The following is a 54,956-nucleotide window of genomic DNA, read 5'->3' as shown; positions in this document are numbered from 1 at the left end:
ACCATCGCGTCGAGGGTGTTGACCGCCCGGAAGGCGACGAGCCCCGGCACCCCGCCGATCGCGCCCCACACCAGCGCGCCCACGACGGCGTCCGAGGTGTTCTCCGCGACCGACTCGACGACGGCGCGGGCGATCCCCGGGCCGTCCAGGGCCTGCGGATCGCGCCCGCACAGATGCGGCAGCCGCTCCCGGGCCGCCTCCACGTCCCCGGCGTCCAGCGCCCCGCCGACGGCACGGGCCTCCCGGCCCAGCGACGTACCGCCGAGGACGGACCAGGCGGTGGCGGCGGTCAGCGCGACGGCGAGCGCGGGGCGGTCGCGCACGGCGCGCGCGGCCAGCGCGGCGGCCCCCGCGGCGCCTCCGGCGCAGACGAGGGTGTGCAGCGCGCCCCGGCCCCGGTCGTCGCGCCACAGCAGGGACTCCACCCGCGCGGCGGCGCGGCCGAAACCGGCGACGGGGTGGCCGCGCCGGGGGTCGCCGAACAGGGAGTCGGCGATCAGCCCGGCCGCGGCGCCGTACGCGAAGACGCGATCGGCCCGCACGGGTCAGCCCGCCGCGGGGAGAGGCGTTCCGGCGGCTCGGCCCGGAGTCGGGGGCACGGAATGCGGCACACGGCGGCCGGGCATGGCGTAGTCCTCACTCAGGGTCCGCGCCCTGGTTCGACGTGACGGCGACGAGAGTCTCCTGGCTCCCGGATCCGCAGTTCCCCCGGCCTTCCAGCCCGCGTACCGCGAGCCGTGACGTCCGATGTGGGGGAGTGCTCCCCGGTGACAGTGGCGGGACCGCGCCGGATTCGCACCGGCTTCCTCTGCTGTCGCCGTAAATGGCTCCGGCAGTCCACCACGCCCCGCGAACAACCGTCAACTCGCCGTTGACCTGCGGGGCTCCACTGTGGGCAGACGCACATCGGGCCGGACACACAGATGTGTGTCCGGCCCGATGGGGCGCCCGCGGGCGGGGTACGGGTCAGGCGACGATCAGGTAGATCCCGTACGCGACCGCCGCCGCGCACGCCGCGAAGCAGGCGTAGGCGCTGGTGCGGGCCAGCGCCGCCGAACCGCCGCCGGACGTGGCCGACAGCTTGGAGAGGGCGACGATGCCCAGGGTGAAGAGGCCGACCAGCGCGACGGTGACGACGAGACTGACACCGAAGACGGAGGCGAGAGCTGCCCAGTCGATTTTCATACGGATCTGTCCTTACACCGTGGCCGTCGGCCGGGCCGGGTCGTCGGGCGCCGATGCCGGGGCCGCGATGGTGGTCATGAGGTCGGCGGCCGGGACGCCGGCCGGCGGCGGCTGGACCGCGGCCATGGCGGTGGTGACGACGCCCTGCGGCTCGTCGGCCGCGGCCGAGTCGTTGACGTTGGTGTGGTCGACCGGCTGGCGGCGCGAGGCCAGCCAGATGGCGAACGAGCCGCCGATCAGCAGGAGCGCGGTGACGGCGATGCCCCACGTGCCCTGCTTGGTCAGGAACTCGGCGGCGGCGCCGACCAGCCCCGCGGCCGGCAGCGTCAGACCCCAGGCGACGAACATCCGGGTGGCGGTGGACCAGCGGACCACGCCCCCCTTGCGGCCGAGGCCCGCGCCCATCACGGCACCCGAGCAGGACTGGGTGGTGGAGAGCGAGAAGCCGAGGTGCGAGGAGGCCAGGATGACGGTGGCCGCACTGGTCTGGGCGGCGAAGCCCTGCGGCGGCTTGAGGTCGGTCAGGCCGCTGCCCATGGTGCGGATGATGCGCCAGCCGCCCAGGTAGGTGCCGAGCGCGATGGCGACGCCGGCGGAGACGATGACCCACATCGGCGGGTTGGAGCCCGGGGCCAGGACGCCGCTGGTGACCAGGGCGAGAGTGATGATGCCCATCGTCTTCTGGGCGTCGTTGGTGCCGTGGGCGAGCGAGACGAGACCCGCGGAGGCGATCTGCCCGGCCCGGTAGCCCTTGGCGGTGGACTTCTGCTGGTTCGGGTCGGTGACGTTCCGGTTGATCCGGTACGTCAGCCGCGTGGCCAGCATCGCGGCGAGGCCGGCGACCACGGGGGCGGCGATCGCCGGGAGGAGGACCTTGGTGACGACGGTGCCGCCGTTGATCGAGGACCAGCCGGCCGACATCACCGCGGCGCCGATCAGACCGCCGAACAGGGCGTGGGAGGAGCTGGAGGGCAGGCCGACCAGCCAGGTCAGCAGATTCCACAGGATGGCGCCGACGAGCGCCGCGAAGATGACCTCTGTTCTGAGGCCGTCCTCATTGACGATCCCGCCGGAGATCGTCTTGGCGACCTCCACCGAGAGGAACGCGCCGATCAGGTTGAGAACGGCGGACATCGCCACCGCTGTCTTGGGTTTCAGTGCGCCGGTCGAGATGGTCGTCGCCATCGCGTTGGCGGTGTCGTGGAAACCGTTCGTGAAATCGAACACGAGAGCTGTTACGACCACAATCGCAAGCAGCAGCGTGATGTGTTCCATTTACCCAGGCAATCGTTCGACGTCAGTGGCTAGTAGAACGTAGGCAACCTGGATGAACGGAAGATGAACTGGGCAGGGCGTTGTGGTGACCCCAAGCGGAGTGGGCCGCTTCCGGTTGTGTGCGGGAGAGGCCGAGCGAGGCCCGTGGGGTGCGGCGTGGGCTGCTCTTTGCCGCTTGTTGGCGAAGATTTTTGAACGGCCGTTCGGCACTCGATGGAGATCCCCGTCACGTGCCGTGCGACGTTCCGGTTGCCCGGGTTCCCCCCTACGCTCGCCCCATGACTCACCAACACCCGGAATCCGTGGACCGCGTGTGGCGGGACGTCGTGGACACCGCGCGCCGCAGCGCGGCGGACGGCCTGGTCGTCGGCACCTCGGGCAACGTGTCCGCCCGCGTCGGCGACCTGATCCTGGTGACCCCCAGCGGCGTGCCCTACGACCGGCTCGGACCCGGCGACGCGGTAGGCGTCGACCCGGAGGGCCGCCGGGTCCTCGGGGAGCTGGAGCCGACCAGTGAACTCCCCCTCCACCTGGCGGTCTACCGCTCCACCGACGCCGCCGCGGTGGTGCACACCCACGCCGTGCACGCCACCGCCGTCTCCACCCTCGTCGCCGAGGTGCCGCTCGTCCACTACGCGGCCGCCGCCCTCGGGGGCCCGGTCCGCACCGCCCCCTACGCCCGCTACGGCACCCCGGAGCTGGCCGAGGCGGTGCTCGAAGCGCTCCGGGACCGCACCGGCTGCCTGCTCGCCAACCACGGCGCCGTCACCTACGGCGACACCCTCGACCAGGCGTACGACCGCACCGCCCAGCTGGAGTGGCTCTGCCGCGTCTGGCTCACCGCGAGCTCCGTTCCGGGCCGCACCCCGGCCCTGCTGGACGAGGCCCGGCTCGCCGAGGTGACGGAAGCGCTCCAGGCGTACGGCCAGCGCGGCTGACGTACGCCGCGCCCCCGGCGACCCGAGGGGCGCCGGGGGCGCGGGGGCCCGGGCCCCAGGCCCGGCGAGGCGCGGGCGGCCCCGGAGGCGCGCGTGGCCTCCCAGCCGCACGGGCGCGTCCGGTCCCTGGCCGCACGGGGCGCAAGGGACCTCCGGGGCGCGGGGGCCGGCCGGCCCCGGACGGCCGTCGTCCACTGGCAGCACGCCGCCCGCCCCGCGACACTGAAGCGGTGCGCCCGGTAACCGCGACGGCAACGGCCGTCACCACAGTCCTCGGCGCCGGCGCGGCAGCGGTCGCGGCCGGCCGGTACGCGGGCGACGTCGCCCTCAGGGCGACGCCCGGCCGACCCCTCCCCGCCGACCGCCGGCTCACCGTGCACGCCACGGCGGCCGGGCGGACCACCCTGACCCGGTCCTTCTCGGCGCTCCGGCCCGGCACCTACGGCCTGGCGGGGCCCGGCGTCCACGCGGTCGTCGGGCCCGTGATCGAGGGGGCCCCGCACGCCGCCGACACCGTGGTGCGGAAGCTGGAAGGCGTCGGCCGGGGGCTCCTCGCACCCGGCGCGAAGGTCCGGCTCACCCCCGAGCTGTACGGCGGCGACCCGCGCAGCGACCTCGGCCTGGACCACCAGGACGTCGAGATCCCCGGCGAACGGGGCCCCCTGCCCGCCTGGTACGTCCCCGGCGGGCGCGACACCTGGGTGATCACGGTGCACGGCCTCGGCACGACCCGGGCCCACCCCATGAACGTGATGGGCTTCCTGCACGGGCAGAGCCTCCCCGTGCTCGACCTCGCCTACCGGGGCGACCCCGGGGCCCCGCGCGCCGCCGACGGCGTCGGCCGCTTCGGCGCCTCCGAGTGGCGCGACGTCGACGCCGCCATCCGCTTCGCCCTGCGGTACGGGGCCCGGAACGTGATCGTCCACGGCTGGTCCACCGGTGCCACCATGGCCCTGTACGCCGCCGTCGAGTCCCCGCTCCGCGACCGGATCAGCGGCATCGTCCTCGACTCCCCGGTGCTGGACTGGCAGACCACCCTGCGCGCCCTGGCCGTCGCCCGCGGCGTCCCGGCCGCCCTGCTGCCGCTCGCCGTCCGCGCCGCCCAGGGCCGGACCGGTATGAACCCCGCTCCGGTGCTGGAGACCTCCGCGCCGGTCACCCTGGACACCCCGACCCTGATCCTGCACGGGCCCGACGACACGATCGCCCCCTGGGGGCCCTCCCGCGAACTCGCCGCCCGCCGCCCGGAGCTGGTCGCCCTCCACGCCGTGCCGCAGGCTCCGCACGCGTCGATGTGGAACGCCGGCCCGGCCCGCTACGAGGAGACGCTGCGGCGCTTCCTCACGCCCCTCATGTGAGCCGATGGGGTGAACTCTCCCCCTTGTCGTCGCGTCCGGGGAACCTTTCACGTACCGGTGAAACGCCTTCCGTTTGGGCTTTCGGGCCGTCAGGGGCAAGACTGCTCCCGTGACGTCCCGTACTCCGCGCGACTCCAGACTGCGACTTGTCCGCCCGCGACCCCTCGCCACCGCCCGCAAAGCGGTGACCACCCGGCGCACCAGGCCGGCGCCCCGGCCCCCCGAGGGCACCCCGCCCCGGGCGGAACTGGCCCGCCAGGCGAGGGCGGTCCTCGCCGACGCCGTACGCATCGCCCACTGGGCGGCGGACGCGTCAGGGCAGGGCACCACCGCCCCGCTCGCGGCCCACGCCCTCGAACGGGCCGCCGCCGCCCTGGAGCTCTCCCCGGCACAGGTCCGGGCGGGATGGGACCGGGCCCGGCTGGCCGGACTGATCGAGCTGCACGGCGGGACCGCCCGCCCCGGCTGGCGGCTGCGCGCCTGGGACCGGGACGACTCCGCCGTCCTGCGCGGCTGGGTGGCGCTCTTCGACGCCTGGTCGCTCGTCCACGCCGCTCCGGCCGGCATCGAAGCCGGCGCGGTCGCCGAAGCGGTCGAGGCCGTGCCCCAGGTGCTCTCGCTCCTCCAGCTCTCCGCGGGCCCCGTCACCGTCCCCGCCCTGCTGGACCTCCTCGGCCAACGCGTCGCCGAACTCCGCGAGGAGCGCTGCGAAGTCCCCCTGGGGCCCGGCAGCCCCGCGACCGGCGGCCCGGCCGGCCCCGTCGCCCCGGCGGAGCCCGCCCGCCGCGCCGACCTCAACGCCCTGCTGCTCGACTGGGCCCTGGAGGGCCTCGCCGCCGTCGGGGCGCTCACCCTCGGCCGGGGGCACGCCACCCTCACCCCCCTCGGCAACTGGGCGGTCTGGGTCAAACTGGAACAGATCTGCGTCGCCGCCCAGAGCCCGGCCGGGAACATCGAGCAGTCCGCCGCCGACATGCTCCTCGGCTGCGCCCGGCTCACCCCCGGCCCGGCCCGCGACGAGTACCGCGCCTGGCTCGCCGCCCGCACGGTCGGCAGCGCCGTCGCCGAACTGCTCGCCGTCGCCCGGGGCGAGGACGCCCTCCTGCGCGGACTGGCCTTCGAGGCGCTGAGGGTGGTCGGCGCCCCCGCCGAACCGGAGGTCCGCTCCGTACTGGCCGAGCCCTCGCTGCGCCCCTACGCGCTGCTCTGGCTCGCCGAGTACGAGGGCAACGACCCCGACGACGCCCAGGACGTCCTCAGCCGTGAGGAGGCCACCTGGCTCTGGGTCGACACCGCCGCCGCCGTCGCCGACCACGGCGAGACCGGGCTGCTCGTGCGCCACCTCGACACCGCCGTCCAGGGCACCGTCCCCGCCCTCCTCGACGAGGTCAGGGCCGTCGGCCACCCGCGCACCGTCCAGGTCCTGGTCGCGCTCGCCGCCGCCCACCCGGACCCGGCCCTGGCCAAGGCGGTCCGGCGGGCCGCCTTCCAGGTCCACACCGGGGGAACCTGAGCCGCACGCGTCCGGACCGGGCGCGGGGGCCCGGCCCCGGGGAAGGCGGCGCGCCAACCCCGCCCGTCGGGGACGCGCGCGGCCGGCGGCAGTCGGCGGGGGAGGGCCGTACCCGGTCAGGCGGAGGTGTCGCACCGGTCCGTGTCGCCCGTGCGGAACCCGGCGGAGTACCCCTGCTGCCGCTGCGCCGCCGGACCGTGCGTCCAGGACTCCGGCGCGACCCGGCCCCGGCGCCTCTGCCGGATCCGGTCGTCGTCGAACCGCGCGGCCGTCCCCTCGGGCCCGGGCGGGCGCCGGTGTGCCGCCCTGCGCCGGGTATCGGACGGCTCGTCCCGACGGGCACGCGGAAAAGCAGTTGCGGACCGCCAGTAGAATGGGCCGTATGGCCTTTCTCCTTGTGCATTAGCGGCGTCGAGAGACCTCCGCCCCTCGTCCTCCGCCGTCCAACACTGCCCTGGAGTTTTTCCGTGATCACCGCTTCCGGCATCGAGCTGCGCGCCGGCGCCCGCATCCTCATCGAGTCCGCCTCCTTCCGTATCGCCAAGGGCGACCGCATCGGCCTCGTCGGCCGCAACGGAGCGGGCAAGACCACCCTCACCAAGTGCCTCGCGGGGGAGGGCGCCCCCGCCGCCGGCACCATCACCAGGTCCGGCGAGGTGGGCTACCTCCCGCAGGACCCGCGCACCGGCGACCTCGACGTCCTCGCCCGGGACCGCGTCCTCTCCGCACGCGGTCTCGACGAGATCCTGCGCAAGATGCACGAGAACGAGGACCGGATGGCGAACGGCAAGGGCGCCACCCGTGAGAAGGCGATGAAGAAGTACGAACGCCTGGAGACGGAGTTCCTCACCAAGGGCGGGTACGCCGCCGAGGCCGAGGCCGCCACCATCGCCGCCGCGCTCAACCTGCCCGACCGGGTCCTCGGCCAGCCCCTGCACACGCTCTCCGGCGGTCAGCGCCGCCGCGTCGAGCTGGCCCGCATCCTCTTCTCGGACGCCGACACCCTGCTCCTGGACGAGCCGACCAACCACCTCGACGCCGACTCCATCGTCTGGCTGCGCGACTACCTCAAGTCCTACCGCGGCGGCTTCGTCGTGATCTCCCACGACGTCGAACTGGTCGAGACGGTCGTCAACAAGGTGTTCTACCTCGACGCCAACCGCTCCCAGATCGACGTCTACAACATGGGCTGGAAGCTCTACCAGCAGCAGCGCGAGGCCGACGAGAAGCGCCGCAAGCGCGAGCGCCAGAACGCCGAGAAGAAGGCCGCCGCCCTCAACTCGCAGGCCGACAAGATGCGGGCCAAGGCCACCAAGACCGTGGCCGCCCAGAACATGGCCAAGCGGGCCGACCGGCTGCTGGCCGGCCTGGAGGCCGTCCGCGTCTCCGACAAGGTCGCCAAGCTGCGCTTCCCCGAACCCGCCCCCTGCGGCAAGACCCCCCTGATGGCGGAGGGCCTCTCCAAGTCCTACGGCTCGCTGGAGATCTTCACCGACGTCGACCTCGCCATCGACAAGGGCTCCCGCGTCGTCATCCTCGGTCTCAACGGCGCGGGCAAGACCACGCTGCTGCGTCTGCTCGGCGGTGCGGAGAAGCCCGACACCGGCGAGATCATCCAGGGGCACGGTCTCAAACTCGGCTACTACGCCCAGGAGCACGAGACCCTCGACCCGGAGCGCACCGTCCTGGAGAACATGCGCTCCGCCGCCCCCGACCTCGACCTCGTCGAGGTCCGCAAGACGCTCGGCTCCTTCCTCTTCTCCGGCGACGACGTCGACAAGCCCGCAGGCGTGCTCTCCGGCGGTGAGAAGACCCGGCTCGCGCTCGCGACCCTGGTCGTCTCCTCCGCCAACGTGCTGCTGCTCGACGAGCCGACGAACAACCTCGACCCCGCCAGCCGCGAGGAGATCCTCGGCGCGCTGCGCACCTACAAGGGCGCGGTCGTCCTCGTCACCCACGACGAGGGCGCGGTCGAGGCGCTCCAGCCGGAGCGGATCATCCTGCTTCCGGACGGGGTCGAGGACCTCTGGGGAGCGGACTACCGCGACCTCGTCGCCCTCGCCTGATCCACCGGGGGTGGATCATTCGGCCTACGCGTGATCCGTCATCTGTGTGAGAACCTCTCGTACTCCGGTGGTGCGCCGGGCGCTCGCCCGCCGTGCGCCCCCCTCCGGGCGATTTCTCCTCGTACGGCCCTGACCTGCCGGTTCTCCGGCCGATCGGGGTCGTACGCCTGTGTGCGCCCTCGGGAACGAGGGGTTCCGGTCGTGTCGACGCCCTCCGCGGCCGGGAAACCGCACGCACCGACCTTGCCGAATGGGTGGCCAGGAAGCGCGGGAGGGGTGATCATGAGAGTCCAGAGCGCACTTCCCATGAGGAGGCACGGGTGGCCGAGACTCTGAAGAAGGGCAGCCGGGTGACCGGCGCCGCGCGTGACAAGCTCGCGGCAGACCTGAAGAAGAAGTACGACTCCGGTGCGAGCATCAGGGCGCTGGCCGAGGAAACCGGCCGCTCCTACGGGTTCGTCCACCGGATGCTCAGCGAGTCCGGAGTGACGCTGCGAGGACGCGGCGGCGCGACACGGGGCAAGAAGGCCGCTTCGGCCTGAGGGCGCAGCTCTTCGACGCCTGCGGGCCCAGCGGGAATTTCGGGGTGGCCACCCGGTCGACCATACGGTCGCCCGGGTGGTTACTGTTCAGTCACTTAGTTCCTTCGTGCTGACCGCACCCCATCCGGAGGCGCCCCATGACCTCGCTCGACACTGTGCTCGACAAGGACGGCGTACGGCTCACCGTCGACGATGCCGTCGCCACGGTGACGCTCGCCAACCCGGCCAAGCGCAACGCTCAGTCTCCCGCTCTGTGGCGGGCGTTGACGGAGGCCGGGCGGGCGCTGCCCGGCACGGTGCGGGTCGTGGTGCTGCGCGGCGAGGGCAAGTCCTTCTCCGCGGGCCTCGACCGGCAGGCGTTCACCCCCGAGGGCTTCGACGGCGAGCCGTCGTTCCTCGACATGGCGCGCGGCTCCGAGGCCGAACTCGACGCCGTCATAGCCGAGTACCAGGAGGCGTTCACCTGGTGGCGCCGCAACGACCTCGTGTCCATCGCGACGGTCCAGGGCCACGCCATCGGCGCCGGCTTCCAGCTCGCCCTCGCCTGCGATCTGCGCATCGTCGCCGAGGACGTGCAGTTCGCCATGCGTGAGACCAGCCTCGGCCTTGTTCCCGACCTCACCGGCACCCACCCGCTGGTCCACCTCGTGGGGTACGCCCGCGCCCTCGAAATCTGCGCCACCGGCCGCTTCGTGCACGCCGAGGAGGCCGAGCGCACCGGTCTCGCCAACCTGGTGGTCCCCGGCGATCAGCTCGACGCGGCCGCCCGCGACCTCGCCGCCGCCCTGGTGGCCGCCCCCCGCGACGCCGTCATCGAGACGAAGGCGCTGCTGGCCGGGGCGCTCTCGCGCGACTACGAGCAGCAGCGCGTCGCCGAGCGGGCCGCTCAGGGCCGCCGCCTCCGCGACCTGGCGGGCATCACCGACTAGGCCCCGACAGCGGGCCCCGCCGTCGCCGGGAGCGGGCGTGCCGGCCGGCGGCGGCTCGACGGCGGGTCCCGACCGCACCGGCCCGCCGCCCCGGCCCCGCCGTCCGCCGCCCGGGGGCGGCCCGTGCCCGCTCCGGCCTCCCGCCGGGCTCAGCCGTCGCGGTCCCCCGACCCGCCGGGCCCGCCGGTGGAGCCGGAGCCGGAGCCGCTGGGCGTGGTGCCGCCCGGCAGCTCCACCACCTCCGTGACCAGCACCGACACGGGCAGCGGCCGGTCCAGGGCGGCGGTGACCGCCGTGCGCACCGACCGGGCCACCTCCCGCGCGCCGTGGTCCCCGGCCGTCGCCACCTCGACCCGCACATGGTCCGCGGCCGTGTGCACCGGCGAGCCCAGGACCCGGGTGAGCGAGACGACGCCCGGTACTCCGGCCGCCGCCTCCGCCACCGGGCCCTCCGCCTCGGCGACCGGAACCGCCGGCGTCCTCCGTTCCGTCACCTGATCGGGCGCACCGTCCGTGAGCAATGCCGTCACCGTCAGGTCCACCTCGGTGATCTCCAGGCCCAGCCGGGCGGCGGCGGCCGTGAGGAGAGCCGCGCGCAGGGCCGCCGCCGCGTCGGGCAGCGGCCGGTCGAGGGCGGCCGAGAAATCCGCCTCGATCCGCAGCGCCACCGGGGGCAGCGCACCCGGCGGGGCCGGAGGGGCCGCCGGGGCGTCGGGGGCTGTCGGAGAGCCGGCCAGCGCCTCCTCCGCCGGGCCGATCCGCAGCTTCCCCAGCACTGTTCCGGGGCGGGCCGCCGCCCCGCGCAGCACCGATGCGGCAGCCGTCTCCGCGATCCAGGTCCCCTCCGCCGGGCCGCCCAGGGGCAGCAGCCTGCCCAGGCCGAGCCGTTCCCGTACCGCAGCGGTCCATCCGTCGACCCTCTCGGGGCCCCGCGCCGTTGTCATTGCCCCAGCCTGCCGTATCCACGGCGCGGGATCGCGAAAGCGCACTTAACGTGAGCAAGGAAGTCCTTCTGTCCGGAGTATCCGGAATGTCCCGAAGGGAAGAGCGGCGATGACTGAAAGCTCCCAGCGCACCAACCCCGACACCGGCTCGGGCGGCAAGTCCCTCGGCAAGCGAGGCGGCGGTGACCCGGGCACCCGGGGCCGTACCACCATCGCCGACGGCGTCGTCGAGAAGATCGCCGGGATGGCGGCACGCGACGTGTCCGGCGTCCACGCGATGGGCAGCGGCCTCTCGCGGACCTTCGGCGCCGTCCGCGACAAGGTCCCCGGCGGTGGGAAGTCCGTCACCCGCGGGGTGAAGGCGGAGGTCGGCGAGTCCCAGGCCGCCCTCGACCTGGAGATCGTCGTCGAGTACGGCGAGGCCATCTCCGAGGTGGCCCGCGACGTCCGCGAGAACGTCGTCTCCGCGGTGGAACGCATGACCGGCCTCGAAGTCGTCGAGGTCAACATCGCGGTCAGCGACGTCAAGCTGCCCGACGAGGACGACGATGACGACCAGTCCGAACAGCGCGTCCAGTAGTCCTTCCGCATCTCCGTCGCACGGCGGTCGAGTCGCACGGCAATCGAGGAGAGAGACACGATGAGCATGGCTGTCGCCGGCCTGTTGGCCGGCATGGCGCTCGGGTTCGCCGGATACTTCGGCGGATTCGGAGCCTTCGTCCTGGTGGCCGCCCTGGGCGCGATCGGCTTCGTCGCCGGCCGCTTCCTGGACGGTGACCTGGAGCCCGGCGACTTCTTCCGGAGTCGCGAGCGCGCCGACCGGCGACGGTGACGGCGGTGACCGGCCGGGTCGCCGCCGCCGAACGGGGCGAGACCCGGATCGCCGACCGCGTCGTCGCCAAGATCGCCGCCCAGGCGGCGAAGGAGGCCGTCGAGAACCCGCCGGCGGACGGGATCTCGCCGCGGGCGACGGTCACCGTGCACCGGGACTCCGCCCGGGTCCGGGTCAGCCTGGAACTGGGCTACCCCGGCGACATCGGCCGTACGTGCGGCGCCGTCCGCCGCCGCGTCGCCCACCGGGTCAATACGCTCGCCGGCATGGAGGTCCCCGAGGTGGCCGTGCAGGTCGAACGGCTGCACCCCACCGGAACGAGCGCCGCACAGGGGAGGATCCGATGACCGAGCCCGGTGAACCGACCGGCTCCACCCGGCGGATGCCCACCGTCGGGCAACGCGGCGGCGACCCTCCCTCCACCCCGCCCTCCGCCGACCGCGAACCGGTCCCGACCCTCGAACAGGGCGACGGCGACAGGGCCGGCCGCTTCTGGTCCGCGCGCAGGATTCCGGCCGCCCTGCTGGCCCTCGTGCTCCTGGGCGCGGCCGGTCTGCTGCTCTACGACATCGCCGCCGTACGGGCCGACCACCCCGCCATGCAGTGGCGGCGCTCGCTCGCGGACGGTCTGGCCGAGCGGCACCTGGACGACGTCGCGGTGCTCGTCGGCGCGGGCGTCGCCGCGGCGATCGGCCTCTGGCTGATCCTGCTGGCCCTCACCCCCGGACTGCGCGGCCTGCTGCCGATGCGCCGGGACCGGGCGGGCGTCCGCGCCGGCCTCGATCGCGACGCCGCCGCACTGGTCCTGCGGGACCGGGCCGTAGGAGTGCCCGGGGTGCAGTCCGTCCGGGTCCGGGTGGGGCGGCGGAAGGCGAAGGTGCGCGCACTGGCGCACTTCCGGGAGCTCGACGACGTGAGGGCCGACCTGAACTCCGTGCTGGAGAAAGCCGTGGGGGAGCTGGGCCTGGCGAAGCCGCCGGCCCCCTCCGTCCAGGTGCACCGACCGCCGAAGAAGGGATGAGCCGCATGCGCTCCACCGTCAACCGGGTCCTGCTGGCCCTGGCCGGACTGGTGCTGGTCGTGGTCGGCGGGGCCGTGCTCGCCGCGGGCCTCGGCGCGTCCGTGCCGACCTGGTGGCCCTGGGACGGCAAGGGCGACGTGCTGCTCAGCACGGCCGCCCGGCACCGCTGGCGCGACGAGGGCTGGTGGTGGCCGACCGTGATCGCGGTCCTCGCCGTCCTGGTGGTCCTCGCCCTGTGGTGGTTCCTCGCCCAGCTGCGCCGCGGCCGGCTCGCGGAGGTCCTGGTGGACAGCGGCGACGGCGAAGGGGCCCGGCTGCGGGGCCGCGCCCTGGAGAACGTGGTCTCCGACGAGGCGGGCGACCTGGACGGGGTGTCCCGCGCCCGGACGGTGCTGACCGGCCGCCGCACCGCGCCCCGGGCCCGGGTCCGCCTGCTGACGGAGCCGCACGCCGCGCCCCGGGAGACGCTGAACGCGGTCGCGGACGGAGCGCTGAGGCACGCCAGGGAATCGGCCGGCCTGGCCGAACTCCCCGCCGAGGTCCGGCTCAAGGCCGTCAAGCACCGCGCCGCACGCGTGTCCTGACGGCCCCGGGCGCCCACCCCCGGAAGCAGTCCGGCCGTCGCCCGGTGCGTACGCGCGGCAGGGGGCGGCCGACACCGCCCCCTGCCGCGCCGAACGGACGGCGCGCCCCCGGCGCGGCCGTCCCCCCGGCCGGTCAGAAGCCGCGCCGGGCTCCGCCGTCGACCGGGACCATGACGCCCGTGAGGTACGAGGCGGCGGGGGAGAGCAGGAACGCGGCGGTCTTCCCGAACTCCTCGGGCGTCCCGTAGCGCCGCAGCGGAATCCGCGCCTCGTTCGCGGTGCGGGCCGCCTCCGCGTCGCCGGACAGGGCGTCCAGCTCGCGGACCCGGTCGGTGTCGATGCGGCCGGGCAGCACGCCCACCACCCGGACGCCGCGCGGTCCCAACTCGTCGGCGAGCGACTTGGCGAAGCCGGCGAGACCGGGGCGCAGCCCGTTGGAGATGGTCAGCCCCGCGATCGGCTCGTGGACCGACCCGGAGAGCACGAAGCCGATCACCCCGCCCTCGCCGAGAGCGGCCGCAGCCGTCCGGGCCAGCCGTACCGCTCCCAGGAACACCGTCTCGAACGCCGTCTGCCACTGGTCGTCCGTGTTGTCGGCGAGGAAGCCGGGGGCGGGCCCGCCGACGCTGACGAGGATGCCGTCGAGCCGCCCGAAACGCTCCCGCGCGGTGTCCACCAGGCGCTGGGCGGCGCTCGGGTCGGCGTTGTCCGCGGCGATCCCGACCACGTCCGGGCCCAGCCCGGCGGCGGCCTCCCCGACGGACGCCCCGTCCCGGCCGGTGATGATCACTTTCGCGCCGTCGTCGGCCAACGCCCGGGCCGTGGCGTTGCCGAGGCCCCGGGTGGCTCCGGTGACGATGTAGACGCGGTCCTTCAGTCCAAGATCCATGGCCCTATCCTGCCGGGTCGTCCCCGGCGAGGTCGACCGCGGAGTTCACCAGTCCGATGTGGCTGAACGCCTGGGGGTAGTTGCCCAGCTGGCGGCCGGCCGCCACGTCGTACTCCTCGGCCAGCAGCCCCATGTCGCTGCGCAGCTCCAGCAGACGCTCGAACAGCTCCCGCGCCTCCCGGGTCCTGCCGGTCCGGTGCAACGCGTCGACCAGCCAGAACGAGCAGACGATGAACGCCCCCTCGTCGCCCGGCAGCCCGTCCACGGCGACGCCCTCGGTGGAGTAGCGGCGGACCAGCCCGTCGCTGCCCAGCTCGGCGCGGACCGCGTCGACCGTGCCGATCACCCGGGGGTCGTCCGGCGGCAGGAACCCGGTCCGCACGATGAGCAGCGTCGCGGCGTCCAGCTCCCGCGACCCGTAGGACTGGGTGAAGGTGTTCCGCTCGGGGTCGTACCCCTTCTCGCAGACCTCGGCGTGCACGGCGTCCCGCATCGCCCGCCAGCGCTCCGCGTCGCCGGGCAGCTCCGGGTTCTCCTCCAGGGTGCGCACGGCCCGGTCGGCGGCGACCCAGGCCATCACCTTGGAGTGCACGAAGTGCCGCCGGGGGCCGCGGATCTCCCACAGCCCCTCGTCCGGCTCGCGCCAACTCGATTCCAGGAAGCCCAGCAGGCTGAGCTGGAGGTTCCACGCGTGCGGCTTGTCGTCGAGACCGGCGACGCGGGCGAGCCGGAGCGCGTCGATGACCTCGCCGTAGACGTCGAGCTGGCGCTGGCGGACGGCCGCGTTGCCGGTGCGTACCGGCCGGGAGTGCTCGTACCCGGCCAGCCACGGCAGCTCCGTCTCCGGCAGCCGCCGCTCGCCCGCCAGGCCGTACATGATCTGGAGGTCGGCCGGATCCCCGGCGACGGCCCGCAGCAGCCAGTCCCGCCACGCCTCCGCCTCCTCCAGGTAACCGGCGGAGACCATCGCCCCGAGCGTCAGCGTGGCGTCCCGCAGCCAGCAGTAGCGGTAGTCCCAGTTCCGTACGCCGCCGATCTCCTCCGGAAGCGAGGTCGTCGGGGCCGCCACGATCCCGCCCGTCGGGGCGTACGTCAGCGCCTTCAGGGTGATCAGGGAGCGCAGCACGGCATCGCGGTAGGGGCCGTCGTAGGTGCACCGCCCGGCCCACTTCGCCCAGTCGTGCAACGTGTGCTTGAGCGCCTTGTGCGGGTCGATCAGCTTCGGGCGCGGCGAGTGCGAGGGGTGCCAGGTGAGCACGAACGCCACGCTCTCGCCCTCGGAGACGGTGAAGGAGGAACAGGTGCTGAACTGCTGGCCCCACGTCTTGACCGGCGGTTCGCTGCGCAGCCACACGGAGTCGGGACCGGCGACCGCCACCCGGTGGCCGTGCGACTTCCGCACCCAGGGCACCACCGAGCCGAAGTCGAAGCGCAGCCGCAGCACCGAACGCATGTCCACCGTGCCGCTGACGCCCTCGACGATCCGCATCAGATCCGGCGCCGCGTCGCGCTGCGGCATGAAGTCGACGACCTTCACCGTGCCGGTCCGCGTCTCCCAGTACGTCTCCAGGACCAGCGAGTCCTTCACATAGGAGCGCCGGGTGCAGACGTCCGACGCCGCCGCGCCCTGGGGGGCGATGCGCCAGTGGCCGTTCTCCTCGGTGCCGAGCAGGGCGGCGAAACAGGCGCCGGAGTCGAAGCGCGGCAGGCAGAGCCAGTCGACGGAACCGTTCCTGCCGACGAGCGCGGCGGTCTGGAGATCGCCGATCAGGGCGTAGTCCTCGATACGTGGGGTCACGCCAGGCGCTTTCCCGGACCGAGCCGATGTCAACCAACCGGATGATGTGCCGCTGACCTCACGCGCTCGCCGGTGCGGGCTCCTCGGCGGCTCCGGTCGTCGCGTTCTCGGCCGCGGCCTGCTCGCGGTCGCGCTTCTCGCGGCGTACGAGGATGAACCAGCCGACCGGGACGGCGGCGACGAACAGCCACCACTGCACGGCGTAGGCCATGTGCGGGCCGATCGAGCTGTCGTCGGGGCGGGCGATCTGCTCGGGCAGGTCGCCCGCGGGCTCGGGCTCGGTCTGCTCGATGTAACCGCCGAGGACCGTCCGGGACAGCAGCTGGGACTGCTGGTCGCTGTTGATCAGCATCACCTGCCGGTCCGGCAGCCCCGCCAGGTCCTTGATGCCGCTGCTGCCGGTCGTCTCGTCCGCCTTGAGGCGGCCGGTGACGGTCACTTCGCCCCGGGGGGCGGGCGGTACGTCGGGGTAGTCGGTCTGGTTCGGCGCGGCCGGAACCCAGCCCCGGTTGACCAGGACCGTGCCGCCGCCCTTGAGGTCCAGCGGGGTCAGGACGTGGACGCCGATGCGGTCGTCGTCCGAGGTCCGGCGACGGACGACGACCTCGTGCTCGGTGTCGAACGTGCCCGTCGCGGTGACCGTCCGCCAGTAGTCCGACCGGGGGACGGTGTGGCCGGGGGAGGTGAGTTCGGTGACCGGGACCGGCCGCGCGTCGAGGTTCCGCGAGATCAGCCCGTTCTGCTCGACCCGGTGCTCGTGCCGGTGGAACTGCCAGAAACCCAGCTCGATCATGGTCGGGATCAGCGCGAGGCCGAGCAGGGTGAGGATCACCCACTGCCGGGTCAACAGGAAGCGGTACACCCCATGACCGTACAACCGGGGCCATGGGGTGCGGCACTCAGGGGTACGGCCGGAGCCATCCGCCAATGGGATGGTGCGTCAGACTTTGTCCACGATGCCCGCCTTTCCCTCGGCGCGGGCGCAGTGGGCGCCGCAGTACCACTGCCCGTCGGCCTCGACGCCCTGCCCGATCACCTGGACCCGGCAGTGCTCGCAGATCGGCGCCATGCGGTGGATGGCGCAGGCGAAGCAGTCGAAGACGTGCACCGCGCCCTGCGCGTGGACTTCGAAGGACATGCCGTAGTCGTTTCCGCAAACCTCACAACGTGCCATGCGCCACAGGGTGGGACGCCCGGCGGCGGGGGGCGAGCGGCTGCCTGGCGAGTCGTGCCCGGTTCACTCCGATGACGGCGGGGGAGCCTGGGGCGGGGGCGCGGAGCCCTCGGCGGGGGCCACGTCGCGCAGGAGGTGGGTGAAGGCGCTCTCCTCCAGGATCGGCGTCCCGTACGCCTTCGCCTTCTGCGTCTTGGAGGTGGTCGCGTCCGGGTCGTTGGTCACCAGCAGGCTGGTCAGCCGGGAGACGCTGGTCGCCACGTGCAGGCCGGCCTCCACCGCCCGGTCCTCCAGCAGCTCCCGGTCGACGGAGGTGTCCCCGGAGAAGGCCACCCGCATCCCCTGCCGGAGGGGCTTCTCCTTCTCGTACCGTCCCGGGTTGGGGTACGGGCAGGCCGGCCGCTTGCGCGAGGGCCGCCAGCTGTTCGGCTGCCGCGAGGGCTGGTACCCCGTGCGCGGGGCGACCGGGGAGTCGGACCACTCGGTCAGCGGCCGGCACTCCAGCAGGGGCAGCCGCACCCCGCTCCGGGCCGCCGCGTGCAGACTCGGCCGGAACGCCTCGGCCAGCACCCGGGCGTCGTCCAGGGCGTGGTGGGCCTGCTGCTGGACGACTCCGAAGTGCGCCGCGAGGGAGGCCAGCTTGTGGTTGGGCAGCGGCAGCCGCAACTCCTTGGCCAGCGCGATCGTGCACAGCCGGTGCTCGACCGGGGCGACGACCGAGGCCCGCGCGTACTCCCGGGCGATCATCGACCAGTCGAACGCGGCGTTGTGCGCGACGAGCACCCGGTCCGCCAGCCGCTCCGACAGCGCGGCGGCCACCTCGGGGAAGAGCGGCGCGCCCTCCAGCACGTCGCTCGTCAGCCCGTGTATCCAGACGGGCCCGGGGTCGCGCTCCGGGTTGACCAGCGTGTACCAGTGGTCCTCGACCTCGCCCCGGGCGTCCAGCCGGTAGACGGCGGCGGACACGATCCGGTCGTCACGGGCGAGGCCGGTGGTCTCCACGTCGACGACCGCGTACCCCTGGGGGTAGGCGGTCGGCCACGGTGCGGCTGTCTGGCGGTCGTCGAGCATGGTCACAGAGAATACGGGCCGCGACTGACAGGACCCTATTCGGCAAAGGCGCGGCGGCGCCGCGGGAGACCCGGTCCGGACCGGGGCCCTCCGCGGTGCGGAGGTCAGTGGCTGCCGGCGAGTTCGCCGGTGAGCTTGGAGTGGAGGTCGGCGCTGGGGCCGTTCAGCCCGGTGATCTCCACGGTCTTGCCGCGCTGGGCGTACTTGGCCTCGACGGCGTCCAGGGCGGCGACGGAGGAGGCGTCCCAGATGTGGGCGGCGGCCAGGTCGATGACGACCTTCTCCGGGTCGCCCGCGTAGTCGAACCGGCCTACGAGGTCGTTGGAGGAGGCGAAGAACAGCTCTCCGGTGACCCGGTAGACGACCGTGCCGTCGTCGGTGCCGGGGACGGCGGTGACGTGGGCGAGGTGGGCGACGCGCTTGGCGAAGACGACCATGGCGGTGACCGTGCCGATGACGACGCCGATCGCGAGGTTGTGGGTGGCGACCACCGCGGTCACGGTGACGACCATCACGGTGACCTCCCCGGCGGGCATCCGCTTGAGGGTCTTGGGCGCGACGGAGTGCCAGTCGAACGTCGCGAAGGAGACCATGACCATGACGGCGACCAGAGCGGCCATCGGGATGTCGGAGACGACCGGGCCGAAGGCGATGCACAGCACCATCAGGAACGCGCCCGCCAGGAACGTGGAGAGTCGGGTGCGGGCGCCGGACACCTTCACGTTGATCATGGTCTGGCCGATCATGGCGCAACCGCCCATGCCGCCGAAGAAACCGGTGACGATGTTGGCGACGCCCTGGCCGACGGACTCACGGGTCTTGGAGGAGCGGGTGTCGGTGATCTCGTCGACGAGCTGGGCGGTCATCAGGGACTCCATCAGCCCGACCAGGGCCATCGCGAAGGCGTACGGCGCGATCGTCGTCAGGGTGTCCAGGGTGAACGGCACGTCCGGCAGGCCGGGGACCGGCAGGGAGGACGGCAGGGCGCCCTTGTCGCCCACGGTCGGCACGGCGATGCCGGCCGCGACCGTGATGAGGGTGAGGACGGCGATCGAGACGAGCGGGGCCGGGACCACCTTGGTGATCCTGGGGAAGAACACCATGAGCGCGAGGCCGCCGGCGATCAGCGGGTACACCGCCCAGGGCACGTCGTGCATCTCGGGCACCTGGGCCATGAAGATCAGGATCGCCAGAGCGTTGACGAAGCCGACCATCACCGAGCGCGGCACGAACCGCATCAGCTTCGCCACCCCCAGCGCGCCCAGGAGCACCTGGATGACCCCGGCGAGGATGACGGCCGCGATCAGGTAGCTCAGGCCGTACTCGCGGTTCAGCGGAGCGATCACGAGGGCGACGGCGCCGGTGGCGGCGGAGATCATCGCGCGTCGGCCGCCGACGATCGAGATGACCACCGCCATGGTGAACGAGGCGAACAGGCCCACCGCGGGATCGACGCCGGCGATGATGGAGAACGAGATCGCCTCGGGAATCAGCGCCAGCGCGACGACCAGGCCCGCCAGGACCTCGGTGCGCCAGATCTTCGGGTCGTTCAGCCAGTCCGGCTTGAGGCCGCGCAGGCGCGCGGCGGGTGTCACAGCGGCAGAGGACAAGAGGATGCGTACCTGTCGTGTTCGGGCACGTCCCTGCGTCGGGCCGGGGGCGTGCGGGGGAGGGCGCGCGAGGACCGGGCGGGCGCCCCGCGGACGGCCCGCGGAACGGGCCGGAAGTCGAAAGGGTGGGGGGAGGGGTGGGGCGGCGCGGGCCGCCCGGCGGCTCACCTCCGGGGGCGAAGGGTCACGGCGGGCAGGCGGCGGCGGTCGGCGTCATGGGCTCGCGCACGCTCTCTCCTGCGAGAATCGGATCTTCGCCGGGGGCGCCATCGGCCCCGGAACGGGAGTGGCGGAGCGGTCGGGCCGCCCTCACCGTCAACAACTCTACCCTAACGTTAGAGTAGGGATCGGCGAGGTCGCACCGGGAAGCGGCCCGCCACGAGGAGAAGGGCCAGGGACACGGGCGTGGACGGCAAGCACATGCAGATCGGCGAGGTCGCCACGCGGACGGAGCTGTCCCTGCGTACCATCCGGCACTACGAGGAGACCGGTCTGGTCGCCCCCTCCGCCCGCTCCCAGGGCGGGTTCCGCCTCTACACGGAGTCCGATGTGCAGCGGCTCATGGTCATCCGCCGTATGAAGCCCCTCGGCTTCACCCTGGAGCAGATGCGCGATCTGCTCGACGCCACCGACCGCCTCGACCGGGCCGGCCCGGTGGACGGCGTGGAGCGCGAGATGCTCCTGGAGCGGGTGCGGACCTACGAGCGGGACGCCAGACGCAAGATCGAGGAGCTGCGCACCCAGCTGGCCCGCGCCGAAGACTTCGCCGCGACCCTGCGCACCCGGCTCGACGCCGCACACCCCCTGGGCTCCTCGGCCTGACCTGCGACCCCGGGGCGGCGGCGCCCCGGCGGCCGGCGCCCGCGCGGCGGCCGGTCGCGGCGGGGCGGCTTCCGCATCCGGCCTGCTCGTTCCTCCCCGCCGGGGCCGTCCGGCAGGCGCCAGGAGGCGGGCTCTTGGCAGAAGGCGCCAAAGACTGCTGACTGCGGGTCTCGCATACTTGTGGGTAACAACCTCTAGCCCTCACCGACCCGCGGCCCTACGGTGCTCGCATGGAGCCGAACCTGCCCGATGTCGTGTTGTGGTCGATACCGGCCTTCGTGCTGCTCACCGTGGTCGAGATGGTCAGCTACCGCCTCCATCCCGACGAGGACGCGGCCGGGTACGACACGAAGGACGCCGCCACCAGCATCACCATGGGGCTCGGCAGCCTCGGCTTCGACCTGCTGTGGAAGATCCCCATCCTGGCGATCTACACGGGGGTCTACGAGCTGACGCCGCTGCGGGTGCCCGTGGTGTGGTGGACCGTCCTGCTGATGCTCCTCGCCCAGGACTTCTTCTACTACTGGTCCCACCGGGGCCACCACGTGATCCGGATCCTGTGGGCCTGCCACGTGGTCCACCACTCCAGCCGGAAGTTCAACCTCACCACCGCGCTGCGCCAGCCCTGGACCTCCGCGACCGTCTGGCCCTTCTACCTGCCGCTGATCGCCTGCGGCGTGCACCCGGCGGCGCTCGCGTTCTGCCAGTCGGCCAACCTCGTCTACCAGTTCTGGGTGCACACCGAGCGGGTCGGCAAGCTCCCCCGCCCCTTCGAGTACGTCCTCAACACCCCGTCCCACCACCGCGTCCACCACGCCTCGCAGGGCGGCTACCTGGACCGCAACTACGGCGGCATCCTGATCGTCTGGGACCGGATGTTCGGCTCCTTCGCGGCGGAGGCCGAACGGCCCGTCTACGGGCTCACCAAGAACATCGACACCTACAACCCGCTGCGCGTCGCCACCCACGAGTACGCCGCCATCGCCCGGGACGTCCGCGCCGCCGACACCTGGAGCGAGCGGGCCGGACGCGTCTTCCGGGGGCCGGGGTGGCAGCCGGCGGCGAAGGCGGGAGCCGTGCCCGCCACCGCCGGGGCGGGGGAGCCGTCGTCCGCGCCCCTGCGGGGCTCCGCGCCGGGACGCGCCCTGTGACCGCCACCGCCGCCCGCCCCGGCACCCCCGGGGCCGGCGGACGCGCCGAGCGCTTCGCCCGTCCCGTGCTCCTCGCCTTCCTCCTCGCCGCCGCCGCCGACCTGGCCGGGCTGATCGCCGGGGCCGAGCCCGTCCACCTGGTCGCCAAGCCGCTGCTGATGCCGCTGCTCGCCGGGTACGCGGCCCTGCGCGGCGGCCCCCGACTGCTCGTCGCGGCCCTGCTGTTCGGGTGGGGCGGCGACGTCCTCCTGCTCGTCGACGACGACCTGGCCTTCCTCGTCGGCATGGGCTCCTTCGCCGCCGGCCACGTCTGCTACCTGACGCTGTTCGGGCGGGGCGGAGGCCGCGGGCGGACCCCGGCGGCGGTCGCGGGGGCCGGGTACGCCGTCGTCCTCGCCGTCTTCCTCGCGCTGATCTGGCCGGACCTCCCCGCCGACCTGCGCGCCCCGCTCACCGGCTACAGCCTGCTGCTCACCGCGACGGCCTGGCGGGCGGGCGTGTTCGGGCCGTACGCGGCGGCGGGCGGGGCGCTCTTCCTGCTCTCCGACGCCCTCATCGCCACCGGCATCGCGAAGTGGCCGCAGGCGCCCGCCCCCGACTTCTGGGTGATGCTCACCTACATCGCCGCCCAGGCTCTGCTGGCCCTCGGGGTGCTCACCGCCGTGGGGCGGGCCGCGGGCCGGGCCGGCTCCGGCGCGCCCTGACCCCCCGCCCCGCCCGGGGAACGCCCGAGGGGCCCGGGGAGAGCGATCTCCCCGGGCCCCTCGTCCGTACCGCTACCAGCGCACCGCGTCCAGCGCGTCCACCATCCCGGCTCCGTAGAAGCCGTTGTAGCTCCTGCCGCCCTCGCAGACCGCGTCGATGACGCCGTCCCCGTTGATGTCGTACGGCTCACCGCACGCCTTCGCGTCCGCTTCGACGGTCAGCAGCGCCTTCACCGCGGCCGGAGGGGCGTAGGGGTGCTGGGACTTGATCAGCGCCACGACGCCGGCGACGTGCGGGGAGGCCATCGACGTACCGGCCTTGTAGCCGAACCTGCCGCCCGGCAGCGTGGAGAGGATCAGCCCGCTGACGGCCGGCGGCTCGGGGGTCTGGTAGACCGTGGAGTCGCCGCCCGGGGCCGCCACGTCGATGACGCCCCTGCCGTAGTTCGAGTACGAGGACTTGAGGCCCTTCGCGCCCGTGGCGGAGACCGTCACGACGCCCGGCAGCATGGTCGGGATGTCCGGGCAGACGCTCGGGTCGACCGTGCGCGTGACCGTCTCGGAGTCGTTCGGGCTGGTGGTGTCCTTGATGGCGTCGGTCGCCAGGTCATGGCGGGAGTTGCCCGCCGCCGCGACGTTGACCGTGCCCCTGCGCTCCGCGTACTTCACGGCACGGGTGAGGGCGTCGACCAGGGCGCCCTGGTCCGCGTCGTTCTTGCAGTTGAACAGCCACGGGTCGGTGTAGTAGCTGTTGTTGGTCACCTCGACGCCGTGCTCGGCGGCCCAGAGGAACCCGCAGACGACGGCCTCGGTGTAGAAGAACCCGTCCGGGTTGGACACCTTGATGCCCGACACCTTCACGCCCGGGGCGACGCCGGTGACGCCGACGCCGTTCTTCGCGGCGGCGATGGTCCCCGCCACGTGCGTGCCGTGGTCGCTCTCGCCCGCCGCCGGACGCCAGGAGCCGGGGGTGGTGTCCGGAGCGCCCGACACGCAGTTGGCCGAAGCGCGGCTGTCGAAGTTCGGGGCCAGGTCCGGGTGCGTGTCGTCGACGCCCGTGTCGATGACGGCGACCGTCACCTTCTTCGAGCCCAGCGACTTCTGGTGCGCCTTGTCCGCCTTGATCGCGGACAGCGACCACTGGAGTGGCTCCAGCGGGTCCTCGTCGGCCTTCGCGTCCGCTGCGGCGTCCGCGGCCTGCTCGGCGGTGAGCGGCTCCGCCATCGAGCCGACGTCCTTGGTGGCCTGCGGCACGATCGGGTTGGTGCGGGTCGCGCCCGCCGACTCCACGCCACGGACCCGCCGGATCGTTTCGGCGAAGGCGGGGTTCTGCGAGTGGACGACGATGACGCCGATCTGCTCGTAGGCGACGACGACCGTGCCGCCCGCCTCGGCGATCGCCTTCTCGACGTGCTCGGCCGTGCCGTGGCCGCCCCGGGTGTTGACCACGTAGGACAGCTTCGGCCCGTCGGTCCGCACGCTCGCGGAGGACCGCTCGCCCGTGGGCGCCGCCGTGGCCGTCGCCGTCGGCAGGAAGCCGAGCGAGGCCGTCAGCGCGAGTCCGACGGGCACCGCGAGTGCGCGGGTCCGTCTCGATGACAGATGAGCCATGGGTTCTCCACATCATCCGTGCCGAACGACCGGACACCTGGCGTGTTCGGTCGCGTACATGACGAGTGAAGCTACGCCGATCACCCCGGCGCATCAACGTTTCCGGGCAAGTGAGTTCGAAGAGTGAGGGGGGAGGGGGGAACGCGAACGGGTGACGCCCCGGCAGCCGGACGCACCGCGACACCCCCGAGAAGGCGAAAGAACCGGTTCCCGGAAGGCGGAAGGGGCGGTGAACCGCTTCGTCGCGCCCTCCGTGCCGTTGTCCAGGAGGCACATCACCGTCCCCGGCACCAGAGGCTTCCTTGACACCCACCGCCCCCCAGCCCACCGCACCCGCGTCACGAGGAGATTCCGTGGCTACCGATGCCCCGCCGCCCCCGGGCGCCTCGCCCGGCGGCCCCGTCCAGCCCACCACCGAGGCGTTCGTCGCGATGCAGGCGAGCCCGGACTTCGCCGACCTGCGCCGCTCCCACCGGTCCTTCGCCTTCCCCCTGACCATCGCCTTCGTGACCTGGTACCTGCTCTACGTCCTGCTCTGCAACTACGCGGGCGGATTCATGGCCACCAAGGTCGTCGGCAACATCAACATGGCGCTCGTCCTCGGTCTCGCCCAGTTCGCCACCACCTTCCTCATCGCCTGGCTCTACTCCCGGCACGCCGCCACCCAGCTCGACCCGAAGGCCGAGGCGATCAAGTCCCGTATGGAGGCCGACGTATGAGCACCGCCCCCGCCCTCCACCCCGCCGTCCAGCTCGCCGCCACCGAGGGCGCGAGCGAGCACCGGCCCCTGATCATCACGCTCTTCGCCGTCTTCGTCGTGGCGACCCTCTTCATCACCGTCTGGGCGGGCCGCCAGACCAAGAGCGCCTCCGACTTCTACGCGGGCGGGCGCCAGTTCACCGGATTCCAGAACGGACTCGCGGTCTCCGGCGACTACATGTCCGCCGCGTCCTTCCTCGGCATCGCCGGAGCCATCGCCCTCTTCGGCTACGACGGCTTCCTCTACTCCATCGGCTTCCTGGTGGCCTGGCTCGTCGCCCTGCTCCTGGTCGCAGAACCCCTGCGCAACTCCGGCCGCTACACCATGGGCGACGTCCTCGCCTACCGGATGCGCCAGCGACCCGTCCGCACCGCCGCCGGCACCTCCACGATCGTCGTCTCGATCTTCTACCTGCTGGCCCAGATGGCCGGGGCGGGCGTGCTCGTCTCGCTGCTGCTCGGCATCACCAGCGACGCCGGGAAGATCCTCATCGTCGCCCTGGTCGGCGTGCTCATGATCCTCTACGTCACCATCGGCGGCATGAAGGGCACCACCTGGGTGCAGATGGTCAAGGCCGTCCTGCTCATCGCGGGCACCCTGCTCATCACCTTCCTGATCCTGCTGAAGTTCGACTTCAACATCTCCGACCTGCTCGGCACCGCCGCCAGTAACAGCGGCAAGGGGGCGGCCTTCCTGGAGCCCGGTCTGAAGTACGGCGCCGACGGCGTCTCGAAGCTGGACTTCCTCTCCCTCGGCCTCGCCCTGGTCCTCGGTACCGCGGGGCTGCCGCACATCCTGATCCGCTTCTACACCGTGCCCACCGCCAAGGCCGCCCGTAAGTCCGTGAACTGGGCGATCGGCATCATCGGCGCCTTCTACCTGATGACGATCGTGCTCGGCTTCGGCGCAGCGGCGCTCCTCAAGCCCGGCGACATCATCGCCTCCAACAAGGCGGGCAACACCGCCGCGCCCCTGGCGGCCCTGGAGATCGGCGGCGGCTCCGGCTCCACCGGCGGCGCCATCCTCCTGGCGGTGATCTCCGCCGTCGCCTTCGCCACCATCCTGGCCGTCGTCGCCGGACTCACCCTCGCCTCCTCCTCGTCCTTCGCCCACGACATCTACGCCAACGTCATCCGCAAGGGACAGGCCACCGAGAAGGAGGAGGTCCGCGCGGCGCGCTGGGCCACCGTCGCCATCGGCGTCGTCTCCATCGCCCTCGGCGCGCTCGCCCGCGACCTGAACGTCGCCGGCCTCGTCGCCCTCGCCTTCGCCGTCGCGGCCTCCGCCAACCTGCCGACGATCCTCTACAGCCTCTTCTGGAAGCGGTTCACCACCACCGGGGCCCTCTGGTCCATCTACGGGGGCCTCGCCTCCTCCGTCCTGCTGGTGCTGTTCTCGCCGGTCGTCTCCTCCAAGCCCAGCTCGATGTTCCCCGACGTCGACTTCGCCTGGTTTCCGCTGGAGAACCCCGGCCTGATCTCGATCCCGCTCGGCTTCCTGCTCGGCTGGGTCGGTTCGCTGGTCGCCAAGGAGAAGCCCGACACCGACAAGTACGCCGAGCTGGAGGTGAAGTCCCTCACCGGCATCGGCGCCCACTGACCGCACCGGGGCGGGCCCCCTCCGGGCCCCTCGCCCGCCACCCGCCGCCGGGCCGCGTCGTAGGACCCTACGACGCGGCCCGGCCGCGCCTCGTGGCAAACGGGCCCCGCCGATGTCACCTGTCTCACGTAGGCTCGGAGGTATCGGAAGAGCGCCGGCACCACCGGGGGAGGGATCCACCGTGCTCATCGACACCTACGACCGGGTCGCCACCGACCTGCGCGTCTCACTCACCGACAAGTGCAACCTGCGCTGCACCTACTGCATGCCGGAAGAGGGCCTCCAGTGGCTCGGCAAGAGCGAGTTGCTCTCCGACGACGAGATCGTGCGCCTGATCCGTATCGCCGTCACCTCGCTCGGCATCACCGAGGTCCGCTTCACCGGCGGTGAACCCCTGCTGCGCCCCGGTCTCGTCTCCATCGTCGAGCAGTGCGCCGCGCTCGCCCCGCGCCCCCGCATGTCGCTCACCACCAACGGCATCGGCCTCAAGCGGACCGCCGCCGCCCTCAAGGCGGCCGGACTCGACCGGGTCAACGTCTCGCTGGACACCCTGCGCCCCGACGTCTTCAAGACCCTCACCCGCAGAGACCGCCACAAGGACGTGCTGGAGGGGCTGGAGGCCGCCCGCGAGGCCGGGCTCACCCCGGTGAAGGTCAACTCCGTCCTGATGCCGGGACTCAACGACGACGAGGCCCCCGCCATGCTGGCCTGGGCCGTCGCCCACGATTACGAGCTCCGCTTCATCGAGCAGATGCCGCTCGACGCCCAGCACGGCTGGAAACGCGACGGCATGATCACCGCCGGGGACATCCTCGCCTCGCTCCGCACCCGGTTCACCCTCACCCCCGAGGGCGACGATTCCCGCGGCTCCGCCCCGGCGGAACGCTGGACCGTCGACGGCGGCCCCCACCGCGTCGGGGTGATCGCCTCCGTCACCCGCCCGTTCTGCCGCGCCTGCGACCGCACCCGGCTCACCGCCGACGGCCAGGTCCGCACCTGCCTCTTCGCCCGCGAGGAGACCGACCTGCGCGGAGCGCTGCGCGGGGAGGCGCCGGACGAGGAGATCGCCCGGCTCTGGAAGACGGCCATGTGGGGCAAGAAGGCGGGGTCCGGACTGGACGACCCGAGCTTCCTGCAACCCGACCGCCCCATGTCCGCGATCGGCGGCTGAGCCGCCTCCGGGGCCGACGGCCGGGACTCAGACCGCCCGGCCGTCCCCGGGCCCGCCCCCGGACTCCCAGTCCTCCAGCGCCACGACGTCCTTCAGGAAACCGCGGACGTCGAGGAACGACGACAGGTGCTCCCGGTGCTCCTCGCAGGCCAGCCAGGTCTTGCGCCGCTCCGGCGTGTGCAGCTTGGGGTTGTTCCAGGCGAGCACCCAGACGGCGGCGGCCCGGCAGCCCTTGGCGGAGCAGATCGGGGCGCCGGTGGGGCTCTCGGCGGAGGTCTCGGAAAAGATCACGCGCCTCAGCCTAGGGCAGGCGCTCACCGCGCGTTTCCGAGCCGTCCCCGCCGGAGAAAAGGCGACGCCGGGCAGCCACGGGGGGAGCTGCCCGGCGTCGGTCTGTCGCTCCGACGGGGGATGCGGAGCGGATTTGAAGTATGTCACGGGGACCGGCGTGCGGTGCACCGGAACGTCATGATTGATCTGAGCTTTTCCCGGCCTTCACGGGGCGTACGAGGTCAGCCGTCCCCGTGCGGCGGCGGAACCCGGCCCGAGGTCCCCCCGGCGTCCCCGGCCTCCGCCGCGCCGGGCGCCGGCCCGGCCCCCAGCGCGGGCCGCACCGGCATCGCCACGAACGTCGTCGGCAGCGACGTCACGTTCTCGCGCCCCGCGTTGGCGATGACCACCGCGATGTAGGGCAGCAGCACCCCCAGCACGAGCGCCACGATCGCCACATGCCGCTCCACGTTCCACAGCACCGCGGCCAGGACCACCGACACCGTGCGTACCGACATCGAGATCACATAGCGCCGCTGCCGGCCCCGGACGTCCTCCGTCAGCCCCTGACGGGCGCCCGTGATCCGGATGACCTCCGGCCCCGCGTTCTTCCGCAGCATGCTCCACCACCCGATCTCCTCGCCCGGCTTCCCGGGCTCGCGCTGCCTCCACGGTACGCCCGGTTCCCGCCGGACAGGAGACGGGGGCGCGGCCCCACCGGCGGGTTCCGTGTCCCCCGAACGGCCCAACCGGGCATGCGCCGCCCGAACGGCGGGCCAAGACTGGACGGACGCGCACTCCGCGCCGTACGAGGAGGCGAAATGGGCTGGTTGTGGGCAATCATCGTGGGCCTGGTGCTCGGCGTCATCGCCAGAGCGATCCTGCCCGGCAAACAGGACATCCCGCTCTGGCTGACGGTCGTGTTCGGTGTCCTCGGCAGCATCCTCGGCAACGCCGTCGCCAGCTGGATCGGCGTCGAGGACACCAAGGGCATCGACTGGATCCGCCACCTGCTGCAACTGGCGGGCGCCGTGGCGGTCGTCGCCGTGGGCGACATGGCCTGGCAGGCGATCCGGGGCAACCGGCAGAGAACCTGACCCACCGAAGGCACCTCATGGCGCTGCGGCCGGACACACGAGCAAGGCGTGTCCGGCCGCAGCGCCATGAGGTGCCGGAGTCCCGCCCGGTGGCGCTGCTCCAACGCCTGGTGAAGCGGCGCACCGGGCTCGCGGTGTGCCGTTCGCGGTTCCAGACTGGGAGAGGAAGTTCTCGCTGGGTCCTTCACCGGGTGAGCAAGGAGGAGCCATGACAGCGACGACGCAGAAGGACACCCCTGTCGCCATCGAAGGCGACGGTGTGGAGCTGCGTGTTCAGGACATCGGCGGAGACCTGTCGGTCGCCTTCGTGAAGTTTCCGGAGGGCACCGACATGGGGCCGGCGCTCAAGGGGCTGGCCGACGACCTCTGCCCGTGCCCGCACTGGGGCTATCTCTTCAAGGGGCGGCTGAAGATGCGGACGCCCCACGGCGACGATCTCTATGAAGCCGGAGACGCGTTCTATTGGCCGCCCGGACACGTCCCGGTGGCGTTGGAGGACTGCGAGTACGTGGACTTCTCGCCGGCCGAGGCCTTCGACGAGGTCGTCGAGCACATCAAGGCGCAGAAGGGATGACGGCCGTCCCACCGAGGGCCCCGGGAGCGGCCGACGACGCGCACGCCCGAGACCGGCCCGCACGACGGCGCGGCCGACCCTGAAGCCGAAGCGCCGCGGCCGGCCACGCATCCCAGGCGTGGCCGGCCGCGGCGTACGTACGCGGTGCGCGAGAGGTCAGCCCGCCGGGCGGACCTCCACGGCGGCCAGGTTCTTCTTGCCCCGGCGCAGTACCAGCCAGCGTCCGTGCAGCAGCTCCCCGGCGTCCGGCGGGACCTCGCCGTCGACGACCTTCACGTTGTTCACGTAGGCGCCGCCCTCCTTGACCGTGCGCCGGGCCCCCGACTTGCTGGGCGCCAGACCGACCTCCACCAGGAGGTCCACCAGCGGGCCCAGCTCGGCGACGGCGGCGTGCGGCACCTCCGACAGCGCGGCGTTCAGCGTCGCCTCGTCCAGTTCGGCCAGGTCGCCCTGGCCGAACAGCGCCTTCGACGCCGCGATCACGGCCGCGCACTGCGCGCCGCCGTGCACCAGCGTGGTCAGCTCCTCGGCCAGCGCGCGCTGCGCGGAACGCGCCTGCGGCCGCTCCTCGGTCAGCCTCTCCAGCTCCCCCAGCTCCGCACGGCTCTTGAAGCTGAGGATGCGCAGGTACCGCGAGACGTCCCGGTCGTCCACGTTCAGCCAGAACTGGTAGAACGCGTACGGCGTCGTCATCTCCGGGTCGAGCCAGACGGCGCCGCTCTCCGACTTGCCGAACTTCGTCCCGTCCGCCTTCGTCATCAGCGGCGTCGCCAGCGCGTGCACGGCCGCCCCCGGCTCCAGGCGGTGGATCAGGTCGATGCCCGCGGTGAGGTTGCCCCACTGGTCGCTGCCGCCCTGCTGGAGGGTGCAGCCGTGCCGGCGGTACAGCTCCAGGAAGTCCATGCCCTGGAGCAGCTGGTAGCTGAACTCGGTGTAGCTGATGCCCTCCTGCGACTCCAGCCGCCGGGCGACCGAGTCCTTGGTGAGCATCTTGTTGACCCGGAAGTGCTTGCCGATGTCCCGCAGGAACTCGATCGCGGACAGGCCCGCGGTCCACTCCAGGTTGTTGACCATCGTCGCCGCGTTCGGACCCTCGAAGTCGAGGAAGGGCTCGATCTGCCCCCGCAGCCGCTGCACCCAGGCGGCGATGGTCTCCGGGTCGTTCAGCGTGCGCTCGGCGGTGGGCCGCGGGTCGCCGATCTGCCCCGTGGCCCCGCCGACCAGCGCGAGCGGCTTCAGCCCGGCCTGCTGGAGCCGCCGCATGGTGAGCACCTGCACCAGGTGCCCCACGTGCAGACTGGCCGCGGTCGGGTCGAAGCCGCAATAGAAGGTGACGGGACCGTCCGCGAGAGCCTTGCGCAATGCGTCCTCGTCAGTGGACTGGGCGAACAGCCCGCGCCACTTCAGCTCGTCGACGATGTCCGTCACGGTTCCGTGTCTCCTCGTTTACGTCATGGAATTTCAACCACTGAAATCCACCATGCAGTCTAGGCGGGTCACACCCCCGGGCTGACCGAGCTCATGTTGAAGTCCGGGATGCGCAGGGCCGGCATCGCCGCCCGGGTGAACCAGTCGCCCCACTCGCGCGGCAGCGTCTTCTCCGTACGCCCGGCCTCCGAGGCCCGCGACAGCAGGTCCACCGGCGACTCGTTGAACCGGAAGTTGTTCACCTCGCCGACGACCTCGCCGTCCTCGACCAGGTAGACGCCGTCCCGGGTCAGCCCGGTCAGCAGCAGCGTCGCCGGGTCCACCTCGCGGATGTACCAGAGGCAGGTCAGCAGCAGCGCCCGCCCCGTTGTTGCGGCGACCATCTCCTCCAGCGACCGCTCGCCGCCGCCCTCCAGCAGCAGGTTGTCGACGGCCGGGGCGACCGGGAGCCCGGTCAGGGCCGCCGAGTGCCGGGTGGTCGTCAGCCGCTCCAGCTTCCCCTCCCGGACCCAGTCCGTGGAGGCCAGCGGCAGCCCGTTGTCGAAGACGGAGCCGCTGTCGCCGGAGGAGTGGGCGATCACGAACGGCGCCGACTCCAGACCCGGCGCGTGCGGGTCGCTGCGGAGGGTGAGCGGCAGCGGCGAGAGCCTCTCGCCCAGCCGGGTGCCGCCGCCCGGCGTGGAGAACACCGTCCGGCCCTCCACCGCGTCCCGCGCGGTCGACGACCAGAACTGGTAGATCAGCAGGTCGGCCACGGCGGTCGGCGGCAGCAGCGTCTCGTACCGGCCCGCGGGCAGCTCGATACGCCGCTCCGCCCAGCGCAGCCGCCGCGCCAGCTCGGCGTCCATCGCCGCCGGGTCGACGTCCGTGAAGTCCCGGGTGGCCCGGCCCGCCCACGCGGAGCGCGTACGGTCCGGCGACTTCGCGTTCAGCTCCAGCGTCCCGTTCGGCTGGTCGTGGCGCAGCCGCAGCCCCGTCGACGTCCCCAGGTAGGTGGAGGTCATCTCGTGGTGGGCGAAGCCGTACAGCTCGCGGCCCCCGGACCGGGCGCGGGCGAAGGCGTCGCCGAGCGCCGGGGCGAACTCCGTGAAGACCTCCGAACCGGTCTCGGCGGGCGCGTCCGTGAAGTCGGGGGAGGAGGGCGCCCCGCTCACCAGCGGCTGCGCGTCCTCCGCCGGCCCCGCGCCCCGGGCGGCGGCCTCGGCGGCCCGTACCAGGGGCTCCAGGTCACCGGTGGTCACGGCGGACCGGGAGACGACGCCCGAGGCCGTCCCCCGCGCCCCGTCCACCGTCGCGATGACGGTGAGGGTCCGGCCCCGGGTCACCCCGTTCGTGGTGAGCGCGTTGCCCGCCCAGCGCAGATTGGCCGAGGACTGCTCGTCGGCGATGACCACCAGGCCGTCCGTGGTGGACAGCTCCAGCGCCCGCTCGACGATCTCGTACGGCTTGCTGACGCGGCTCATCGTCCGGCCTCCTGCGTCGTGTTGAGGATGTTGACGCCCCGGAAGAGGGCGGAGGGGCAGCCGTGCGAGACCGCCGCGACCTGGCCCGGCTGGGCCTTGCCGCAGTTGAACGCGCCGCCCAGGACGTACGTCTGCGGTCCGCCGACCTTCTCCATCGAGCCCCAGAAGTCCGTGGTCGTCGCCTGGTACGCCACATCGCGCAGCTGACCGGCGAGCCTGCCGTTCTCGATGCGGAAGAACCGCTGCCCGGTGAACTGGAAGTTGTAGCGCTGCATGTCGATGGACCACGACCGGTCGCCGACCACGTAGATGCCGCGCTCGACCCCGCCGATCAGGTCCTCCGTGGACAGCCCGCCCGGTTCCGGCCGCAACGACACGTTCGCCATGCGCTGTACGGGGACGTGGCCCGGCGAGTCCGCGAACGCGCAGCCGTTGGAGCGGCCGAGCCCCGTCAGCTTCGCGATCCGGCGGTCCAGCTGGTAGCCGACCAGCGTGCCGTCCTTCACCAGGTCCCACGACTGCGCCTCCACGCCCTCGTCGTCGTACCCGATCGTCGCGAGCCCGTGCTCGGCCGTGCGGTCGCCGGTCACGTTCATCACGGGGGAGCCGTACGCCAGCTTGCCCAGCTGGTCGAAGGTGGCGAACGAGGTGCCGGCGTACGCCGCCTCGTACCCCAGCGCCCGGTCCAGCTCGGTGGCGTGGCCGACCGACTCGTGGATGGTCAGCCACAGGTTCGACGGATCGACGACCAGGTCGTACGTCCCCGCCTCCACGCCCGGCGCGCGCATCTTCTCCGCCAGCAGCCCCGGGATCTCCTCCAACTCGGCGTCCCAGTCCCAGCCGGTCCCGGTGAGGTACTCCCAGCCCCGGCCCACCGGCGGGGCGATCGTCCGCATCGAGTCGAACTCCCCGGTCGTGCCGTCCACCGCCACGGCGGTGAACTGCGGGTGGATCCGCACCCGCTGCTGCGTGGTGACGGTGCCCGCCGTGTCCGCGTAGAACTTGTTCTCGTGCACGGCCATCAGGGACGCGTCCACATGCGCGACGCCCTCCGCGCCCAGCAGCCGCCCGCTCCACTCGGCGAGCAGCGCCGCCTTCTCCTCGTCCGGTACGGAGAAGGGGTCGACGTCGTACGCCGAGACCCAGGTCCGCTCACCGTGCGACGGCTCGTCCGCCAGCTCCACCAGCTCCTCGGAGCCGGCCGCCGCGATCACCTTCGCCGACAGCTTCGCCATCGCGACGGCCTGCGAGGCCACCTTGGCGGCCGCGTCCATCGTCAGGTCCACGCCCGAGGCGAACCCCCACGCCCCGCCGTGCACCACGCGCACCGCGTAGCCGAGGTCCGTGCTGTCGGACGCCCCGGCCGGCCGCGCGTCCCGCAGCCGCCAGGCGGCGCTGCGCACCCGCTCCAGCCGGAAATCGGCGTGCGTCGCGCCGAGCGCCCGCGCCCGGGCGAGCGCCGCGTCGGCCAGCGCGCGCGACGGCAGTGCCAGGAATGACTGATCTACCTCGTGGGGCACGGGGAGTTCCCTTCTCGATCCATCACGGCAGTGAACCACGCCCCGGGGTGGCCGCACCGGGGGATATCGCGGACACGTGGAGCGACCACGCATCGCCACGGACTGTAGGAACCCGACAGCACCCCGGACAAGCCACTGTCAGGGCCCGATTCCACGATCCACGCACGGTACCGATAGGTTTTCGGCGTACCAGACAGCCAAGGAAAGGGTGATCCGATGAGCCGCTCGGTTCTCGTCACCGGAGGAAACCGGGGCATCGGCCTCGCCATCGCCCGCGCCTTCGCCGACAACGGCGACCGGGTCGCGATCACCCACCGCTCCGGAGAGCCCCCCCAGCTCCTCACCGACGCCGGTGTCCTCGCGGTCCGCTGCGACATCACCGACGCCGAACAGGTGGAGCAGGCCTACAAGGAGATCGAGGAGAAGCACGGTCCCGTCGAGGTGCTGGTCGCCAACGCCGGCATCACCAAGGACCAGTTGCTGATGCGGATGTCGGAGGACGACTTCACCTCCGTCGTCGACACCAACCTCACCGGCGCCTTCCGGGTCGTCAAGCGCGCCAACCGCGGCATGCTGCGCGCCAAGAAGGGCCGCGTCGTCCTGATCTCCTCCGTCGTCGGCCTCCTCGGCTCGGCCGGCCAGGCCAACTACGCGGCCTCCAAGGCCGGGCTGGTCGGCTTCGCCCGGTCGCTGGCCCGTGAACTCGGTTCGCGGAACATCACCTTCAACGTCGTCGCGCCCGGTTTCGTCGACACCGACATGACCCAGGCGCTCACCGAGGAGCAGCGCAAGGGCATCGTGGCCCAGGTGCCGCTCGGCCGTTACGCCCGGCCCGAGGAGATCGCCGCCGCGGTGCGCTTCCTCGCCTCCGACGACGCGTCGTACATCACTGGAGCCGTCATTCCCGTTGACGGCGGATTGGGCATGGGTCACTGATCACCATGAGCGGAATTCTCGACGGCAAGCGCATCCTGATCACCGGGGTGCTGATGGAGTCGTCCATCGCGTTCCACGCCGCGAAGGTGGCCCAGGAGCAGGGCGCCGAGGTCATCCTCACGGCCTTCCCCCGCCCCACGCTCACCGAGCGCATCGCCAAGAAGCTGCCGAAGCCGGCCAAGGTCATCGAGCTGGACGTGACCAACCAGGAGCACCTGGACCGGCTCGCGGGCCTGGTGCGCGAGGAGCTCGGCTCGCTGGACGGCGTCGTCCACTCCATCGGCTTCGCACCGCAGGACGCGCTCGGCGGCAACTTCCTCAACACGCCGTTCGAGTCCGTCGCCACCGCGATGCACGTCTCGGCGTTCTCCCTGAAGTCGCTCGCCATGGCCTGCAAGCCGCTGATGAGCGAGGGCGGCTCGATCGTCGGCCTCACCTTCGACGCCCAGTACGCCTGGCCGCAGTACGACTGGATGGGCCCGGCCAAGGCCGCGCTGGAGGCCACCTCCCGCTACCTCGCCCGCGACCTGGGCAAGGACGGGCTGCGCTGCAACCTGATCTCCGCCGGACCGCTCCGCTCCATGGCCGCCAAGTCCATCCCGGGCTTCGAGGAGCTGGCCGACGTCTGGAACACCCGCGCCCCGCTGGCCTGGGACATGAACGACCCGGAGCCGGCCGGCCGCAGCATCGTCGCCCTGCTCTCCGACTTCTTCCCGCGCACCACGGGCGAGATCATCCACGTCGACAGCGGCGTGCACATGATGGGCGCCTGACCGCGACCGCCCCAGGCTGACGGCCCCCGGCCGCGTCACCGCTCCCGGCTCCCGGGGGCGGTACGCGGCCGGGGGCCGTTGACGCTCCGTGAGCCCCCGCCGACGCTCCGGTCGAAAAGTCCGCCGATCCACCGCAGAATGGGGAGGAACCGGACTTCTGGTCAGGCTGCGGGAGGGAGAACGCTGTGCGCCCCACGCGCCGACGGACCCGTCTCCTCCTGCTCGCCCCGCTGGCCGCCGCCGCCCTCGCCCTGCCGCTGGGGGTCCACGCCGCCCGCGGTGCCGACTCCGGTGCGGGAGCGGAGCCGCCGAAGCCCGAACCGGCCGGCTCGGAGTGCCGTACCTCCATCGAGGGCTCCCGGGTCGTCGCGTACTGCCACAACCCCTACCCCTCCGTCGACCTGGTCCGGCTGCACACCGAATGCGACCGGTGGTGGGACGTGGACGCGGACGGCGAGGCGATCGCGGTGGAGCCCGGCCGGACCGTACGGCTGGAGGACCGCTGCTGGAAGGAGATCGCCGCGGCCTGGGTCAGCCACCGCCCCGCCCCGCCGTGAAGGGCCCGGGGGAGGGGCGGCCCGGCCGGCGGACGGCGGGGGAGGCGCCCGAGGGGGGCCCTGCCCCGGTGCGGGGCTGGTCGGCCGGGGCCGCCGCGCCCGGGGCGCCCAGCCCTCAGCCGCCCGTTTCGGCGCGCGGCTCCAGCCACTTCAGCGCGTGACTCGCCGCCTCGGAGGCCGCCGTCTCCGCGTCCCCCGCCCGGATCGCCTCGACCAGCCGGGCGTGGTCCATGTGGTTCTCCGGCCGCAGCTCGGGGCCCACGTCGCCGCGCAGGTAGTCGCGCAGCAGGTCCCCGAGGTCGGCGTAGAGCTCGCTCAGCACGTCGTTGTGCGAGGCGGCGACCACCGCCAGGTGGAGCGTGGCGTCCGCCGCGACGAACGCCTCCGTGTCGCCCGAGGCCCAGGCCGCCTCCCGGCGCGCCATCACGGTGTCCAGCTGCCGCAGGTCCCGCTCGGTGCGCCGGACCGCCGCCAGCCGAGCGGCCGAGGACTCCAGCGTCGAGCGCAGTTCGGCGATGTGCCGCGGGTCGGCGGCGGCGAACCTGCGGTGCATCACCCCGGCCAGCTCGCTCGTGGCGATCACGTACGTGCCGGAGCCCTGCCGGATGTCCAGGAGTCCGTTGTGCGCGAGGGCCCGTACCGCCTCGCGGACGGTGTTGCGGGCCACGCCCAGCTGCTCGACCAGCTCGGGCTCGGTCGGGATCCGCGAGCCGACGGGCCATTCGCCCGAGGTGATCTGATTCCTCAGCTGGGCGATCACCTGGTCGGAGAGTGCCGAACGCCGCGGGGACGTCAACGCCATGGTGCTCCTTGCTCGGGTCCCGCCCGGCGAGGGCCGGGAGGGAAGGGGGTGGGGCCGGATTCTCTCAGGCGGCCCGGGCGGTCGAGGGGGAACGGAGTGGACAATCAATCATCCCATGATTCTATGATGGGGCTATGCCGGACGACGATACGCAGGCCCCGACCCTGAAGAGCGCCCCGACCCCGCGCGCCGCCCCCGAACTCCGCGCGCCGCGGCGCGCCGACGGGAGCGAGCCCCCGGCGCCCTGGCTGCTGCGCCTCATAGCCGTGGGGCTCGTCCTGGCCGCTCTGAACCTCCGCCCCGCGATCACCAGCCTCGGCGCGCTCCTGGAGGAGGTCCGCGACGGGCTGCACATGAGCGGGAGCGTGGCCGGGGTGCTCACCTCCGTACCGCCGCTCTGCTTCGCGGTCTTCGGTGTGACGGCGCCGCGCCTGGCCCGCCGCTTCGGCGCGGGCGCCGTGGTCTGCGCGGGCATGGCCGCCATCGCGGCCGGCCTGGCCGTCCGCCCGTACATCGGCTCCACCGCGGGGTTCCTCGCCGCCAGTGCGCTGGCCCTGATGGGCATCGCGGTCAGCAACATCCTGATGCCGGTGATCGTCAAGCGCTGGTTCCCTGACCGCGTCGGCAGCATGACCGGCCTCTACTCCATGGCCCTGGCCCTCGGCACCGCCCTGGCCGCGGCCCTGACCGTCCCCGTCACCGGCGCGCTGGGCGGGAACTGGCGGACCGGCCTGGCCCTCTGGGCCGCGCTCGCCGCCGCCGCCGTGCTGCCCTGGGTCGTTCTCGTCCGCGACCGCACACCGGCGCCCGCCCCGGCCGCCTCCGCCGTCCCCGGCGGGGAGGCCCCGGCCCTGCGGATCACCCGCAGCCGCACCGCCTGGGCCCTCGCCTGCTTCTTCGGGCTCCAGGCCACGGCCGCGTACATCACGATGGGCTGGATGCCGCAGATCTTCCGCGACGCGGGCGTCTCCGCCGGCACGGCGGGACTGCTGCTCGCGGTCACCATGGCGATGGGCGTCCCGCTGGCCTTCGTCATCCCCCGGGTCGCCTCGCGGCTCAGGCAGCAGGGCCCCATCGTCGTCGCCCTCGGCCTGTGCGGCCTGGTCGGCTACAGCGGCCTCTACCTCGCCCCCGCCGCCGGGGCCTGGGCCTGGGCCCTGCTCCTCGGGGTGGCCAACTGCGCCTTCCCCCTCGCCCTCACCATGATCGGCATGCGGGCCCGGACCGGCGCGGGTGTGGTCCGGCTCTCGGCGTTCGCCCAGTCCACCGGCTACCTGCTCTCGATCCCCGGCCCGCTGCTCGTCGGCGTCCTCTACCAGCACAGTGGCGGCTGGGGGCTGCCGATCGCCCTGATGGCCGGACTGATGATTCCCCAGATGGCGGTCGGCGTCCTCGCGGGACGGAACCGGACGATCGAGGACGAGTGCTGAGATGCGACACTGACCCCATGCCAGTGCTCGATCCGAATCCCCAGAACGGCCAGAAGAAGCTCCTCCTCGTCTTCGGGGCCATGCTTCTCATCACCGTCGTCATCGGCGTGATCGCCACGATCGCCTCGCCCTGACCCCCGAGTCCCCGGCTGCCCGCGGGGCCCGGACTCGGAGGTCCGGCGCCCCCGGCGGCCCCTTCCCCTCTCCGGGGTGGGGCTAGCCCCCCTTCCCTTAGGGGGCCAGGGTCAGGGTCAGGTGGGTGGGTCGCCGGATGGAAGCGGCCGCCCCCGGTCCGTAAGTTCTTCGGTGACGACCCGATGACCCCACGGAGGCGGCCATGCCGGTACCGACGCACCCCAGCTCTCCCCGGCCGCCCGCGGACAGCGGCGGAGTCCGCTTGCCTTGGTGGGCCCTGGCCCTGCCCGCCGTCGCCTTCGCCGCCCTGCTCTCCATGATCCTCACTCCCGGACAGGCGCACGCCGCCACCGGCGTCCCGGTGCTCGGACAGCTGGTCGAGCACATACTCCGGCTGCTGCTCCGCTGAGCCGGAACAGCCGCGGGCCGGTGCGCCGACTCCCCGCCCACTCCCTGGACGAGCCCGTCAACACCCTGCGCCCCAGGCCGGTTTTCATGCGAAGCTGAGATGTATGAGCGTCGAGACATCTCGCAGGATCGTCCTTCTCCGGCACGCCAAGGCCGAATGGTCACAGGCCTCCGACCATGAGCGTCCGCTGGCCGAACGCGGCCGCAAGGACGCGCCCGTGGCCGGCCGCAAGCTCGCCGATTCCGGCATCGATTTCGATCTGGCCCTCTGCTCCACCGCCGCCCGCACGCGGGAGACCTGGAAGCTGGCGGTCCACGAGTTCGCCCAGCGCCCCCGGACCGTCTACGAGGAGCGGCTGTACGACGCGTCCCTCGGCGAACTGATCGCCCTGTTCAACGAGGTGCCGGACGAGGTGCGCAACCTCCTGGTCATCGGCCACAACCCCGGCATGCACGGGGCCGCCGACGCCCTCTCCGGTTCCGCCGAGGGCGACGCCCTGGCCCGGATGACCCGGGACGGCTTCCCCACCGCCTCCTACGCCGTGATCGAGTTCCCCGGCCCCTGGAAGAGCGTGGAGCACGGGGCCGGCAGGCTCACCGAGTACTGGACGCCGAACGACTGAGCCGACCGCGGGGCCGATCGCACACCTGGGCGACGGCCCCGGCGCCCCCCTTCCCGCCGGGGGCGCCGGGGGCCCGTGCCCTCGCCCCCGCCCGAACCGGGCCTCCGGGCCGCTCCCGGCACGTACACGTGCGACAGCGGGGGCCGCGGCCCGGCCCCCGCGCATACGTACCGGAGACGGAGGTCGGACGGTCAGCCGACGAGGCCGTCCGCCGCCTCCACCTCTTCCCGGGTGATGCCGAGGAGATAGAGCACGGTGTCCAGGAACGGGACGTTCACCGCGGTGTGCGCGGCTTCCCGGACCACGGGCTTGGCGTTGAACGCGACGCCCAGCCCGGCGGTGTTCAGCATGTCGAGGTCGTTGGCCCCGTCCCCGATCGCCACCGTCTGCGCCAGCGGCACCCCGGCCTGTTCGGCGAAGCTCCGCAGCAGCCGCGCCTTGCCCGCCCGGTCCACCACCTCGCCGACGACCCGGCCGGTCAGCTTGCCGTCCACCACCTCCAGCGTGTTGGCCGAGGCGAAGTCGAGGCCGAGCCGTTCCTTGAGGTCGTCCGTGACCTGGGTGAACCCACCGGAGACCACGCCGACCTGGTAGCCGAGGCGCTTCAGCGTACGGATGAGGGTGCGGGCGCCGGGGGTGAGCCGCACCTCGGCGCGGACCTTGTCCACCACCGAGGCGTCCAGACCGGCCAGCAGCGCGACCCGGGCGTGCAGCGACTGCTCGAAGTCCAGTTCGCCGCGCATCGCCTGCTCGGTCACCTCGGCGACCTTGTCCTCGCACCCCGCGTGCGCCGCGAACAGCTCGATGACCTCGTCCTGGATCAACGTGGAGTCGACGTCCATGACCACCAGGCGCTGGGCCCGGCGGCTCAGCCCGGCCGAGACCACCGCGACGTCCACGCCGATCTCCGCGGCCTCGGTCGCCAGGGCCGTCCGCAACTGCTCGGTCCCGGTACCCGACACCGCGAACTCGACGGCGGTGACCGGGTACTTCGCCAGCCGGAAGATCCGGTCGATGTTGCCGCCGGTCGAGGTGATGGTGGCCGCTATGGCCGCCGTCGACTCGGCGGTCAGCGGGTGCCCCAGCACCGTCACGTGCGAACGGCCGTCCCCGCGGGGGCGGTTGTCGCCGATGCCGGAGATGATCTCTGCCTGGAGGTTCAGGGAGTCGGCCCAGCTGTGCACGGTCGCCCGCAGATCGCCCTCGGTGCTCCCGCCCGCCGTGGGAGGGGTGACGAGGGCGCAGAGCACGATGCGGCCCCGGGTGACGACCTGCTCGATGTCCACGACGTCGACCGCGTACGCGGCGAGGGTGTCGAAGAGGCCGGCGGTGATGCCGGGACGGTCCTTGCCGAAGATCTTGACGAGAAGCGTGGGGGTGTCGCCGGCCCGGGGGGGCTCACCGCCCGCCCCGCCGACCCGACGGGGCTCGGGGGGCTCGACGGGCCCAGGAGACGGGAGGGGCTGAGATGGCTGGGATGCGCTCATGGTGCTCCCACCGTATCGGTCCCGCCGCCCCCTCCGGCCGACCGTCCCGAGTGCCGGACGGAATCGCCCCGGCGGTACCGCGACGTCCGACGCGGCCCCGCCCCGGCAGGCGGCGATCGTCGGACCCGCCGGAGCGCGGAGCACGGATCTGACCGGTACAGGTCTTGTGCTCCGCCACGACGGCTGCTTCTTCATGCGTCGTTATCCAGCCATTGAGTCGCCCCTGAGCGGTAAACGGATGTTCGTCCGGACTTCTTCCGTTCCGATCGCTTTTCACCCCCGGTATCGGGGTGTCCGGCCGGGTCTCCGCGCGGTCTTCACCCGCCCGACTTTCGGATAGGGGACTGCTCCTGGAATAGTTCCCCACGATGTTCAGCATCCCTAGACTCCCTGCGACGGGGGTAACACGGGGGACAACTAGTGGGGCGCGGAGTGCCGGAACTCGTACTGGAATTGAATGGCAGCACCTGGACGCTCGATCCGTCCAGGACGTACACCCTGGGGCGTGATCCGCAGGGCGACCTGACGATCGACGACGCCAGGGTCTCGTGGCGGCACGCCACGATCAGCTGGAACGGCCGCGGTTGGTCGATCGAGGACCACGGCAGCACCAACGGCACCTATGCGCAGGGGCGCCGGATCCAGCAGGTGGAGATCGGCCCGGGCACGGTGCTGCACCTCGGCAACGCGACAGACGGGCCCCGGGTGAGCCTCAGCGCCTCGACGGGCGCCGACGCCGCGGCCGCCGGGCAGGCGCCCGTGCAGCAGCCCCCTCAGCAGCAGGGCGGCGGCGCGGGCCGGCACGGACAGCAGGCCCCGGTCCAGCAGCAGGCGCCCGCCCAGCACCAGGCCCCGGTTCAGCACCAGGCCCCGGTCCAGCAGCAGGCGTGGCAGCAGCCGCACCCCCCTCACCAGCAGGTCCCGCACCAGCAGCCCCCCCACCAGGGGGTGCCGCACCAACAGGCCCCCGGGCACCCGGCAGGGCCGGGACGGGGTGGCGCCGCGGGGGCTCCGCCGGTCTACGGCGACCGCAGCCCGACCACGTTCCACCAGCTCGCCCTCGGCCGGGTCATGCGCATCGGTCGTGCGCTGGAGAACGAACTCGTCGTCTCCGACCTCCAGGTCTCCCGCCACCACGCCGAGTTCCACGCGACGCCCGACGGCCGTTTCGAGCTCCGCGACCTCGGCTCGCACAACGGCACGTACGTCAACGGTCAGCCGCTCCCCAAGTCCGGCTCCGCCCTCATCGGCCCGAACGACATCGTCGGCGTCGGCCACTCGACGTTCCGGCTGGTCGGGGACCGGCTGGAGGAGTTCGTCGACACCGGTGAGGTCTCCTTCTCCGCCCGCCACCTCACGGTGACGGTCGACGGCGGGAAGCAGATCCTCAAGGACGTCTCCTTCGGCGTCCCCGAGAAGTCGCTGATCGCGGTCATCGGCCCGTCCGGCTCCGGGAAGTCCACCCTGCTCAAGGCGCTCACCGGTTACCGGCCCGCCGACCAGGGCGATGTCCTCTACGACAACCGGAACCTGTACAAGCAGTTCGCCGAGTTGCGCCAGCGCATCGGCCTGGTCCCGCAGGACGACATCCTGCACAAGGAACTGACCGTCTCCAAGGCGCTCAAGTACGCGGCCAAGCTCCGTTTCCCCGCCGACACCACGGAGGCCGAGCGCCAGGCCCGGATCACCGAGGTCCTCGCCGAGCTCAAGCTCGACATCCACAAGGACAAGCGGATCACCTCGCTCTCCGGCGGCCAGCGCAAGCGCGTCTCGGTCGCCCTGGAGCTGCTGACCAAGCCCTCGCTGATCTTCCTGGACGAGCCGACCTCCGGCCTCGACCCGGGCATGGACCGCGACGTCATGCAGCTGCTGCGCGGCCTCGCCGACGACGGCCGCACGGTGCTCGTGGTCACCCACTCGGTGGCCGAGCTGGCGATCTGCGACAAGCTCCTGGTGATGGCGCCCGGCGGTTCGGTCGCCTACTTCGGGCCGCCGGAGGAGGCGCTGAACTTCTTCGGCTACACCAGCTGGGCCGACGTCTTCTCCGCCTTCGAGAACTACCGCGACTACGACTGGGCGGGCCGCTGGCGCGGTTCGCAGCACTACCAGCTGTACGCCGCCGACATCGACGCGGTCGCCGCCCAGCCGGTCACCATGCCGTCGCCGCAGCAGATGCGGCCCCCGAAGCCGCAGACCTGGGGCACGCAGCTGTGGACCCTGGTGCGCCGCTACTCCTCCGTCATCGCCTCCGACAAGGCCTTCCTCGGCCTGATGGTGGCGCTGCCGGCGGTGATCGGTGTGCTGAGCGCCGTCATCCCGGCGGAGTTCGGACTGACCGCGCCCACCCCGCCGACCCGGTTCAACGGCAAGTCCGGAATGATCCTGCTGATCCTCGCGGTCGGCATCTGCCTCGCCGGTTCGGCCAGCTCCGTACGAGAACTGATCAAGGAACGCGTCATCTACGAACGGGAACGGGCCACCGGCCTCTCCCGTTCGGCCTACCTGGCGTCCAAGGTGATCGTGCTCGGCGTGATCACCGCGTTCCAGGGCGTCATCCTCTGCGGCATCTGCTTCGCCGTCCGCGACCTGCCGGCCGAGGGCCTGTTCATGCCGCCGGCCGTCGAGATCTGCCTCTCCATCGTGGCCCTCGGCTTCACCTCGATGATGTTCGGCCTGATGATCTCGGCGATGGTCAAGACCTCCGAGATGACCATGCCCCTGCTGGTCATGTTCGCGATCGTCCAGCTGGTGTTCACCGGTGTCCTCTTCCAGGTGTACGGAACCCCCGGCCTGGAGCAGCTCACCTGGCTGATGCCGTCCCGCTGGGGCGTGGCCGCGGCCGGCACCACGCTGGACCTGGCCCATCTGATGCCGCCGTGGGATCCGAAGAACCCGACCGACCTGGACCCGCTCTGGGAAGCCACGGCGACCCAGTGGGGGATCAACGTCTTCGTGCTGCTGGTGATCGCCCTCGTCTGCGCCTTCGCGGTCGCCCGCCTGCTGCGCCGCCACGAGCCCGAGGTCATGCGCAAGTAGGTTCCTCCCGCGCCGTCGCCGGACGGCGCGCCACCGGTACGACGCCGAGGCCGGCACCCCGCGGGGTGCCGGCCTCCGGCATGGGTACGGCTGGGTCGGGCGGGCCGGGACCGGTTCCCGGCGGACCGGCGGCGCCCGGTGGGGAGCAGCGGCTCAGTAGGCGCTGTTCACGTTGTCCATGGAGCCGTAGCGGTCGGCCGCGTAGTTGCAGGCGGCGACGATGTTGGCGACCGGGTCGTACAGGTCCTTCTTGGTGCCCTTGACGTGGTACCGGTCGAAGGTCGGCTGGATCACCTGGAGCAGGCCCTTGGACGGGATGCCGTTCCGGGCGTTGATGTCCCAGTTGTTGATGGCCCACCGGTTGCCGCTGGACTCACGGATGATGTTGCGGTGGATCCCCTCGTAGGAGCCGGGGATGCCTTCCTTCTTCATGATCGACATCGCCTCGCGGATCCAACCGTCCAGGTTGTTGGCGTAGACGGGCTTGCGCGCGGTGGAGCGGTTGGCGGCCTCGGAGCCGCGCTTCTTCGCGTCGGCCTTGGCCTGGGCGGCCTTCTCGGCCTTGTCCTTCGCCTCCGCGGCGGCCTTCGCCTTGGCGGCCTTGGCCTTCGTCTCGGCGGCGGCCCTCGCCTTGGCGGCGTCGGCGGCCTTCACCAGCTTCTCGGCGGTGGAGTGCTGCGCGATCACGCTGTCCTGCACGGTCTTGGCCTGCGCGGAGCCCGTGACGCCGGTGAACGCGACGGGCGCGGCGGCGGCTGCCGCCTGCGGGGCGATCTCGGCCTCGCCGTTCGACGGGACGAGCGAGAAGGTCAGGGCGGCGACGCCCAGGGCCGACACACCGGCCGCGGAGATCTTCTGGACCTTGTTCAGACGACGGAGACGAGTGGGGATGCGAGTCGCAGACATGTAGGGCTACCTCTTCGAATACTCAGGAGTCCTCACGGAGGACGAGACCGGAGGCGGTGATGCGCACCTCCGTCGGGGACGAGAGCAATTCTTAGCGGCAGCAAAATCTCATGGCAAAGGTGTGACGTACGAAGGCGGGTAGTGGAAAAGGGTCCTGTTCGCCCGAAATGACCCTGACGTTCCCCTGGTCAAATCACCCTTATCGGCCCACTAGGTGCGTTCGTAAGTGACGTGGGTCCTATGCCTGGGCTCACATCGGCGACCCGGCGCCCTCACCTTTCGTTGCTGAAGCAACTCAGAGGGTCACGTTCCTGGCCGCTGCGGAGGGGACGGCCCGCCGCGGGCTCCTCCCCGGGGCGCCGCTCCGGGGGACGGCGCCCCGCCCCCGCCCGCCCCGCCGGCTTCGGCGCGGACGCCCGGCGGCCGGTCCTACGACCTGCGGCCGAACCGCCGCACCCGCCGGTCTTGGGCCGCCGCCCGCCGACCACCGACCCCGGCCCGATACGGCCCTCCTCGCCTCGCCGGTACGGTGACCCCATGAGCCATCGCCCAGCGTCGGGGCTCGCCGCGGTGAGTGCCGCGCTGCTCGCCATGAGCCGCCACCTCGACGTGGGCGACGTCCTCAAGACGATCGTCGCCTCCGCCCGCGAGCTGCTCGACGCCCAGTACGCGGCCCTCGGCGTCCCGGACGACCACGGCGGCTTCGCCCAGTTCGTGGTCGACGGCGTCAGCGACGAGCAGTGGAAGGCCATCGGTCCGCTGCCCCGGCAGCACGGCATCCTCGCCGCGATGCTCCACCAGGCGGGGCCCGAACGCCTCGCGGACGTCCGCGAGGACCCTCGGTTCGGGGGCTGGCCCGACGCCCACCCCGACATGTCCGACTTCCTCGGCCTGCCCATCACGGACGGGGACGAGATCATCGGGGCCCTGTTCCTCGCCAACAAGCTGTGCCCCAAGCCCGAGGGCGGCTGCGGTTTCACCGCCGAGGACGAGGAACTGCTCTCGATCCTCGCCCAGCACGCGGCCATCGCCCTCACCAACGCCCGCCTCTACGAGCGCAGCCGCGAACTGACCATCGCGGAGGAGCGCTCCCGGCTGGCCCACGAGCTGCACGACGCCGTCAGCCAGAAGCTGTTCTCGCTCCGCCTCACCGCCCAGGCCGCGGCCGCCCTCGTGGACCGCGACCCCGCCCGCGCCAAGGGGGAGCTCCACCAGGTCGCCGCCCTCGCCGCCGAGGCGGTCGACGAGCTGCGGGCCGCCGTCGTGGAGCTGCGCCCCGCCGCGCTCGACGAGGACGGCCTCATCGCCACCCTCCGCACCCAGGTCCAGGTCCTGGACCGGGCGCACACCGCCGAGGTCGCCTTCGAGAGCCACGGGGTGCGCGCCCTGCCCGCCGCCCAGGAGGAGGCGCTGCTCCGGGTCGCGCAGGAGGCCCTGCACAACGCCCTGCGCCACTCCGGCGCGGAACGCGTCACGGTCGCCCTGACCCGGCGCGGCGCCGCCACCGTCCTGCGCGTCACCGACGACGGGCACGGGTTCGACCCCACCGCCGTCCGACGGGCGGGCCGCCACCTCGGCCTCGTCTCCATGCGCCACCGGGCGAGCAGCGTCGGCGGCCGGCTCACCGTTGCCTCGGAGCCCGGCAAGGGCGCCACGATCGAGATGGAGGTCCCCGGTGGCTGAGAAGATCATCAGGGTGCTGCTGGTCGACGACCACCAGGTGGTCCGCCGCGGACTGCGTACGTTCCTGGAGATCCAGGAGGACATAGAGGTCGTCGGCGAGGCGGCCGACGGCGCGGAGGGCGTGGCCCGCACCGAGGAGCTGCGCCCCGACGTCGTACTGATGGACATCAAGATGCCCGGCACCGACGGCATCGAGGCCCTGCGCCGCCTCCGCGAGCTGGACAACCCTGCCAAGGTCCTCATCGTCACCAGCTTCACCGAGCAGCGCACGGTGGTCCCCGCGCTGCGCGCCGGGGCCTCCGGCTACGTCTACAAGGACGTGGACCCGGACGCCCTGGCCGGGGCGATCCGCTCGGTGCACGCCGGCCACGTCCTGCTCCAGCCGGAGGTGGCGGGCGCGCTGCTGGCCCAGGAGGAGGCGGGCTCCGGCACTGGGCGGGGGAGCACCCTGACCGAACGGGAACGCGAGGTCCTCGGCCTCATCGCGGACGGCCGCTCGAACCGGGAGATCGCCCGCGCGCTCGTCCTCTCCGAGAAGACGGTCAAGACGCACGTGTCGAACATCCTGATGAAACTCGACCTGGCCGACCGCACCCAGGCGGCCCTGTGGGCCGTACGCCACGGAGCCGCGGACTGACCCCGCCCCCGCCCCCGTACCCGCCCGGCGGCGCGGCCCCTCCGCCGCCCGCGGACGGGCCCCCGCACCCGGGGCCGCACGGCCCCTCCGCCGCACCCGGCGGCCCGGACCCGCGCCGCCACAGGTCCGGGGGAGACCCGCCCCGGCCCGTCCGGCGCCCGAGGACGAGAGGCCGCAGGGCTACCGCCCCACCTCCCCGCCCTCCACATACGCGTTGTACGCCGCCACCAGGGCCCGCCGGGCCACCCGCTCCACCGGCCGCAACGCGTCCCCCCGCGCCGCGATCTCCGACGCGCTCACCGCACCGCCGTGTCCGTTCTCGTACGCCACCGAGACCAGCAGCCCCACCCGCTGCGCCATCTCCAGCACCCGCACCGCGCGCGGCGGATACCCCGGCGCCAGCACCTCGCGCCCGTCGCCCCGCTCCACCCGTGCGCGGTACGCGTCCACCGCCGCCTCCGCCACCGGACCCGACCCGGCCACGTCCAGCCGCGCCAGCACCGCCGTCGCGTCCCGCAGCGCCTCGGCCAGCTCCCGCTCCGCCTCGCCCAGCGACGGCACGTCCGCCGGCGGGGCCTCCCGTACCGGCAGCACCCGCCACACCACGTCGACGTGCAGATCCCCCTCCGGCCCGGCCTCGCTCACCTCCGGCACCAGTCCGTACGGCGCTCCGTACGCGACCACCGCCTCCTCGGCCTCCAGCGCCCGCGCGTTGAACTCCGGCGGACCGCTCAGCCCCAGCGGATGGCCCGGCACCGGCAGCGCGACCCGGAAACCGGTCACCCCCAGACCCCGCAACCGGCCGAGCGCCAGCGTGAGCCCGACCGGCCCCGCCTCGCCCGGCAGCCCCTCGACGCGGTGCACCGCGTCCTCACCGACAATCGCGAGGGCCGCCTCGTCCGGCGAGACGAGCCCCGCCAGAAGCGCGTTTCCCCAAGCGGCCAACAACCCTGAACGTGGTTCGACAAGCATGCCGACAGCCTAGGCAACGCCTGGGGACGGCCCTCACGGCCGAAGCACTCGCGCGGTGGCGTAGGTTTTCCCTGGGAGCCGTGCCCACCGGCACGCGACGATCGACGAGACTGCATGGGGAGACAACGCGCCATGAGCGATGTACTGGAGCTGGTGGACGTATCCGTGGTCCGCGACGGACGGGCTCTGGTGGAAGACGTCTCCTGGTCGGTCAAGGAGGGCGAGCGCTGGGTCATCCTCGGCCCCAACGGCGCCGGCAAGACGACCCTCCTCAACCTCGCCTCCAGCTACCTCTTCCCCAGCACGGGCACCGCCACCATCCTCGGCGACCAGCTCGGGGGCGTCGGCACCGACGTCTTCGAACTCCGCCCCCGGATCGGCATGGCGGGCGTGGCGATGGCCGACAAGCTGCCCAAGCGCCAGACCGTGCTGCAGACGGTCCTCACCGCCGCGTACGGCATGACCGCCACCTGGAACGAGAACTACGAGGCGGTCGACGAGGAGCGCGCCCGCGCCTTCCTCGACCGCCTCGGCATGACCGAGTACCTGGGCCGCAGGTTCGGCACGCTCTCCGAGGGCGAGCGCAAGCGCACCCTGATCGCCCGCGCCATGATGACCGACCCCGAGCTGCTGCTCCTGGACGAGCCCGCCGCCGGACTCGACCTCGGCGGACGCGAGGACCTCGTCCGCCGCCTCGGACGCCTCGCCCGCGACCCGTACGCCCCCTCCATGATCATGGTCACCCACCACGTCGAGGAGATCCCGCCCGGCTTCACCCACGTCCTGATGATCCGCCAGGGCAAGATCCTCGCGGCCGGCCCCATGGAGACCGAGCTCAGCTCCCGCAACCTCTCCCGCTGCTTCGGCCTCCCGCTCATCGTCGAGCACACCGGCGAGCGCTACACCGCGCACGGCCTCCCGCTCTCCTGACGGGGGCGCCGCCACCGGCCACCACACCCCGACCGGCAAGCGGTTCACCGCAGTTGGCCTCCGTGCGCCCTGTCGGTGACGCACCGACAGTCCTACGATGACCGGGTGGACATCGACGCGTGGGTGTGGTGGCTGATCGGCGCGGTGGGACTGGGCATCCCCCTCGTCCTGACCGCGATGCCCGAATTCGGCATGTTCGCCGTCGGGGCGGTGGTCGCATCGGCCGTCGCCGCCCTCGGTGGCGGGATCGTCGCCCAGGTGCTGGTCTTCGTCCTGGTCTCGGTCGCGCTGATCGCCGTCGTACGCCCGATCGCCGCCGGACACCGGGCCGGACAGGCGGGGCACGCCAGCGGCATCGACGCCCTGAAAGGACGTCAGGCGGTCGTGCTGGAACGGGTATCGGCCCACGAAGGGCGCATCAAGCTCGCCGGCGAGGTCTGGTCGGCCCGCACGCTCGACAGCGACCAGGTCTTCGAACCCGGCAGCCAGGTCGATGTCGTGGACATCGACGGAGCGACGGCCGTCGTCATGTGACCGAAACCGTGCACAGGGCGGGCCGAGGTCTGCCAGACTCGAAGTCGATCATGTCGATCTTCGTGAGCCCCGGACCCGGCAGCCGCAACCCGCCGCCCACCGGCCGCACATGAGGTACGACCCCGATCCCCGCGATCCACCGGCCAACCGAAGGGCACGAGAGACACGATGCAGATCATCATCGTTCTGATCATTCTGGTGGTGCTCGTCTTCATCGCCCTGATCAAGACGATCCAGGTCATCCCGCAGGCGAGCGCCGCCATCGTGGAGCGGTTCGGCCGCTACACCCGCACGCTGAACGCGGGCCTGAACATCGTCGTCCCGTTCATCGACTCGATCCGCAACCGGATCGACCTCCGTGAACAGGTGGTGCCCTTCCCGCCCCAGCCGGTGATCACTCAGGACAACCTGGTCGTCAACATCGACACCGTCATCTACTACCAGGTGACCGACGCGCGCGCGGCGACGTACGAGGTCGCCAGCTACATCCAGGCGATCGAGCAGCTCACCGTCACCACCCTCCGCAACATCATCGGCGGCATGGACCTGGAGCGGACCCTCACCTCCCGCGAGGAGATCAACGCGGCCCTGCGCGGCGTCCTCGACGAGGCGACCGGCAAGTGGGGCATCCGCGTCAACCGCGTCGAGCTCAAGGCCATCGAGCCGCCGACCTCCATCCAGGACTCGATGGAGAAGCAGATGCGCGCCGACCGCGACAAGCGCGCCGCGATCCTCACCGCCGAGGGCATCAGGCAGTCCCAGATCCTCACCGCCGAGGGTGAGAAGCAGTCCGCCATCCTGCGCGCCGAAGGCGAGGCCAAGGCCGCCGCCCTGCGGGCCGAGGGCGAGGCCCAGGCCGTCCGCACGGTCTTCGAGGCCATCCACGCCGGAGACCCGGACCAGAAGCTCCTCTCGTACCAGTACCTCCAGATGCTCCCCAAGATCGCCGAGGGCGACGCCAACAAGCTCTGGATCGTGCCCAGCGAGATCGGCGACGCCCTCAAGGGCCTCAGCGGAGCCTTCGGGAACCTCGGCGGCGGCGTCCCCGGCTTCAACACCGGCGGCAACGGGGGCAACGGGGGCAACACCCACGGTTCCATCCCCGCCCCCGCAATGGAGCGACGCGAGGAACCCCCCGTCTCCTGACCCGGCGGCCCCTTCGTGCATGATCAGTGAGGCCCCTCGACCTTCATGGCGGGGAGGCGTCACTGACCACCGAAGGGGATGGCCTTGTCCATCTGGGAAATACTCGCCGTCTTCGCGGCCGGCCTCGGCGCGGGCACGATCAACACGATCGTCGGCTCAGGCACCCTGATCACCTTCCCCGTCCTGCTCGCCACCGGTCTGCCCCCGGTCACCGCGACCGTGTCCAACGCCCTGGGACTCATCCCCGGCTCCATCAGCGGGGCCATCGGCTACCGCAAGGAGCTCGCCGGGCAGCGCCGCCGCATCCTCAAGCTGAGCGCCGGCGCCGCGATCGGCGGACTCACCGGGGCGACCCTGCTGCTCGCCCTGCCCTCCACGGCCTTCGAGACGATCGTCCCCGTCCTCGTCGCCCTGGCTCTCGTCCTGGTGATCCTGCAACCGCGCATCAGCAAAGCCGTGCAGCGCCGCCGCGAGCACACCGGAGCCACGCCCCGCACCGACGGCGGCCCGCTCCTGTTCACCGGGCTGACCCTCGCCAGCGTCTACGGCGGCTACTTCACCGCCGCCCAGGGGATCATCTACCTCTCGCTGATGGGCATGCTGGTCGACGACACGATCCAGCGCCTCAACGCCGTCAAGAACGTCCTGGCCGCCGTGGTCAACACCATCGCCGCCCTGTTCTTCCTCTTCGTCGCCGACTTCGACTGGACAGCCGTCGTCCTCATCGCGGTCGGCTCCGCCATCGGCGGCCAGATAGGCGCCAAGGTCGGCCGACGCCTGAGCCCCACCGTGCTGCGCTGCCTCATCGTCGCGGTCGGCACGGTGGCCATCGTCCAGCTGCTGCTCCGCTGACACAGGTGCCCGCCCCCGCCCCGGGGCGGGGGCGCCCCCGCACCGCCGGCCGTACACCGACGACGTCACCGCCCTCCGCGACCGCGACGCCCCCTTCCCGCCGCGCCCTACGCCGCCACCGCCCGGTCCAGCCATTCGGGCAGCGCCGACCGGTCGCGCGCCCCCATCGCCAGCAGCATCGCCTCGGCGGGGGAGGGGACGAACGGCTGCTTCAGCAGCGGCATCCCCGCCTGCTCCGGCGTCCGCGCCGCCTTGCGGTGGTTGTCCTCCGCACAGGAGGCCACCGTGTTCAGCCAGGTGTCCTGTCCGCCCTGGGCGCGCGGCACCACGTGGTCGACGGTGGACGCCCGCCGCCCGCAGTACGCGCACCGGTACTGGTCCCGGATCAGCACGCCCCTCCTGGACCACGGCGCCTGTCTTCGGAACGGCACCCGTACGTACCGGCAGAGCCTGATCACCCGGGGCGCCGGAATGTCCACGGCGGCACCACGCATACGGAGGCCGGGATGCGACTGCTCGACGACGGCCTTGTCCGTCAGGATCAGGACCACCGCACGGTTGAGCGTCACCGTCGACAGCGGCTCGAAGCTCGCGTTGAGAACCAGCGTGTCACGCATCCTGCCCACCTCCCGTGTGCCGCCCGCCCCCTGGCAGGCCCGGATCAACTCTGTCCGGGCGGGCCGCGCTGGACAACGCAATAAAAAAATGCCCTGCTCTGATCTCTCCAAGACCAGAGCAGGGCAAACAGCAGACGAACTAATCGCCCACGGGGGCGCGGTACTCACCGATCAGCTGGGCGCGGCCGAGCGTGTGGAACCGGAGGTTGAATCCGACCACGGCGGGGGACGCGTCGCTGTCGACACCGAGCTTCTCCGTGTCCACCGCGTAGACCGTGAACACATACCGGTGGTTCTCCCCGGCGGGCGGCGCGGCGCCGCCGAACTCCTTCTCCCCGTAGTCGTTGCGTGCCTGGACGGCGCCTTCGGGCAGCCCCTTGAACTCCCCGCTGCCCGCACCGGCGGGCAGCTCCGTCACCGACACCGGGATGTCGAAGAGCACCCAGTGCCAGAACCCGCTGCCCGTCGGGGCGTCCGGGTCGAAACACGTCACGGCGAAGCTCTCGGTCCCCTCGGGGAAGCCCTCCCACCGCAGCTGCGGCGAGGTGTTCCCGGCCGCATACACCTGTGCGTCGCCCAGTACGGCCCCCGGAGCGAGGTCGTCGCTCACGACGGTGAACGCCGGCACCTCCGGATGGAAGTCGTGCGGCAGCGGGGCCCTCTTCGGCTCGGTCACGTCTCGCACCTCTCCTGATCGGTTCGTCTGCCTTCTTCCCCGACTGTAGGGGGGCGTACCGCCCTCCTCCGGGAGGGCGTACCGCCGGCTAGAGCCAGTTGCGCTGGCCGCCGACCTGGGCGAGCCACTGGTTGAGGTACGCGGCCCAGTCGGTCTGCTGGTAATCGTGCAGACCCACCTTGAACGCCCGGTAGGAGTCGCTGCCCTCGCTGAACAGCCCCGGCTTCTTGTCCATCTCCAGGACGACGTCCATCTCGCGGTCGTCGGCGACGAAGGTCAGCTCCACCTGGTTCAGCCCCCGGTACTGGGCCGGCGGAACGAACTCGATCTCCTGGTAGAACGGCAGCCGCTGACGCGTACCGCGGATGTGGCCGCGCTCCATGTCCGCGCTGCGGAAACCGAAGCCGAGCTGACGGAAGGCGTCCAGGATGGCCTCCTGCGCCGGCAGCGGGTGCACGTTGATCGGGTCCAGGTCACCGGAGTCCAGCGCGCGGGCGATCTCCAGCTCGGTGGTCACCCCGATGTCCATCCCGCGCAGGTGCTGGCCGCCGAACATCGTGAGCGGCGTCTCCCAGGGGATCTCCAGGCCGAACGGGACCACGTGCACCGCGCCCGCCTGCACCTCGAAGGCGCCGCCCAGGTTCAGCTTGGTGAACTCCATGTCCTGCTTGGTCTCCTGGTCCCCGCCCTCGACCTCGACCCGTGCCTGGAGCCCGACGTTCAACCCCTCGATCTGCTGGGCGACCGAACCGCCCTGGATCCGCACCTCGCCCTGCACGATGCCGCCGGGGACGACGTTCACCTCGGTGAGCTCGGTCTCCACCGATGCGCCACCGGCGCCCATGCTCGCGAGCAGCCGCTTGAAGCCCATGATCACTCCTTCTAGGTCCTGACCCCTACTTACGCGCCATGACGGTAGCCGGTTCCCGTCCGGCCGGTCCCGGTACCCTCGGATGGCATGACCGAGAACCTCGACCGCACTCCGCTGACGCGGGACTTCTTCGACCGCGACGTCCTGGAGGTCGCCCCGGACCTGCTGGGCCGCACCCTCGTACGCCGCCACCCGGCGGGCACGATCGAGCTGCGCCTGACCGAGGTGGAGGCGTACGCGGGCGAGATCGACCCCGGCTCCCACGCCTTCCGGGGCCGCACCGCGCGCAACGGCGTCATGTTCGGCCCCCCCGGCCACACGTACGTCTACTTCACCTACGGGATGTGGCACTGCCTCAACCTGGTCTGCGGCCCGGACGGCCACGCGAGCGGAGTCCTGCTCAGGGCCGGTGAGATCAATGTCGGGGCCGCCCTGGCGCGCGAACGACGCCTCTCGGCCCGCAACGACAAGGAACTGGCCAAAGGACCGGCGCGTCTCGCGACCGCCCTGGAGGTCGACCGCGAGCTGAACGGCAGCGACCTCTTCGGCGGCCCGTCTCCGGCGCTGTCCGTCCTGCACGGCACCCCGCCGCCCCGGGACCAGGTGCGCAGCGGCCCCCGCACCGGGGTGGGGGGCGACGGGGCCCACCAGCCGTGGCGCTTCTGGATCGAGGGGGACCCGACCGTGAGCCCGTACCGTGCCCACGCGCCGCGTCGTCGCCCCAGCCGCAAGGCGGCTTGACTCACGCCCGGCAGACGCCTAATGTAGTCCGAGCCGCTTGACACGGGTACAGCTCTCGGCACGGTCCATCGGACCGAACCGAGCCACCCGGAGCGGCCACCCACCACTACCGACGATCCTCGCCCTGACGGGTGCGAATTCGGCATGCCCGTAATTCGCGTTATCGGCTCGATTATGAGCTGCCAGGAGAATCGACTAACGTAGTGGACACGCCGAAAGGCAAGGCCCCTCCACGGGTCGCCGGAAATCGAATTCGGACCGGAAACGGAACGGAAAAGAGTCTGGTAACGTGGGATTCGCCGGAA

57 protein-coding genes, 1 pseudogene and 1 riboswitch (1 of these 59 running past the window's edge) are annotated in these 54,956 nt (G+C 72.4%); of the genes and pseudogenes, 34 read left to right on the top strand and 24 right to left on the bottom strand.

The window, feature by feature from the left end; translation table 11 throughout:
• The 3 genes from ACH4K1_RS30175 to ACH4K1_RS30165 form a co-directional block, all read right to left on the bottom strand.
• Positions 1–542, bottom strand: partial view of a cobalamin biosynthesis protein gene (locus ACH4K1_RS30175; RefSeq protein ID WP_398092717.1) — the 5' portion only. Its footprint begins 424 nt before the window's first position; the window shows 542 of its 966 coding nt (coding positions 1–542); the start codon lies at positions 540–542; its stop codon lies beyond the left edge, outside the window.
• A 135-nt stretch (positions 543–677) separates the two neighbouring features.
• Positions 678–810: riboswitch (cobalamin riboswitch) on the bottom strand.
• Between the two features lie 156 nt (positions 811–966).
• Positions 967–1,185 (bottom strand): hypothetical protein, encoded by a 219-nt coding sequence (locus ACH4K1_RS30170; protein WP_398092716.1) that lies wholly within the window; start codon positions 1,183–1,185, stop codon positions 967–969.
• A 12-nt stretch (positions 1,186–1,197) separates the two neighbouring features.
• Entirely contained in the window at positions 1,198–2,460 is a 1,263-nt protein-coding gene (locus tag ACH4K1_RS30165; RefSeq protein WP_398092715.1) for an anion permease, read from the bottom strand.
• Between the two features lie 278 nt (positions 2,461–2,738).
• Between ACH4K1_RS30165 and ACH4K1_RS30160 the strand changes: the two genes are divergently transcribed.
• From ACH4K1_RS30160 to ACH4K1_RS30150, 3 genes are all read left to right on the top strand, one after another.
• Positions 2,739–3,398: a class II aldolase/adducin family protein gene (locus ACH4K1_RS30160; protein WP_398092714.1), complete on the top strand. Its 660-nt coding sequence runs from the start codon at positions 2,739–2,741 to the stop codon at positions 3,396–3,398.
• Positions 3,399–3,628: 230 nt separating this feature from the next.
• Positions 3,629–4,756, top strand: coding sequence for an alpha/beta hydrolase (locus tag ACH4K1_RS30155; protein WP_398092713.1), 1,128 nt, complete (start codon positions 3,629–3,631; stop codon positions 4,754–4,756).
• 184 nt (positions 4,757–4,940) lie between these two features.
• Positions 4,941–6,269: a hypothetical protein gene (locus ACH4K1_RS30150; RefSeq protein ID WP_398092759.1), complete on the top strand. Its 1,329-nt coding sequence runs from the start codon at positions 4,941–4,943 to the stop codon at positions 6,267–6,269.
• 116 nt (positions 6,270–6,385) lie between these two features.
• On the opposite strand, the pseudogene ACH4K1_RS30145 reads toward ACH4K1_RS30150, so the two are convergent.
• A pseudogene (locus ACH4K1_RS30145) lies at positions 6,386–6,529 on the bottom strand (neutral zinc metallopeptidase); the annotation flags it as partial.
• Positions 6,530–6,736: 207 nt separating this feature from the next.
• Between ACH4K1_RS30145 and ACH4K1_RS30140 the strand changes: the two are divergent.
• The 3 genes from ACH4K1_RS30140 to ACH4K1_RS30130 all read left to right on the top strand — a co-directional run bounded on the left by ACH4K1_RS30140 (position 6,737) and on the right by ACH4K1_RS30130 (position 9,806).
• Positions 6,737–8,335: an ABC-F family ATP-binding cassette domain-containing protein gene (locus ACH4K1_RS30140; RefSeq protein ID WP_073769032.1), complete on the top strand. Its 1,599-nt coding sequence runs from the start codon at positions 6,737–6,739 to the stop codon at positions 8,333–8,335.
• 320 nt (positions 8,336–8,655) lie between these two features.
• Positions 8,656–8,877, top strand: a complete 222-nt coding sequence (locus ACH4K1_RS30135) for a helix-turn-helix domain-containing protein (RefSeq protein WP_006123601.1) — start codon at positions 8,656–8,658, stop codon at positions 8,875–8,877.
• Positions 8,878–9,014: 137 nt separating this feature from the next.
• Entirely contained in the window at positions 9,015–9,806 is a 792-nt protein-coding gene (locus ACH4K1_RS30130; protein ID WP_228994241.1) for an enoyl-CoA hydratase/isomerase family protein, read from the top strand.
• Positions 9,807–9,955: 149 nt separating this feature from the next.
• Here ACH4K1_RS30130 and ACH4K1_RS30125 read toward each other — a convergent pair whose 3' ends face one another.
• Positions 9,956–10,750 carry a hypothetical protein gene (locus tag ACH4K1_RS30125; protein ID WP_398092712.1) on the bottom strand — a complete coding sequence of 265 codons (795 nt, stop codon included), beginning with the start codon at positions 10,748–10,750 and terminating at the stop codon, positions 9,956–9,958.
• A gap of 109 nt (positions 10,751–10,859) precedes the next feature.
• On the opposite strand from ACH4K1_RS30125, the gene ACH4K1_RS30120 reads away from it, so the two are divergent.
• The 5 genes from ACH4K1_RS30120 to amaP are packed head-to-tail and all read left to right on the top strand — an operon-like array spanning position 10,860 to position 13,187.
• Entirely contained in the window at positions 10,860–11,330 is a 471-nt protein-coding gene (locus tag ACH4K1_RS30120; protein ID WP_228994243.1) for an Asp23/Gls24 family envelope stress response protein, read from the top strand.
• 60 nt (positions 11,331–11,390) lie between these two features.
• Entirely contained in the window at positions 11,391–11,582 is a 192-nt protein-coding gene (locus tag ACH4K1_RS30115) for a hypothetical protein (RefSeq protein ID WP_073769024.1), read from the top strand.
• Complete coding sequence (locus ACH4K1_RS30110) at positions 11,579–11,929, top strand: Asp23/Gls24 family envelope stress response protein (RefSeq protein WP_398092711.1); 351 nt, start codon at positions 11,579–11,581, stop codon at positions 11,927–11,929. Before ACH4K1_RS30115 ends, ACH4K1_RS30110 begins: the two co-directional genes overlap by 4 nt.
• Complete coding sequence (locus tag ACH4K1_RS30105) at positions 11,926–12,603, top strand: DUF6286 domain-containing protein (RefSeq protein ID WP_398092710.1); 678 nt, start codon at positions 11,926–11,928, stop codon at positions 12,601–12,603. Before ACH4K1_RS30110 ends, ACH4K1_RS30105 begins: the two co-directional genes overlap by 4 nt.
• Before the next feature lie 5 nt (positions 12,604–12,608).
• Complete coding sequence (amaP, locus tag ACH4K1_RS30100; protein ID WP_398092758.1) at positions 12,609–13,187, top strand: alkaline shock response membrane anchor protein AmaP; 579 nt, start codon at positions 12,609–12,611, stop codon at positions 13,185–13,187.
• A gap of 133 nt (positions 13,188–13,320) precedes the next feature.
• Here amaP and ACH4K1_RS30095 read toward each other — a convergent pair whose 3' ends face one another.
• The 6 genes from ACH4K1_RS30095 to ACH4K1_RS30070 form a co-directional block, all read right to left on the bottom strand.
• Positions 13,321–14,076: an SDR family oxidoreductase gene (locus ACH4K1_RS30095; protein ID WP_398092709.1), complete on the bottom strand. Its 756-nt coding sequence runs from the start codon at positions 14,074–14,076 to the stop codon at positions 13,321–13,323.
• Between the two features lie 4 nt (positions 14,077–14,080).
• Entirely contained in the window at positions 14,081–15,874 is a 1,794-nt protein-coding gene (locus ACH4K1_RS30090; protein WP_398092708.1) for a glycoside hydrolase family 15 protein, read from the bottom strand.
• Between the two features lie 58 nt (positions 15,875–15,932).
• A complete protein-coding gene (locus ACH4K1_RS30085; protein WP_398092707.1) occupies positions 15,933–16,736 on the bottom strand; it encodes an SURF1 family protein in 804 nt (267 codons plus the stop codon).
• A gap of 78 nt (positions 16,737–16,814) precedes the next feature.
• On the bottom strand, positions 16,815–17,048 hold the full coding sequence (locus tag ACH4K1_RS30080; protein WP_078507646.1) for a hypothetical protein: 234 nt from the start codon (positions 17,046–17,048) through the stop codon (positions 16,815–16,817).
• Between the two features lie 63 nt (positions 17,049–17,111).
• The gene (locus tag ACH4K1_RS30075; RefSeq protein WP_398092706.1) at positions 17,112–18,125 is read right to left on the bottom strand and encodes a DEDDh family exonuclease; all 1,014 of its coding nucleotides are present in this window, start codon (positions 18,123–18,125) and stop codon (positions 17,112–17,114) included.
• Positions 18,126–18,223: 98 nt separating this feature from the next.
• On the bottom strand, positions 18,224–19,729 hold the full coding sequence (locus ACH4K1_RS30070) for a SulP family inorganic anion transporter (RefSeq protein ID WP_398092705.1): 1,506 nt from the start codon (positions 19,727–19,729) through the stop codon (positions 18,224–18,226).
• A gap of 405 nt (positions 19,730–20,134) precedes the next feature.
• On the opposite strand from ACH4K1_RS30070, the gene ACH4K1_RS30065 reads away from it, so the two are divergent.
• From ACH4K1_RS30065 to ACH4K1_RS30055, 3 genes are all read left to right on the top strand, one after another.
• A complete protein-coding gene (locus ACH4K1_RS30065) occupies positions 20,135–20,551 on the top strand; it encodes a MerR family transcriptional regulator (protein ID WP_398092704.1) in 417 nt (138 codons plus the stop codon).
• Between the two features lie 230 nt (positions 20,552–20,781).
• Positions 20,782–21,702 carry a sterol desaturase family protein gene (locus ACH4K1_RS30060; RefSeq protein WP_398092703.1) on the top strand — a complete coding sequence of 307 codons (921 nt, stop codon included), beginning with the start codon at positions 20,782–20,784 and terminating at the stop codon, positions 21,700–21,702.
• A complete protein-coding gene (locus ACH4K1_RS30055) occupies positions 21,699–22,406 on the top strand; it encodes a lysoplasmalogenase (RefSeq protein WP_398092702.1) in 708 nt (235 codons plus the stop codon). The genes ACH4K1_RS30060 and ACH4K1_RS30055 overlap by 4 nt, the downstream gene beginning before the upstream one ends.
• Positions 22,407–22,478: 72 nt before the next feature.
• Here the strand turns inward: ACH4K1_RS30055 and ACH4K1_RS30050 are convergent, their stop codons facing one another.
• A complete protein-coding gene (locus ACH4K1_RS30050; protein WP_398092701.1) occupies positions 22,479–24,017 on the bottom strand; it encodes a S8 family peptidase in 1,539 nt (512 codons plus the stop codon).
• Between the two features lie 353 nt (positions 24,018–24,370).
• Between ACH4K1_RS30050 and ACH4K1_RS30045 the strand changes: the two genes are divergently transcribed.
• The 3 genes from ACH4K1_RS30045 to moaA all read left to right on the top strand — a co-directional run bounded on the left by ACH4K1_RS30045 (position 24,371) and on the right by moaA (position 27,547).
• Positions 24,371–24,736: a DUF485 domain-containing protein gene (locus tag ACH4K1_RS30045; RefSeq protein WP_398092700.1), complete on the top strand. Its 366-nt coding sequence runs from the start codon at positions 24,371–24,373 to the stop codon at positions 24,734–24,736.
• Positions 24,733–26,376 carry a cation acetate symporter gene (locus ACH4K1_RS30040; RefSeq protein ID WP_398092699.1) on the top strand — a complete coding sequence of 548 codons (1,644 nt, stop codon included), beginning with the start codon at positions 24,733–24,735 and terminating at the stop codon, positions 26,374–26,376. Before ACH4K1_RS30045 ends, ACH4K1_RS30040 begins: the two co-directional genes overlap by 4 nt.
• Before the next feature lie 181 nt (positions 26,377–26,557).
• Entirely contained in the window at positions 26,558–27,547 is a 990-nt protein-coding gene (gene moaA / locus ACH4K1_RS30035; RefSeq protein WP_398092698.1) for a GTP 3',8-cyclase MoaA, read from the top strand.
• Positions 27,548–27,574: 27 nt separating this feature from the next.
• On the opposite strand, the gene ACH4K1_RS30030 is transcribed toward moaA, so the two are convergent.
• Entirely contained in the window at positions 27,575–27,838 is a 264-nt protein-coding gene (locus tag ACH4K1_RS30030) for a hypothetical protein (protein WP_398092697.1), read from the bottom strand.
• A 221-nt stretch (positions 27,839–28,059) separates the two neighbouring features.
• Positions 28,060–28,437, bottom strand: coding sequence for a DUF3099 domain-containing protein (locus ACH4K1_RS30025; protein ID WP_398092696.1), 378 nt, complete (start codon positions 28,435–28,437; stop codon positions 28,060–28,062).
• Between the two features lie 201 nt (positions 28,438–28,638).
• Between ACH4K1_RS30025 and ACH4K1_RS30020 the strand changes: the two genes are divergently transcribed.
• Together ACH4K1_RS30020 and ACH4K1_RS30015 are read left to right on the top strand one after the other, a co-directional pair.
• Positions 28,639–28,914, top strand: coding sequence for a GlsB/YeaQ/YmgE family stress response membrane protein (locus ACH4K1_RS30020; RefSeq protein ID WP_398092695.1), 276 nt, complete (start codon positions 28,639–28,641; stop codon positions 28,912–28,914).
• A 208-nt stretch (positions 28,915–29,122) separates the two neighbouring features.
• On the top strand, positions 29,123–29,488 hold the full coding sequence (locus ACH4K1_RS30015) for a hypothetical protein (protein ID WP_398092694.1): 366 nt from the start codon (positions 29,123–29,125) through the stop codon (positions 29,486–29,488).
• Positions 29,489–29,644: 156 nt separating this feature from the next.
• On the opposite strand, the gene tyrS is transcribed toward ACH4K1_RS30015, so the two are convergent.
• From tyrS to ACH4K1_RS30000, 3 genes are all read right to left on the bottom strand, one after another.
• Positions 29,645–30,916, bottom strand: a complete 1,272-nt coding sequence (gene tyrS / locus ACH4K1_RS30010; RefSeq protein WP_398092693.1) for a tyrosine--tRNA ligase — start codon at positions 30,914–30,916, stop codon at positions 29,645–29,647.
• Positions 30,917–30,984: 68 nt separating this feature from the next.
• On the bottom strand, positions 30,985–32,379 hold the full coding sequence (locus ACH4K1_RS30005) for a metallopeptidase TldD-related protein (protein ID WP_398092692.1): 1,395 nt from the start codon (positions 32,377–32,379) through the stop codon (positions 30,985–30,987).
• Positions 32,376–33,899, bottom strand: coding sequence for a TldD/PmbA family protein (locus ACH4K1_RS30000; protein ID WP_398092691.1), 1,524 nt, complete (start codon positions 33,897–33,899; stop codon positions 32,376–32,378). The genes ACH4K1_RS30005 and ACH4K1_RS30000 overlap by 4 nt, the downstream gene beginning before the upstream one ends.
• Positions 33,900–34,115: 216 nt before the next feature.
• Between ACH4K1_RS30000 and fabG the strand changes: the two genes are divergently transcribed.
• The 3 genes from fabG (at position 34,116) to ACH4K1_RS29985 (ending at position 36,165) form a co-directional block, all read left to right on the top strand.
• Complete coding sequence (fabG, locus tag ACH4K1_RS29995; RefSeq protein WP_228994265.1) at positions 34,116–34,835, top strand: 3-oxoacyl-[acyl-carrier-protein] reductase; 720 nt, start codon at positions 34,116–34,118, stop codon at positions 34,833–34,835.
• Between the two features lie 5 nt (positions 34,836–34,840).
• Entirely contained in the window at positions 34,841–35,608 is a 768-nt protein-coding gene (gene fabI, locus ACH4K1_RS29990) for an enoyl-ACP reductase FabI (RefSeq protein WP_006123573.1), read from the top strand.
• A 185-nt stretch (positions 35,609–35,793) separates the two neighbouring features.
• Positions 35,794–36,165, top strand: a complete 372-nt coding sequence (locus tag ACH4K1_RS29985; protein ID WP_398092690.1) for a hypothetical protein — start codon at positions 35,794–35,796, stop codon at positions 36,163–36,165.
• A gap of 115 nt (positions 36,166–36,280) precedes the next feature.
• Here the strand turns inward: ACH4K1_RS29985 and ACH4K1_RS29980 are convergent, their stop codons facing one another.
• Positions 36,281–36,967, bottom strand: a complete 687-nt coding sequence (locus ACH4K1_RS29980) for a FadR/GntR family transcriptional regulator (protein WP_398092689.1) — start codon at positions 36,965–36,967, stop codon at positions 36,281–36,283.
• 134 nt (positions 36,968–37,101) lie between these two features.
• On the opposite strand from ACH4K1_RS29980, the gene ACH4K1_RS29975 reads away from it, so the two are divergent.
• The 4 genes from ACH4K1_RS29975 to ACH4K1_RS29960 all read left to right on the top strand — a co-directional run bounded on the left by ACH4K1_RS29975 (position 37,102) and on the right by ACH4K1_RS29960 (position 39,563).
• The gene (locus tag ACH4K1_RS29975) at positions 37,102–38,397 is read left to right on the top strand and encodes a CynX/NimT family MFS transporter (RefSeq protein WP_398092688.1); all 1,296 of its coding nucleotides are present in this window, start codon (positions 37,102–37,104) and stop codon (positions 38,395–38,397) included.
• A 17-nt stretch (positions 38,398–38,414) separates the two neighbouring features.
• Positions 38,415–38,531, top strand: a complete 117-nt coding sequence (locus ACH4K1_RS29970; RefSeq protein ID WP_007446146.1) for an SGM_5486 family transporter-associated protein — start codon at positions 38,415–38,417, stop codon at positions 38,529–38,531.
• Positions 38,532–38,734: 203 nt separating this feature from the next.
• The gene (locus ACH4K1_RS29965; RefSeq protein WP_398092687.1) at positions 38,735–38,941 is read left to right on the top strand and encodes a hypothetical protein; all 207 of its coding nucleotides are present in this window, start codon (positions 38,735–38,737) and stop codon (positions 38,939–38,941) included.
• A 103-nt stretch (positions 38,942–39,044) separates the two neighbouring features.
• Positions 39,045–39,563, top strand: coding sequence for a histidine phosphatase family protein (locus ACH4K1_RS29960; protein WP_228994271.1), 519 nt, complete (start codon positions 39,045–39,047; stop codon positions 39,561–39,563).
• Between the two features lie 191 nt (positions 39,564–39,754).
• On the opposite strand, the gene serB is transcribed toward ACH4K1_RS29960, so the two are convergent.
• Positions 39,755–41,050 carry a phosphoserine phosphatase SerB gene (serB, locus tag ACH4K1_RS29955; protein ID WP_228994272.1) on the bottom strand — a complete coding sequence of 432 codons (1,296 nt, stop codon included), beginning with the start codon at positions 41,048–41,050 and terminating at the stop codon, positions 39,755–39,757.
• A 420-nt stretch (positions 41,051–41,470) separates the two neighbouring features.
• Here serB and ACH4K1_RS29950 point away from each other — a divergent pair, with 420 nt between their 5' ends.
• The gene (locus ACH4K1_RS29950) at positions 41,471–44,086 is read left to right on the top strand and encodes an FHA domain-containing protein (RefSeq protein ID WP_398092686.1); all 2,616 of its coding nucleotides are present in this window, start codon (positions 41,471–41,473) and stop codon (positions 44,084–44,086) included.
• A 153-nt stretch (positions 44,087–44,239) separates the two neighbouring features.
• On the opposite strand, the gene ACH4K1_RS29945 is transcribed toward ACH4K1_RS29950, so the two are convergent.
• Positions 44,240–44,992, bottom strand: a complete 753-nt coding sequence (locus ACH4K1_RS29945; RefSeq protein ID WP_398092685.1) for a transglycosylase SLT domain-containing protein — start codon at positions 44,990–44,992, stop codon at positions 44,240–44,242.
• Positions 44,993–45,529: 537 nt separating this feature from the next.
• Here ACH4K1_RS29945 and ACH4K1_RS29940 point away from each other — a divergent pair.
• Positions 45,530–46,675, top strand: a complete 1,146-nt coding sequence (locus tag ACH4K1_RS29940; protein ID WP_398092684.1) for a GAF domain-containing sensor histidine kinase — start codon at positions 45,530–45,532, stop codon at positions 46,673–46,675.
• The gene (locus ACH4K1_RS29935) at positions 46,668–47,312 is read left to right on the top strand and encodes a response regulator transcription factor (RefSeq protein ID WP_228994276.1); all 645 of its coding nucleotides are present in this window, start codon (positions 46,668–46,670) and stop codon (positions 47,310–47,312) included. Before ACH4K1_RS29940 ends, ACH4K1_RS29935 begins: the two co-directional genes overlap by 8 nt.
• Positions 47,313–47,492: 180 nt before the next feature.
• Here the strand turns inward: ACH4K1_RS29935 and ACH4K1_RS29930 are convergent, their stop codons facing one another.
• Complete coding sequence (locus ACH4K1_RS29930) at positions 47,493–48,284, bottom strand: hypothetical protein (protein WP_398092683.1); 792 nt, start codon at positions 48,282–48,284, stop codon at positions 47,493–47,495.
• A gap of 132 nt (positions 48,285–48,416) precedes the next feature.
• Here ACH4K1_RS29930 and ACH4K1_RS29925 point away from each other — a divergent pair, with 132 nt between their 5' ends.
• From ACH4K1_RS29925 to ACH4K1_RS29910, 4 genes are all read left to right on the top strand, one after another.
• Positions 48,417–49,214, top strand: a complete 798-nt coding sequence (locus tag ACH4K1_RS29925; protein WP_398092682.1) for an ABC transporter ATP-binding protein — start codon at positions 48,417–48,419, stop codon at positions 49,212–49,214.
• A gap of 105 nt (positions 49,215–49,319) precedes the next feature.
• Entirely contained in the window at positions 49,320–49,748 is a 429-nt protein-coding gene (locus ACH4K1_RS29920; protein ID WP_398092681.1) for an NfeD family protein, read from the top strand.
• Positions 49,749–49,916: 168 nt separating this feature from the next.
• Entirely contained in the window at positions 49,917–50,894 is a 978-nt protein-coding gene (locus ACH4K1_RS29915) for an SPFH domain-containing protein (protein ID WP_398092680.1), read from the top strand.
• 78 nt (positions 50,895–50,972) lie between these two features.
• Positions 50,973–51,746 carry a sulfite exporter TauE/SafE family protein gene (locus tag ACH4K1_RS29910; protein ID WP_398092679.1) on the top strand — a complete coding sequence of 258 codons (774 nt, stop codon included), beginning with the start codon at positions 50,973–50,975 and terminating at the stop codon, positions 51,744–51,746.
• A gap of 107 nt (positions 51,747–51,853) precedes the next feature.
• Here the strand turns inward: ACH4K1_RS29910 and ACH4K1_RS29905 are convergent, their stop codons facing one another.
• From ACH4K1_RS29905 to ACH4K1_RS29895, 3 genes are all read right to left on the bottom strand, one after another.
• A complete protein-coding gene (locus ACH4K1_RS29905) occupies positions 51,854–52,363 on the bottom strand; it encodes an HNH endonuclease (RefSeq protein WP_398092678.1) in 510 nt (169 codons plus the stop codon).
• A 139-nt stretch (positions 52,364–52,502) separates the two neighbouring features.
• Entirely contained in the window at positions 52,503–53,039 is a 537-nt protein-coding gene (locus ACH4K1_RS29900) for a YbhB/YbcL family Raf kinase inhibitor-like protein (protein ID WP_398092677.1), read from the bottom strand.
• Between the two features lie 88 nt (positions 53,040–53,127).
• Positions 53,128–53,910, bottom strand: a complete 783-nt coding sequence (locus ACH4K1_RS29895; RefSeq protein WP_228994283.1) for a sporulation protein — start codon at positions 53,908–53,910, stop codon at positions 53,128–53,130.
• 87 nt (positions 53,911–53,997) lie between these two features.
• On the opposite strand from ACH4K1_RS29895, the gene ACH4K1_RS29890 reads away from it, so the two are divergent.
• Entirely contained in the window at positions 53,998–54,651 is a 654-nt protein-coding gene (locus tag ACH4K1_RS29890; RefSeq protein WP_398092676.1) for a DNA-3-methyladenine glycosylase, read from the top strand.
• The last annotated feature ends 305 nt before the right edge of the window (positions 54,652–54,956 follow it).

The sequence above is a fragment of the Streptomyces sp. NPDC017448 genome (genome assembly GCF_044330565.1).
GTDB lineage: Bacteria > Actinomycetota > Actinomycetes > Streptomycetales > Streptomycetaceae > Streptomyces.
This window is presented reverse-complemented; position numbering and strand designations above follow the sequence as displayed.

Excerpts from the sequence above, each read along its gene's own strand:
- amaP (WP_398092758.1), top strand. The coding sequence starts at position 12,609 with ATGCGCTCCACCGTCAACCGGGTCCTGCTGGCCCTGGCCGGACTGGTG.
- fabG (WP_228994265.1), top strand. The coding sequence starts at position 34,116 with ATGAGCCGCTCGGTTCTCGTCACCGGAGGAAACCGGGGCATCGGCCTC.
- ACH4K1_RS29945 (WP_398092685.1), bottom strand. The coding sequence starts at position 44,992 with ATGTCTGCGACTCGCATCCCCACTCGTCTCCGTCGTCTGAACAAGGTC.
- ACH4K1_RS30005 (WP_398092692.1), bottom strand. The coding sequence starts at position 32,379 with ATGAGCCGCGTCAGCAAGCCGTACGAGATCGTCGAGCGGGCGCTGGAG.
- fabI (WP_006123573.1), top strand. The coding sequence starts at position 34,841 with ATGAGCGGAATTCTCGACGGCAAGCGCATCCTGATCACCGGGGTGCTG.
- ACH4K1_RS29890 (WP_398092676.1), top strand. The coding sequence starts at position 53,998 with ATGACCGAGAACCTCGACCGCACTCCGCTGACGCGGGACTTCTTCGAC.
- ACH4K1_RS30025 (WP_398092696.1), bottom strand. The coding sequence starts at position 28,437 with ATGCTGCGGAAGAACGCGGGGCCGGAGGTCATCCGGATCACGGGCGCC.
- ACH4K1_RS30105 (WP_398092710.1), top strand. The coding sequence starts at position 11,926 with ATGACCGAGCCCGGTGAACCGACCGGCTCCACCCGGCGGATGCCCACC.
- ACH4K1_RS29980 (WP_398092689.1), bottom strand. The coding sequence starts at position 36,967 with ATGGCGTTGACGTCCCCGCGGCGTTCGGCACTCTCCGACCAGGTGATC.
- ACH4K1_RS30165 (WP_398092715.1), bottom strand. The coding sequence starts at position 2,460 with ATGGAACACATCACGCTGCTGCTTGCGATTGTGGTCGTAACAGCTCTC.
- ACH4K1_RS29960 (WP_228994271.1), top strand. The coding sequence starts at position 39,045 with ATGAGCGTCGAGACATCTCGCAGGATCGTCCTTCTCCGGCACGCCAAG.
- ACH4K1_RS30080 (WP_078507646.1), bottom strand. The coding sequence starts at position 17,048 with ATGGCACGTTGTGAGGTTTGCGGAAACGACTACGGCATGTCCTTCGAA.
- ACH4K1_RS29930 (WP_398092683.1), bottom strand. The coding sequence starts at position 48,284 with ATGCTTGTCGAACCACGTTCAGGGTTGTTGGCCGCTTGGGGAAACGCG.
- ACH4K1_RS30125 (WP_398092712.1), bottom strand. The coding sequence starts at position 10,750 with ATGACAACGGCGCGGGGCCCCGAGAGGGTCGACGGATGGACCGCTGCG.
- ACH4K1_RS30115 (WP_073769024.1), top strand. The coding sequence starts at position 11,391 with ATGAGCATGGCTGTCGCCGGCCTGTTGGCCGGCATGGCGCTCGGGTTC.
- ACH4K1_RS29910 (WP_398092679.1), top strand. The coding sequence starts at position 50,973 with ATGGCCTTGTCCATCTGGGAAATACTCGCCGTCTTCGCGGCCGGCCTC.
- ACH4K1_RS29905 (WP_398092678.1), bottom strand. The coding sequence starts at position 52,363 with ATGCGTGACACGCTGGTTCTCAACGCGAGCTTCGAGCCGCTGTCGACG.
- ACH4K1_RS29940 (WP_398092684.1), top strand. The coding sequence starts at position 45,530 with ATGAGCCATCGCCCAGCGTCGGGGCTCGCCGCGGTGAGTGCCGCGCTG.
- ACH4K1_RS30130 (WP_228994241.1), top strand. The coding sequence starts at position 9,015 with ATGACCTCGCTCGACACTGTGCTCGACAAGGACGGCGTACGGCTCACC.
- ACH4K1_RS30060 (WP_398092703.1), top strand. The coding sequence starts at position 20,782 with ATGGAGCCGAACCTGCCCGATGTCGTGTTGTGGTCGATACCGGCCTTC.
- ACH4K1_RS29975 (WP_398092688.1), top strand. The coding sequence starts at position 37,102 with ATGCCGGACGACGATACGCAGGCCCCGACCCTGAAGAGCGCCCCGACC.
- ACH4K1_RS29965 (WP_398092687.1), top strand. The coding sequence starts at position 38,735 with ATGCCGGTACCGACGCACCCCAGCTCTCCCCGGCCGCCCGCGGACAGC.
- ACH4K1_RS30040 (WP_398092699.1), top strand. The coding sequence starts at position 24,733 with ATGAGCACCGCCCCCGCCCTCCACCCCGCCGTCCAGCTCGCCGCCACC.
- ACH4K1_RS29925 (WP_398092682.1), top strand. The coding sequence starts at position 48,417 with ATGAGCGATGTACTGGAGCTGGTGGACGTATCCGTGGTCCGCGACGGA.
- serB (WP_228994272.1), bottom strand. The coding sequence starts at position 41,050 with ATGAGCGCATCCCAGCCATCTCAGCCCCTCCCGTCTCCTGGGCCCGTC.
- ACH4K1_RS30120 (WP_228994243.1), top strand. The coding sequence starts at position 10,860 with ATGACTGAAAGCTCCCAGCGCACCAACCCCGACACCGGCTCGGGCGGC.
- ACH4K1_RS30170 (WP_398092716.1), bottom strand. The coding sequence starts at position 1,185 with ATGAAAATCGACTGGGCAGCTCTCGCCTCCGTCTTCGGTGTCAGTCTC.
- ACH4K1_RS30020 (WP_398092695.1), top strand. The coding sequence starts at position 28,639 with ATGGGCTGGTTGTGGGCAATCATCGTGGGCCTGGTGCTCGGCGTCATC.
- ACH4K1_RS30050 (WP_398092701.1), bottom strand. The coding sequence starts at position 24,017 with ATGGCTCATCTGTCATCGAGACGGACCCGCGCACTCGCGGTGCCCGTC.
- ACH4K1_RS29970 (WP_007446146.1), top strand. The coding sequence starts at position 38,415 with ATGCCAGTGCTCGATCCGAATCCCCAGAACGGCCAGAAGAAGCTCCTC.
- ACH4K1_RS30160 (WP_398092714.1), top strand. The coding sequence starts at position 2,739 with ATGACTCACCAACACCCGGAATCCGTGGACCGCGTGTGGCGGGACGTC.
- ACH4K1_RS29895 (WP_228994283.1), bottom strand. The coding sequence starts at position 53,910 with ATGGGCTTCAAGCGGCTGCTCGCGAGCATGGGCGCCGGTGGCGCATCG.
- ACH4K1_RS30015 (WP_398092694.1), top strand. The coding sequence starts at position 29,123 with ATGACAGCGACGACGCAGAAGGACACCCCTGTCGCCATCGAAGGCGAC.
- ACH4K1_RS30095 (WP_398092709.1), bottom strand. The coding sequence starts at position 14,076 with ATGGATCTTGGACTGAAGGACCGCGTCTACATCGTCACCGGAGCCACC.
- ACH4K1_RS29915 (WP_398092680.1), top strand. The coding sequence starts at position 49,917 with ATGCAGATCATCATCGTTCTGATCATTCTGGTGGTGCTCGTCTTCATC.